Below are 53,112 nucleotides of genomic sequence, written 5' to 3' on the forward strand. Positions count from 1 at the left end.
ATAAAAGTACCAATGTCAAAGGTGCTCTCATCAATCTTTGTAAAGATGAAACAGCAAAAGGAAATAAATTATCTGCTGCTGAAGTCAGTAAATATTGTACATGTGCCGTTGAAGCAGATGGTAAAATGACCAATGCTCAAAAATGGGAAGTACAAAGTGCGATTAATGCCAAGAAAAGTCCGGGTAGTTTAGCCTTTGTACAACAACAAAACAAAGACTTACAGGCTTGTTTTGGTCCTCAATTGACTGGTAAATTGAAAGGCTTGACTGAAGAAGCCATGAAATCTGCGCAAAGTAAGAAATAAGTAAAATTTATAATAAGCGAGCCACTTTATGTGGCTTGTTTTTTCTGGAGAGAAAATAAATGAGCAGCGAGAATATTTCATTACCGAATCAATCTTTCCCTGCAACACATGGAGAGATCAATCTAACGGAACTTACTTCCCCTTGGTTAATTATTTATTTTTACCCCAAAGATTCCACACCAGGCTGTACTACACAGGCCGTTGGTTTTTCTTGTTTGAAAGATCAATTTGATGACTTAGATGCAAGTATTATTGGTATATCTCGTGATTCAGTCAAAGCGCACCAAAACTTTACCGAAAAACAATCTTTGAGTATTGAATTAATCAGTGATAAAGATGAAATGTTGTGCCAACATTTTGATGTGATTAAAGAAAAAAACATGTATGGCAAAAAAGTCATGGGCATTGAACGCTCAACTTTTATTTTCCACAATCAACAACTGGTTAAAAGTTATCGCAAAGTCAAAGCCGCAGGTCATGCAGAACAGGTTTTAGAAGATTTAAAAATGTTACAACAGTCGTGATGCTTTTAGACAAAGATGTAGCTTGGAGTATTTTAATGAAAGCTACATCTTGATTTAACTCAGAAAGATCAAACAAGATTAAGGCTTTATTTTCCATTGACCGTTAATCTGAATATTAACTTTTTCAGCCATCCCATCCGATGCCTTTTTCATTCCAAAATCGCTAAGATCGACGCTGCTGCTAGAAGCAATATTCATCAAATTAGCAGTCTTGGGAACAGGTTGGAGAGTCGTATCGAAGACAGCAGGACGTGTTACACCTCGAATGGTTAATTGTCCCAAAATTTGATATTGATGATTTCCTAATGATTTGAATTGATCACTTTTAAAGCTCACCGTTTTATATTGAGCCGCATAAAATAAATCCTTACCCAACAGCATATTCTTTATAGACGGTTGATTAAGACTGAGGCTATCTACATTTAAAATAAACCGTGACGACGCTTGCTGTGGTGAATTTACATCAAAATACATGATTGCATGAACACTATTAAATTTTGCTTTGATAGTCGACATATTGGCTGAGTCAATATGCAATCCAACATAACTTGTTGGTGTTAATACCCAATTGGTTGCATAGCTCTGAGTTATAGTCAGGCAGATTAAGCCAGTTAAGCAAAGAAACTTTCTTCGCAATTGATGTATAGCCAAAGTCATTGCAAGCCCCCAAATAAGAATACAGATTACTTCCTGTAATTCACTATTTCAGATTCGACTTGTCATTTAATACGTACTTATTTTGCAGTTCCTGATATATCGGATTTTTTTGGAAGGCTTGTAAAAAATCAATTGTACCTTGTGGAAAAGCCTGTGCTTGAATTTCACCACGATAATATGCTTCTCGGACTGGCGTTGCAGACAGGGAAGATTTCAAACTTTCTAACTCGACCATGGTCCATTCAGGAAAAAGCTTTAAGTAATAAGAAGATTCATCTTTAAAATGCCCAATCAAGCCAATTTTTGCATGAGGTGGTGTGATCTGATTCACTAAGGTTTTAACTTGATGTACCCATTTTTCATCATCATAAACATCCACAATATGTACAAAATGAATCCGTTTTTGCTCATCTTCTGAAAAATTAGATAAGATCATTGCTTCACGTTCTAAGGCCAGAAAAGGATTTTTAATATTACGTTCTGGCTGTGCAGACCCTAAAGCCAAGATGACGTTCTGACTTTGTTGTAAGGCAATTTCAACGGTTTGCATGTGCGCAAGATGAAAAGGCTGAAAACGCCCAATGAAAACGAGATAATCAAATGTATACATAAACCAACTTCATTTTTTATGAACTCACCAGTAGTCATTTACAATTCATTTTACGACATAATGGCAAACATAAACCCAAGATTGAAAGCAAGGATAGTACGATGACACTTCGCTGTATTCAACAACCGCATCAACATTTAAATGCAAAATTAGAAAATGGCATTCTGACGCTTGCCATTAACCGCCCTGAAGCCAAAAATGCGTTGTATGGTGAACTGTATTTATGGATTGCCCAAGCTCTGGATGAAGCTGATCAGTCCAGTCAGGTTCGTGTGGTGATTTTACGTGGTGCTGATGCCGACTTTTCAGCGGGTAATGATATGAAAGATTTCATGTCATTTATTCAAAAACCTCATGAAGGTAAAGCTGGTGATCAACCGCCATTTGTATTACTTAAATCTGCTGCCAAACTTTCAAAACCACTTATTGTTGCCATTAAAGGTGTTGCGATTGGTATTGGAGTCACGATTTTATTACATGCTGATATTGTTTATGCAGACCAAACTGCCCTGTTTCAGATTCCATTTGTCAGCCTAGGCTTATCTCCTGAAGGTGCTGCCAGTCGTTTATTGGTCAAACAGGCAGGTTACCATCGTGCCGCAGAGCTTTTGTTTACAGCCAAGAAATTTAATGCAGAAGTTGCTGAAAAAGCAGGTCTGGTTAATCAAATCAGTGATGATGTATATACACTGGCTGAACAGACAGCCCAACAATTGGCTGCTTTACCGCTTGCATCCATTAAGCAATCTAAGGCATTAATGAAGCAAGACCTTGCCGAGATTGTACAATGTGTTGATGATGAAGCCGAAATTTTCATGCAACGTGTACGTTCGCCTGAAATGAAAGAAGCAGTTCAAGCTTTTATGGAAAAACGTAAGCCTGATTTTTCTCAGTTTGATTAAAACCCTATTTACCAATCGTAAACTGGCTAAAAAACATCCTGAGCATAAAATACTGCATCTGAATACAAGTGGATGACACGCATTTTATCTCAGGAACTGCACTTTTTTACCAGCATAAAAGCATCGAGTGATATCCTCACTTATGATCTTTAATTATTAAATATTTGAACAGTTATGACCAATTCAGAAAAACCTTCTCAAAACTCTTCACAAGGTTCCGAAAAAAAACGCTATTTTGAGCCTGCCCCACAAGATATAGATGTCGACAATTTTCGTAAAGTGGTTGAAAGCCGTCGCTCTGTACGTAAATTTACCGATAAAGTCATTCCAGCAGAAGTGCTTGATGCTTGTTTAGACTTGGCATTACTTGCGCCCAATTCGTCTAATTTACAGCCTTGGACGTTTTATGTAGTACAAAATCCCACCAAGAAAAAACAATTGGTGAAAGCCTGTTTAGGTCAACTTGCAGCAAAAACTGCGGCAGAACTGATTGTTTGTGTAGCACGAACCGATCGTGTCGATGAAATGGCGAAAAAGAATATCAGCGAGTTTCCATTTCCTGAAGCACCCGAAATGGTCAAAAAATATTATCGCTTTATTCCTTATAATTACAAAACAGGTTATTTCAATGCGCTCGGCAACTTTAAAAAGGTTGCTTTTAAAGTGGCGCGAACGTTAGATAAACAACTGCCTGTGACCGCATTTAACCCTGCCGATGCACAGCTTTGGGCGAGTAAAACCACCGCTTTGGCCTGTGAAAATCTGGTCCTTTCATTGCGTGCTTATGGTTTTGATAGTTGCATGATGGAAGGCTTTGATGAGCCAATGGTACGTAAAATCTTAAAACTGAATGACCAGCAATTTCCGATTATGGTGATAGGTGCTGGTGAACGTGCTGAAGATGGTGTATTTTTCCCGCAATATCGTTTTGACCGCAATTTATTTATTCAAAAAGTTTAATTTTATTGAATATCTAATATTTGCATAAATTCAAAGGCAGGCTCTTCGTAAGGATGGCTTGCCTTTAATGCTTTTGCGACAGCGCTAGCTTTTTCTTCTGGAACGATGGTTTCGACACGCCATTCTTCAAGTTGTTCTAACTCATCCAGTTGCCCTAAAAAAGGTTTAGCTCCTTGAATTGGCTTAAACTGCCCTATTCCTTTCACTTGCCATGCACAGTGTTGATAGTTGCCAATACCCCCTGCTCCAGCTTCAAAAATAGCAAGTTTAGTCGATTCCAAATGAGATTCTGGTACGTAATAAATCAGTTTTAGCATAATCAATATGTTGTTAGATGCTTAAAAACATATTACCGAATAATCTTGAGTAGTGAAGCCATTATGACTGTAAAACTAGATAATTGCCTAACATCCATAATAATTCTGCTGTCACGACTGCACCGAACCACATCCACCCCTTACGTTTTCGTGATATATCTTGCCCATTATTTTTCATACTGTTTCTCCAATGTAAGATTGGTAATGAATGATTAAAATAAAAGCAAAATTTGTACCAATCCAAACTGGCTCAAGATTTATAAAACCAAACAATTTTTCATCAACAATATTTGAGAATGGGAAAAACTTTTTTAATCATCATCAACCCAATAAAAAACCACCTTTGATTAACTTAATCAAAGGTGGTGATGTTTAATCGTTAATTGTAATTAACCAATAAACTTACGTGCGTTACGGAACATACGCAACCATGCACCATCTTCAGTCCAGTCTTCCGGTTTCCATGAATGCTGTAAAGCACGGAAATTACGCTCTGGATGCGGCATCATAATCGTAGCTCGACCATCTTTCGAAGTCACGCCCGTAATCGCTTCTGGTGAACCGTTTGGATTCAGTGGGTAATGTTGCGTCGGCTGACCTGAACTATCAACATAACGCAAAGTCACCTGATCATTGCTATTTAAGCTTGCCAAGTATTCATTGCTAGCAACCACACGACCTTCACCATGTGCGACGGCGATTGGTAAAATCGAACCCTGCATATCTTGCAGCAATACCGATACCGATTTTTCTACACGTACATTGACCGCACGAGCTTCAAACACTTCTGATACGTTACGATGGAAACGTGGCCAGTTGTCTGCACCCGGAATCAATGGCGCAAGTTGTGAAAGCATTTGGCAACCATTACAAATACCCAAGCTAAAAGTACTGTCACGATTAAAGAAGCTTTCAAATTGATCGCGTAATTTTGGATTAAATAGCACTGACTTTGCCCAGCCACCACCTGCACCCAACACATCACCATAAGAGAAACCACCACAAGCCACAAGACCTTCAAAATCTTGAAGATCAACACGACCTGCTAGTAAGTCACTCATATGCACATCAACAGTGTTGAAACCGACTTTGTCAAAGGCCGCTGCCATTTCAACATGACCATTAACCCCTTGTTCACGCAAAATCACCATATTTGGGCGGCGTGTTGCAATAAATGGCGCTTCTACAGGTTCGTTCAAATCATAAGTCGCTTGTGCAATTAAACCTTGATGATTTTGATCTGCGATTAAAGCAAATTCCTGATCTGCTGTTTCAACGTTGTCACGTAAACGCTGGATCTGATGAGACACTTCTGCCCATGCCTGTTGTAATTCAGCACGTGCCAAAGTTAAACCATTCACAGTCAATTGGTCTGTAGTATTGACACGTCCAACCAAGCTAATCGCATCTTTTAAGTTTGAGCTTTCAATTTCAGCTTGTAAAGTATCCCAATCAGCAGCTTTAAGTTGTAAAACTGCACCAATTTCTTCTGCAAACAAACTTTCAATGCTTTGTGGCTCTAAAGCAACACCCAAACGTGCTGCAAACATCATTTCAGCAACAGTGGCTAATAAACCACCATCACCGATGTCATGATAGGCCTGAACCAAGCCGCGATTGTTCCAGTCTTGAACTAGATTGAAGAAATCTTTTAGATCTTCAAAGCTATCCACATCTGGCGTGATTGTACCCATCGCTTTATACACTTGGGTTAAAATCGATGCACCAATACGGAATTTGCCTTTAGACAAATCAATACGGACTAAAACTGAATCTTGAAGCTGTTTAAGCTCAGGTGTCAGCGTTTTACGCACATCACTCACAGGCGCAAATGCAGTAATGACTCCTGACATTGGCGATGTAACGGCCTTATCAACACCTTCATCATTCCAAGTGGTACGCATTGAAAGTGAATCTTTACCGACTGGAATCGCAATACCCAATGCTGGACACATTTCCATCCCAATGGCTTTTACACCCTCAAATAAGGCTTGATCTTCACCTTGTTGACCTGCTGCTGCCATCCAGTTTGCAGACAGTTTGATGTCGCCCAATTGCTCAATATTGGCTGAGGCAATATTGGTAATGGCTTCGGCAACCGCTAAACGCGCAGAAGCCGCAGGGTTGAGCAATGCTACAGGTGGACGTTCACCCATTGCCATCGCTTCACCTGTATAACCTTGTAAGCTAGTCGTGGTGACTGCCGCATCTGCCACAGGAACCTGCCAACGCCCGACCATTTGATCACGTGCCACCATCCCTGTAATTGAACGGTCGCCAATGGTGATCAAAAATGATTTTGATGCGACAGTTGGATTTTTCAACACACGGAAAATCGCATCTTTGAGATCGATGCTTGAGGTATCAAATTCATTGCCTTGACGTTCAATCGTTTCATACGAACGCTGCATACGTGGCGTACCACCGAGCATGACTTGCATTGGAATATCCACTGCATTGTCATGGAACAATGGATCTTCAACCGTCAAATGACGCGCTTCGGTTGCTTCACCCAAAACGGCGAATGGACAACGCTCACGCGCACAGATTTCTTCAAACAATTCTAAAGATTCTGGACGAATCGCAAGTACATAACGCTCTTGTGCTTCATTTGACCAGATTTCCATTGGGCTCATGCCACGTTCAAGTGAAGGAATCTTACGTAGATTTAGAATCGCACCTAACTCATGGTCATTCACTAGTTCAGGCATGGCATTGGATAAACCACCCGCACCGACATCATGGACTGAAACGATTGGGTTAAAATCTTCCATGCGCCAGCAACTATCAATGACTTCCTGACAACGGCGTTCCATTTCAGGGTTTTCACGCTGTACTGAAGCAAAATCAAGGTTTTCGCCCATGGTTCCGCTATCTACAGAAGACGCAGCACCACCACCCAAACCGATCAACATGGCTGGACCACCGAGTACAATCAGTAAATCACCCGGTTGAATCGCATCTTTTTCTACATGGTCAGGGCGAATGTTGCCATAACCGCCTGCAATCATAATTGGCTTATGAAAACCTTTGACTTCACCATTGACGTTTTGTTCAAAGGTACGGAAATAACCATTTAAGTTTGGACGACCAAATTCGTTATTAAATGCTGCACCACCTAATGGCCCTTCAATCATGATTTGTAATGGCGATGCCATACGTGAAGGTTTACCGTAGTTGTCTTCCCACGGCTGCTCAAAACCTGGAATATTCAGGTTAGATACAGTAAAGCCCGTTAAACCTGCTTTGGGTTTACCACCACGACCTGTTGCACCTTCATCACGGATTTCACCACCCGAACCTGTTGCAGCACCTGCAAATGGAGAAATTGCAGTCGGATGATTATGGGTTTCCACCTTCATCAAGATATGCGCGGCTTGGCTCTTATACTTATAAACAAAATGCCCAGTTTCGTTGTCTTTTTTTGGATAAAAACGCTGCGTGTCATAACCCACGATCACCGATGCATTGTCTTTATAGGCTGACAACACTTCATCTGGCGACTCTTTATAGGTATTTTTAATCATCTGGAACAACGATAATGGCTGTTTTTCACCATCAATGGTCCATTCTGAACCAAAGATTTTATGACGACAATGTTCAGAGTTCGCCTGTGCAAACATCATCAATTCGATATCGTTTGGATTACGCCCCAAATCGGTAAAGGCTTGAGTTAAATAGTCAATTTCTTGGTCAGACAAGGCAAAACCAAATTCATTATTGGCTTTGACTAGAGCTTGTTTTCCCTCACCTAAAATATCAATCGAGTTTAATGGCTTAGGTGCTGTTTCTAAAAATAGACGATGTGCATCTTCAATCTGGCTAAACACGGTTTCAGTCATGCGGTCATGCAACACTTGCTTAACTTCATTGCTGAGTTGGGACACACCTTTTAATGTATATAAAATACCGCGTTCCAAACGATGCACTGGCGTATTACAGTTTTTAAAGATATCTGTTGCTTTAGATGACCATGGAGAAATGGTTCCAATACGTGGTGTCACCAAGACTTGTATTTCATCATTGGTCACTTGGCGTAATTCAAACGATGTACCATCATTTAAAAGTTGCAATGCAGATTGATGCTGTTGCTCGTCGAGCGCTTGATCAAACAGGTAAATCCATTGACTGTCAAAGGTTTGGACAGAACTGATTGAAGATAAACGTGTTAATAGTTGAGCTTTCTTGAATGAAGAATGTGCTGGTGCACCGGCCACGATAAACATGTTGATTTTGGCTCCACGGGCAAGTCTTTTGAACTTTACCGCAATGTGACTTTAGAGAGAGCGCATATTCTACTGTGAAAAGGCAAAATCAGCTAGATGGAGAGCATGGATTTCTCTTATCTTATTCGCGAAAACGATCTTTATCGTAAATGCTCAAAATATATCCATCTCGTTTTAGACTAAATGTTCTGAACTCATCTTCTTAAAGATGAGTTTATTTATTTTAAAAACTTACGAAAATATTTCGGCGAGTCTTCATAATCTTGTGCAAGATAAAACTGATGTGCCTGCTTCCGATGATCACTCGAATGTAACTCTAAACGATCACAACCCCGCTCTTTTGCAATATCTTCTGCATATGCCAATAGAGTTTGACCCACTTTTTGACCTCTCAACTTTTCATCCACGCATAAATAAGCTATACGTGCAAAATCGCCTTGTAGCGCCAACTGAGGAATCATGCTCAATGACAGAAATCCAGCAATCTGCTGCTGATACTCAGCGACCAGAATATATTGATCATGATTTTGATCAAATTCTGAAATTTTCTTTTCGATTGAAGCGACATCCTGATCATATCCTAACTGTGCCAATAAAGACTTGATGACGGGTGCATCCTTGAGGTGTGCTTTTCGTACAATAACCATCGGAATTTCTCAATATTTCATATATAGGTAAAGTTGCTCAATCCCATAAAAAAAAGCTGACTTATGCCAGCTTTAAATTTCATTATTCAGCGACAGGATCAAGCTGCTTCAATAATTTCAAAATCATGGGTAATTTCAACACCACCATCGGAAAGCATTTTACTGGCTGAACAATATTTCTCTGCTGAAAGCTCAACAGCCTTGGCAACCTGTTTTTCTTTCACAGCAGTTCCAGTCACTACAAAATGTAAATGAATTTTGGTAAAAACAGCAGGTATCGCATCGGCACGTTCTGCTTTTAACTCACATACAACACCCGTCACATCCTGACGTGCTTTCTTTAAAATGGTCACAATATCAAACGAAGCACACCCACCAAGTCCCATTAAAATCAACTCCATAGGACGTGGTCCACGGTTTTCACCGCCATATGCGGCAGAGCCATCCATTACCACTTGATGACCACTTTCAGATTTCGCTTCAAAAGCAACATTCTCTAGCCAATGAACACTTGTTTGCATTGCAACTACCCAAAAAAAATTATAAATTTACAGAGTTCTTGTACACTAGCATAAAATGAGTTGATAAGGAATTTCATCTCTTGTGTGTGAATACGCTCATTTAGGTCTTGTGCGATCTTTTTTTATTTATCCTAATTGGAAAACTTAAGCATGACGTCAAATTTTTCACAACTTAGCACTGATGCTTTGTCTCCAGGTCAATTACCCGAGTCAGTCAAAGCACTGTTAAAACGTGCACATATTAATCGCTATCCAAAACGCACGACGATTGTTGACGCAGGAACTGAATCAAAGTCGCTTTACCTGATTTTGAAGGGTTCTGTTTCAATTATTTTACGTGAAGATGATGAACGTGAAATTGTGGTTGCTTATTTAAATCCTGGGGACTTTTTTGGGGAAATGGGTCTCTTTGAAGCAAATCCACAACGTACGGCAGAAGTACGTACTCGTGATGTCTGTGAAATTGCTGAAATTTCATATGACAATTTCCATGAACTCAGTAAGCAATATCCCGATTTAAGCTATGCCGTATTTGCTCAATTGGTACGTCGCCTGAAAAATACGACACGTAAAGTCACCGATTTAGCTTTTATTGATGTATCTGGTCGTATTGCGCGCTGCCTGATCGACTTATCTGCTCAACCAGAAGCCATGATTTTACCTAATGGACGTCAGATCCGTATTACTCGTCAAGAGATTGGGCGTATCGTAGGTTGTTCGCGTGAAATGGTTGGCCGAGTTCTAAAAACGCTTGAAGAACAAGGCATGATTGAAACAGATGGAAAAGCAATTCTGATTTTTGATGCATCATTGGAAGAGAATTCTTTAAATGATACCGATTTCGATGACGAAGAATAAGATATCTGTTTATCTGATAAGAAAAGCAAACTTAATCGTTTGCTTTTTTTTATGAAAAATATTTAAAGTACAAAAACATACACACAGCTTAAAGCAAATCATTTAAGTTCAAAAATGACACTTTTCAATCAAATTTAAGGATCAGGTTATGCAATATCATGCATTGGGCGATTCAGGTCTTCAGGTTCCTGAAATTTGTTTAGGCACCATGACCTTTGGTGAACAAAACTCTCAACCAGAAGCTTTTGAGCAATTGAACTATGCGCTTGAAAATGGTTTGTATTTCTGGGATACCGCAGAAATGTATTCGGTTCCACCCAAACCTGAAACCTATGGCGCAACAGAAACTATTATCGGGAATTGGTTTGCACAACATGCTGGGCGTGACCAAGTTTTTTTAGCCTCTAAAATTGCAGGGCCGGGTTTTGGCGGCAGTCATATCCGTGAAGGCAAAACTCAATTTGGCCAACATATTGAACAAGCTCTCGATGGCTCTTTGAAGCGCTTACAGACCGATTATATTGATCTATACCAACTCCACTGGCCAGAACGTCATACCAACTTCTTTGGTAGTTTAGGTTTCGCCAATGCAGAGGCTGCTACAGATTATGAAATTGAAGCCATGCAACACACCTTATTGGCTTTACAAAAGGAAATTGATCGTGGACGCATCCGTCATATTGGTCTATCCAATGAAACACCATGGGGAACCATGAAGTTTCTTCAACTTGCTGAAAAACTGGGCGTCGATAAATTCGTCAGTGTGCAAAACCCTTATAGTCTCTTAAATCGAACCTATGAAATTGGCATGTCTGAAATTGCAAAGTTTGAAGGTGTTGGACTGCTTGCCTATTCACCGTTGGCTTTTGGCTATTTAACAGGTAAATTTCGTCACGGGGCACGTCCAGCCAATGCTCGGGTAACGTTGTTTTCACGGTTTACCCGCTACAGTAATCCGCAAAGCGAATGGGCAACCGAACAATATGCGCAATTGGCTGAAAAGCATGGTTTGACTCTAACCCAAATGGCACTGGCTTTCATCAAACAACAATTCTTTGTCAGTAGTACTATTATTGGGGCGACCAATCTGGACCAGTTAAAAGAAAATATTCAGGCTTTCGACATTACGCTGGATGAGGCAGTGTTAAAAGGGATAGAAGATATTCATACCCAACAACCCAACCCTGCACCTTAAAAAATAAAAATAGGATGCCATTAGGCGTCCTATTTTCTGTCTCTAACCTTGAATAAAATTAACGGCGATTATTATAGACCGCCATGGCGGCTGGCAGATTTTTGCGCATATCATTAATGCGTTGTGCATTTGAAGGGTGTGTTGATAAGAATGATGGTCCTGCACCTGCTCCATCTAATTTATTCATTTTTTCCCAAAGGCTAATCGCAGCCTGTGGATTATAACCCGCTTTTGCCATGATCATTAAACCGCCAAAGTCGGCGCGACTTTCCAGATTACGAGAGTACGGCAAACCCACACCCACTTGACTGCCTAAATCCAATGCAGCAGAGCCTAATTGCCCGATGCTATCACCTGCATAAGCTTTACCAATATTGAGTGCCAAACCTGTCAGTGCTTCTGCACCGATCTTACTTTTTGCATGCTCTTCAAGTGCATGCGTCATTTCATGTCCCATTACCGCCGCAATTTCAGCATCACTCAGGTTGAGCTTATTGACAATCCCGGTATAAAACACAACCTTACCGCCGGGAGCAACATAGGCATTGACCGTATCCGATTTAATTACAGCCAATTGCCACTGAAACGGTTGACCAGTCTGGTTCATCTGATTTGCATACGGTATTAAACGTTGCATCACTGTATTAATTCTACGATAAGTCGTAGACGATGTATCAAGTTGTCTTTTTTGCCGTGCTTCTGCTGTCATCTTGCTAAAGCCTTGAGCGGCTGTGGCGTTCAGTGTTGCAGAATCGGCCCCTGCCATATCAGCAAATGTTGTACAACCGCCAAGTGTCATCATTGTTGCGGTTAAAAAACTTATCACTATTTTTTTATTCATCAAAACTACTCCTCTCAGGGCAAAACGACTTAACTCACTGTTTTGACGTGCATTATAGATAAATGTTGGAACTGCGTTATATAAATATCATTACATTTGTGTAATTCTACCTAAAAATAAATAAAATCCATGAAATTAAACAAATGATATTCACAATAAAATAGAAACGTAACAAGGGCTTAACTTTGTCTTCAAGATTTGAATCATTCCGTTTGAATAGCAAATATGCATTTTGCAGCAAGATCAAGGGCACAATTACACAGGCAATGATAACGGTCAAACCCATAAAAGCCGCCATAAATAAATGCGGATCCTGAGTCTGTAAAGCAATAATCCACATCGCAATCGTGGGTGCACCACCAATTGCAAATAAGAGAGAATAAAAAATCGTTTGTGCAATTTGAGGTTGAAGCTTCATGCCGAACAGGATTTCCCTTTTGTATAAAATCAATTTGATCATAAAAGAAAAGCACCTAAATAGGTGCTTTCTTTAGTCGTAAAAACGATGGATTATGCTGAAAATGGATGACGTAACACAATAGTTTCAGCACGATCTGGTCCGGTTGAAATAATATCAATTGGACATTCAATCAATTGCTCAATACGCTTCACATAAGCCAAAGCATTTGCTGGAAGTTGATCAACACTGGTCAATCCTACTGTTGAATCAGACCAACCTGGCATGGTTTCATAAATTGGTTTTAAACTTTCAAATGAAATCGCATCAGAAGAACCCACACAACCTGAATCGGTATTTTCGTAACCGACACAGATTTTGACTTCTTCCAAACCGTCCAATACGTCAAGTTTGGTCAAGCAAATACCAGACAATGAGTTAACATCAACGGAACGGCGTAGAATTTCAGCATCAAACCAGCCACAACGACGCTGACGGCCAGTCGAAGCACCAAACTCATGCCCTACTGTACCCAAATGACGACCAATCGCGTCACCTGTATCCGTTGCCGCATCATAATGCAATTCGGTTGGGAAAGGACCTGCACCTACACGAGTGGTATAAGCTTTGGTAATGCCTAATACATAATCTAAATGTAATGGACCCATACCTGAACCCGAACTTACACCACCCGCAGTAGTGTTTGAGCTGGTCACAAATGGATAAGTACCATGATCGATGTCAAGTAAAGACCCTTGCGCACCTTCAAACATGATGGCTTTACCATCTTTACGATAGTCATGCAAAACTTGAGTGACATCAACAATTAATGGAGCCAAAACTTCACGCCATTGATTACACAGTGCCAAAACATCTTCAAATTTAACCGCGTCTACACCGTAAAATTGAGTCAATTGAAAGTTATGTAGCTCAAGCATTTCCTGAAGTTTTTCTTCAAGTGCAGCACCACCACGAACCAAGTCCGCCACACGTACCGCACGGCGAGCTACTTTGTCTTCATACGCTGGGCCAATACCACGACCAGTTGTGCCAATTTTGGCATTGCCACGTTTTTTCTCACGCGCCTGATCCAGTGCAATATGGTTTGGCAAAATCAAAGGACAGTTTGGAGAAATACGTAAACGTTCTTTGACTGGAACGCCTTCTTTTTCCAAAATATCCATTTCTTCAATGAGAGCAGCTGGAGACAGCACCACACCATTCCCAATTAAGCACAATACGTTATCACGTAAAATACCTGATGGAATGAGGTGTAAAACAGTCTTCTTTCCACCTACGACAAGAGTATGACCTGCATTGTGTCCGCCTTGATAACGAACTACAGCTGCCGCCTGATCTGTGAGCAGGTCGACGATTTTACCTTTACCTTCGTCGCCCCATTGGGTACCAAGTACCACAACATTTTTGCCCATAATAGCCTCATTACATCATGCTGTTAAAATTGAACGTTTATTTGCTGCGCATGTCTGACAAATAAACCCTTAAATCTTTTCGACCTGCCATGTACCGTTTGCATTGACCAGTTGGTGTGTTGCATAAGGAACCGAACTTAAATTGTCATGACCTAACAACTGAATCACAGCGACGCCCTGTTGACGTGCCTGCTCAATTGCTTTAAGCAGATTTTCATCATGCCCATTTGGCGCAACAACCGTCTCAATCTGTTTAAACTGCCCTGCACAAAGCGCATATAAATCACAGCTAAAACCCGTTGCAGGACGTGCACGACCAAAATGTTCACCGATTCCATCATAGCGTCCACCCTGTGCCAGTGGTGCAGCGCGATGAGGTGCATAAACGGCGTACATTAAACCTGTGTGGTAGTGATAACTGCGAAGTTCAACCACATCAATACCAATATGTAGCTCTGGCCATTGCGCCTGAATTTGGACGAATGTAGTTTTTAGCGCGTTTAACGCATTTTGGAATGCAACATCATTCAACACGTCATCGCTTAAATGCTGTTGAAGCGCATCTAAATCACTGGCATAACGACCCAGTGCATAGAAATCGGATCCGAAAGATAAATCTTGAGTAAATTCTTCAAGCTCTGGAAGAGCTTTGCGTTGATACAAATCAGATAAATCTTGTTCTGTCTGTTTGCTCAAACCAGCACGTTCAACCAGACTACGGAACAGTCCAACATGACCCAAATCAAGATGAACGCCTTCTAAAGCGTTGGCTTGCTGGATGAGACCTAACATGACATTGATCATTTCCACATCTGCTTCGATGCTGTCATGACCATAAAGCTCTGCACCAAGCTGAAGCGGCGCACGAGAAGAATTAAAGTTTTGTGGCTTGGTATGCAGCACAGTTCCCGCATAACAATAACGCGCCACGCCTTCAATCGAACGGACATGAGCATCAATACGAGCCACTTGTGGAGTCATGTCAGCACGAACACCAAGTAGACGACCAGAAAGTTGATCAATCACTTTAAAGGTGACTAAATCCAAATCATGATTTGATTCAGATAATAAAGACAACGATTCAATGTATTCAATAAATGGGGTATACACCAATTGATAACCACGGCTTGCGAGGAAATCCAGTGCATGTCGACGAAGCGTCTCTACTACTTGCGCTTGTTCTGGTAATACATCTGCTACCCCATCAGGTAACAACCATGTCTCTGAAATCGGCATGTTTCAAACCTAAAATTTGCTCAAGGCGGAATCAATCCGCATAAAAAAATCGGGAGCACACCCGATTCCTCTAAGTCTAACACGATAGTTGTTGCCATGCACCTGAGATTTTTAGGAAAATTAGATTTATGACTTTTCTGTTCATTTGCCTATTATTTTAAATCGTCTTCTTCAAACTGATTGATGCGTTTAAAATCTTCTGCATGCCCGACATATTGAGTAAGTAAGGCAATCAATTCTGCATTTTGCAGTTCCAGCAATTTCGATTTTTGTACCGTTTGATTGAGTAGTTCTCGATCAACCTGAACATTTTTTGCCAAATCCTGCATAATCTCCAGCGTCTTTTTTAAATTACTTTCTAACAGGATCACTTTATCTTCAAGTGCCTGATACTGGCTTTGGTCATGTAATGTATTTTGTTCTTTGCGAAATTGAAGTACCACTAAAATAATGACCGCAATCATTAAAATGATAATAAACAACCAGACCAACATATTTATCTCCTCATCCTTGTATTGTTCAGTTATGTTGATGAAGACAGCCTAAAAGTAGGCATTATGATCAATAAAACCGTATCTAGCTTTTAAGTTTACGCATGCAGCCAAAGCACCAAAATTCTGCATCAACCTCAATGAGCAACTTAACTTAATTAAATGATTGACACAAATCCAGCAAACGATTGGCATAGCCCCATTCATTGTCATACCATGCAAAAACCTTGGCTTGGCGACCCACCACCATGGTTTGAGTCAAATCGACAATTAGTGAATAGGGTGAATGATTAAAATCACTGGAAACCAGTGCTTCATCTGTCACAGACATAATATCTGCATAATCATGTTTCGCAGCTCTGATTAATACTTCATTCAAATGGTGTACATGGATTGGATTTTGCGAGACAAAACTAAGATCAATTGCTGCTACATTAATCGTTGGGACTCGAATCGAATAACCATCAATTCGGTTTTCCATTTTAGGCATCACTCTTTTCAATGCATTTAATGCACTAGATGTGGTCGGAATAATATTTTGACCCGAAGCACGGGCACGGCGTAAATCACGATGTGCGTGATCGAGTACCGACTGATCTGCCGTCACGGCATGAATTTCCGTCATCAGTGCAGTTTCAATACCAAATGCATCATCAATGATTTTCACCAAGGGCACTAGAGCTTGCGTGGTACACGAGACACTAGAAATAATGCGGTCTGTAGTTTTGACTTCAGATTGATTCACACCATACACAATCGCGGCATCGACTTGATCAAATGGCGCAGCACCAATAATGACGCGCTTCGCCCCTGCATCCACATGTCGAATTGCATCGGCATGTGAGCGGAATAAGCCTGTACATTCTAAAACCACATCAATATCCAATGCTTTCCATGACAGATTTTCAGGGGCTTCCTCACGAAAAACCTGAACTGCGAGTTCACGACCAAACGCTCGGATATGTAAGATAATCTTTTCATTTTCAACATTGATTGTCACATCGCCATGAAAACGACCATGTGTGGTGTCATATTTAAACAAATGCACTAGTGTTTCGACGTCCGCAATGTCATTGATCGCCACAATATCAAAGTTGAACTGTTTAGGATTTTCAAACCATGCACGTAATACATTTCGGCCAATTCGACCAAATCCATTAATGGCGATACGTTGCATGATTTATCCTTTTCTATAAGCGATCTGGCCCTATGTTAAAACATTGATTATCCCGATGATACAATTCCATCGCGTGTTTCGACGAGTTTGTTATTTTTTAACCAATCAACAGCCATCAACTTTCTTATAAAATTTTATTAATTTCAGTTGTATTGTCTTTGCAAATAGAGACTTTATGGAAATTTACTCGATTTTTAATCAAGAATTCTGACAATTACTGACAAAACTATTGCATAGAATTGTCATCATTTCTCGGTAAAATCATTGGTTGTACAGGGTTTTTCCGTTATAATTTGGCGCTTTTGAAATCTACGCCACGCATTCATCCTTTATCGTTTTTATTTAAACGGTCTGCTGTCTGCATATAGCCTATTTGAATTTATGGAGTGACTTGGTTGTGAGTACTCGTTTTATGACATCTGCTGAAATTCGTGAAGCTTTTTTGCGTTATTTTGAATCGCAAGGCCACACACGTGTCGCGTCGAGTTCACTTGTACCCGCCAACGACCCCACTCTTCTGTTTACCAATGCCGGCATGAACCAGTTTAAAGATTGTTTCTTAGGACTGGAAAAACGTGATTATGTCCGTGCGGTTTCATCACAAAAATGCGTACGTGCTGGTGGTAAACATAACGATCTGGATAATGTCGGTTATACCGCGCGTCATCATACTTTTTTTGAAATGCTCGGTAATTTCTCTTTTGGTGATTATTTCAAACAAAATGCGCTCAAATTTGCGTGGGACTTTTTAACTAGCGAACAATGGTTAGGCCTACCGAAAGATAAACTTTATGTCACGGTTTATCATACCGATGATGAAGCCTATGACATCTGGAACAAAGAAATTGGTTTAGCGCCTGAACGCATTATTCGTATTGGTGATAATAAAGGCGAAAAATACGCATCGGATAACTTCTGGGCAATGGGTGATACTGGGCCATGTGGACCTTGTTCTGAAATTTTCTTTGACCACGGTGATCATATCTGGGGTGGTTTGCCGGGTACACCTGAAGAAGATGGCGATCGTTTTATTGAAATCTGGAACAACGTCTTTATGCAGTTCAATCGTACTGCGGATGGTGTATTGCATCCTCTTCCAGCCCCTTCTGTTGATACAGGCATGGGCTTGGAACGGATTAGCGCAGTCTTACAACATGTCAATTCCAACTATGACATTGATCTATTCCAACATCTGATCAAATCTGCATGTGAAATTATTGGCGTTAAAGATGAAGGGCAACCGTCACTTCGTGTTGTGGCGGATCATGCGCGTTCTTGCTGCTTCCTGATCGCCGATGGTGTAAACCCATCCAATGAAGGTCGTGGTTATGTGTTACGTCGTATTATTCGTCGTGCAGTACGTCATGGTAATAAGCTCGGCGCAACAGGTACATTCTTCTATAAAATGCTTCAGCCTTTAATCGATGTTATGGGTGAGGCTTACCCTGAACTTAAAAATGCTCAGGCACGTATTGAAGCGACTTTAATTAAAGAAGAAGAACAATTTGCCAAAACATTAGAACAAGGTTTAAAACTGCTGGAAGGTGAACTTGCGCAACTTTCTGGCAAAGTGATCCCGGGTGAAACCGTATTTAAACTGTATGACACTTACGGCTTCCCAACCGATTTAACCGCTGATATTGCCCGCGAACGTGACTTAGAAATTGATGAAATCGGTTTTGAACGCGAAATGGAAGCACAACGTCGCCGCGCACGTGACGCAGGTAAATTTGCTGTCGATTATAACAGTATCGTTAAAGTTGATGGCGAAACCCAATTTGACGGCTATGATGCTACTGCGGGTCAGGGTCAAATCATTGCTATCTATAAAGATGGCGAACAAGTCGAAGAAGTGGTTGAAGGTGATGAAGCCTTAATCGTGCTTAATCAAACCCCTTTCTATGCAGAAAGCGGTGGTCAGATTGGCGATACGGGTATTTTCAAAAACGATACAGGTATTTTTGAAGTTCAAGATACCAAAAAATCGGGTGGTGCATTTGTTCATCAGGGTATCGTGACCATGGGTAGCTTAAAAGCAACTCAACATGTAGACGCGATTGTGAAAGCAGATATTCGTGCGGCAACTGCACGTAATCACTCAGCGACTCACCTCCTACATGCTGCACTACGTCAAATTTTAGGCACGCATGTTCAACAAAAAGGTTCATTGGTTGCCAGCGATATTTTACGTTTCGACTTTGCCAATGACCAACCTGTAACTTTTGAACAATTGCAACAAGTAGAACAATTGGTGAATCGTGAAGTGATTGCCAATACTCCTGTTGGCGTTGAAGTGCTCGATATAGAATCGGCCAAAGCCAAAGGCGCAATGATGCTATTTGGTGAAAAGTATGGTGATGAAGTTCGCGTACTTTCCATGGGTTCCGTGATCGACGAGCGCAACTTCTCAATTGAACTGTGTGGCGGTATTCACGTCCAACGTACAGGTGATATTGGTCTATTTAAAATCACGTCCGAAGGTGGTGTGGCTGCAGGTATACGTCGTATTGAAGCGGTCACAGGTACTAAAGCACTTGAAGTGGTACAAAAATCCGACACTGACATCCAACAGATCAATAGCTTATTAAAAGCACAAAAAGATCAAACAGTAGAACGTGTTCAGGCTGCGGTAGAACATACCTCAGCTTTGCAAAAGCAAATTGAACAGCTCAACCAAAAGTTAGCAAACTTTCAGGCGGCTGAACTTTTAAGCCAAGTTCAAACCGTTGCAGGTCGTTCTACCCTGATCACCACTGTTCAAAACATGGATGCGAAATCACTTCGCAACCTGCATGACAGTGTGAAATCAAAATTAGAGAATGCTGTGATTGTATTGGCCGGTGTTGAAGACGACAAAGTCAGTCTGATTGCATCAGTTGCCAAACAATATACGGCACATCTAAAAGCAGGCGATATCATCAAACATCTTGCAACCGAACTTGGTGGTAAAGGTGGTGGTAAACCTGACTTAGCACAAGGTGGCGCGCCACTAAACGAGAAGTTTGAACAGGTTATGACAGCTCTCCCTGTCTGGCTTGAACAGCACTAAGACTTCACTTTTGTGTAACTGACTCTGAATTAAGCCTCTCAGGGTCATGGCTTATATGGAACAACTATGGCATTAATCGTACAGAAATATGGCGGGACCTCAATGGGGACTCCTGAGCGCATTTTAAATGTTGCTCGTCGTGTGAAGCGTTGGCATGATCACGGCCACAAGGTTGTAGTGGTGGTTTCTGCAATGAGCGGTGAAACCAACCGTTTGCTTGCACTTGCCAAAGCCATTACTGAAACACCTGATCCACGTGAGTTAGACCAAATGGTGTCTACAGGTGAACAGGTGACGATTTCCATGTTAGCAATGGCACTCAATTCGATTGGTGTAGAAGCTAAATCCTACACAGGTCGTCAGGTTGGAATCAGAACCGACAGTGCCTACAACAAAGCGCGTATTGAAGCGATTGATACCGACGTGATGACAGCCGATCTTGATGTTGGTCGTGTACTGGTTGTTGCAGGTTTTCAGGGTGTTGATGACGAAGGTAATACCACAACGCTTGGTCGTGGCGGTTCAGACACCACAGGCGTTGCATTGGCAGCCGCATTAAAAGCGGATGAATGCCAGATTTACACCGATGTAGATGGTGTTTATACCACTGACCCACGTGTTGCGCCAAAAGCCAAAAAAGTGGATCGCATTTCTTTTGAAGAAATGCTGGAAATGGCCTCTTTAGGCTCTAAAGTCCTTCAAATTCGTTCCGTTGAATTTGCAGGTAAATATCAGGTTCCACTGCGTGTATTGTCTAGTTTTGACAATGATGATGATGGTGCATTTGATGAAGACTTTAAACAAAACGTAGGTACATTAATTACGACTGAGGCGGAAGACAACATGGAACAACCTATTATCTCAGGTATCGCATTTAACCGTGACGAAGCCAAACTCACCATCTTAGGTGTATCGAATGAGCCGGGTGTTGCTGCTAAAATTTTAGCTCCGATCAGTGCTGCAAACATCGAAGTTGACATGATTATCCAGAATGTCGAAGAAGATGGAACAACTGATTTCACCTTCACCGTCAATCGTGGTGATCTTGCCAAAGCTGAAAAGATTCTAAAAGAAACAGCAGCGAATATTGGTGCACGTGAAGTCGCAACTCGTGATGATATCGTTAAAGTATCCATCGTGGGTGTTGGTATGCGTTCACATGCAGGCGTTGCCAGCAAAATGTTTATTGCGCTTGCTGATGAAAGTATCAATATCCTGATGATTTCAACTTCTGAAATTAAAATTTCAGTGCTTATTGAAGAGAACTATTTAGAATTGGCTGTACGTACTTTACATACTGCATTCGGTCTAGATCGTGAACACGGCGAAAGTAGTGCTCGTGCATAAACTTTGACCAAACAAACTGTGAATTAGATCACTTTTCAACAAATTGTGCCAAAAAACTAGAGCCACTGTAGTTTTTTCTATAGTGGCTCTGTTATATTAACAGGCGTATATCTAGTAGAATTTTGAGCAGTATCTTTAAATATATCACTCTTTTTATTGATTCTGTTAAATATTTAGCTAGTTGTGAGGTTGTACTTTCGGTTTTTTAAACCACTCTCGCAGGTTTAGCGTTTTAGCAAGGAGATAAACATGCTGATTCTGACCCGTCGTGTCGGAGAAACATTAATGATTGGGGATCAAGTCAGTGTAACTGTGCTTGGCGTTAAAGGTAATCAGGTTCGTATTGGTGTAAATGCGCCAAAAGAAGTATCTGTGCACCGTGAAGAAATCTACCAGCGTATTCAACACGAACGTGCCATGCATGAACACCTTCAACATCTTGATCAAGATTATCAACCTTCGTTTGAAGACGATAATTTTTCTCAAAACAATTTTAATCGTTAAGAAGATGTGTTTCTTTTCATTAAAGCGGCTCACTAGCCGCTTTAAATATTTTTAAAACAGTATTTATAAAAGACCCAGTGCTTTTTTAACAGGTGCATAACTACGACGATGCTCGTCAATCACACCATGATTCGCAATCGCTTCAAAATGTGCTTTAGTTGGATAACCTTTATGTTTGGCAAAACCAAATACAGGATATTTGTCGTCCAGCTCTTTCATTTGTCGATCACGTGTCACTTTTGCCAAGATACTCGCCGCACTAATTTCTGCATGGCTGGCATCCCCTCCTACAATTGCTTCACAGCTCACACAAATGCCTTTTGGAATCTGATTACCATCAACCAATACTTTGCTCGGTGCTAAGTGCAAACCATCGACAGCACGATTCATGGCTAAAAAAGTTGCCTGTAAAATATTTAATTGATCAATTTCACTGTGTGTCGCTTCAGCAATCGACCACGCTAAAGCTTTTTCCTGAATTTCGATAAATAGTTGTTCACGTTTCTTTTCAGTCAGTTTTTTAGAATCATTTAAACCTTCAATTGGCTTATTCGGATCTAAAATCACAGCAGCAGCAACCACTGAACCGACTAATGGTCCTCGCCCTGCCTCATCCACACCTGCAATCATAATGGTTTATTTCACTAAATTTTGTTGAAAGGTTTCATTCACACAAGCAGTCACTGTTTTAGAAACTACTTGCCCTACCATGGCTGCACGTGCATTTGGATCAAAGGTGGCTGTTGCCACATCTGCTGCGGTCACACTATACGGTGCTTTTTCACTCACACAGCCACAAATTTCAGTTTGAATGTCCTGTTTTTGCTCTGCTGTCATCAGTCTAGACGCTGTTTGCCAAGCAGGAATTGTATTGATTTCATTTAAACATTTTGCATTCACCGCAATTTTTAATGCGGTCATACCTAACTGCTCAGTGGTATTTGCAGATGTGCCATTCATTGAGCCATCTGTTGCACAACCAGAAAAAGCCAATATGACCGGTAAACAAAGAACAAAAGCTTTATTCATCATAATTTCCTTTATTAAATTTGCTGCTATTTTGCCTAAACATGAGCAGTGTTGGAATCAAAAATTTCACAAAATTATCCGATTAGCCTGAAATTACAGCCACCATCCTGACTCTAAAAGCGATGGTATCGTTCCAATAAAACAACGCTTCGTTACGGCAGACCAGTTTTATAGTGTCTCGTTGTGATTTATGCTCGCGGCATAATCAGCAATTGAAAGAACGTTTTATGCCGAATTCTAGCCAGTATTACACTCGAACAGCACAATATTTGCACTGGATCATGGCTATTATTTTTATAACAGCATGGTTGATTGGTTTTTATAGTGGTAATTTTTTAAGCTACGATACTGATGGTAGTTTTAAAGGCGATGTCATTACGTTGCACAAAAACATTGCAACAACGATTATTTTCCTAGTGATGATTCGTCTCTTTTGGCGATACACGCACCCCGCACCGCAACTCCCTGATAGCATGTCGCCATTCATGAAGACTTTAGCGCATGCAGGTCATTTAGCGTTGTATTTTATTTTGTTGGCTTTGCCGATTACAGGTTGTTTATTTAGTTGGAGCGCAGGACATCCAGCACCCGTACTTTACTTGTTTAATATTCCGCAGTTGATTGGTGAAAATCCTGACGTGATGGCAATCGTTAAACCGATACACATTTATTTGTCATGGTTTGCAGGTTTGTTGGTAGTAGGGCATATTTTGGCAGCACTTAAACATCATTTCGTTGATAAAGATCATGTATTGATCAGTATGACTAAACAGCCCAAATCATAATGCTGAATCAAGCAATAAAAAACGCATCATTTTTGATGCGTTTTTTATTGAATAAGTCACGAGAATTAAGACAATTGATGAATTGTTTTAATCCATTTTTGTTTTTCACTTGCATCTATAAATGATGCTTCAAATGAGTTGATTGCCAATTGTTTCAGTTCCTCATGAGACAAATCCAGCGCTTCATGAACTGCAATGAAGTTATCGTTCATATAACCCCCAAAATAAGATGGATCGTCAGAGTTAATGGTGACATGCACGCCCTGTTTCAGCAAACGATGAATATTATGTTCAGCCATATCATCGACCACACAAAGTTTTAAATTACTTAATGGGCAGACGGTTAAAGGCATTTTCTCATCAATCAAACGTTGTAATAAGGCTGGATCTTCTTCCGAACGCACACCATGATCAATACGATTCACCTGAAGCAGATCCAAAGCCTCCCAGATATATTCTGGCGGCCCTTCTTCACCTGCATGTGCGACAATTAAGAACCCTGCTTCGCGTGCTTTAGCAAACACACGTTCAAACTTAGAAGGTGGATGGCCAACTTCACTTGAATCTAATCCAACCGCAATAATATCGTCTTTAAATGGCAATGCTTGCTCAAGAGTTTTTAGTGCATCTTCTTCGCTTAAATGACGCAGGAAACACATAATGAGTTGAGAACTAATACCAAATTTTATTTTTGCATCTACACAAGCGCGTTTTAAACCATTCAGTACCGTTGCAAATTCAACTCCACGCTCGGTATGCGTTTGTGGATCAAAAAACATTTCTGTATGAACCACATGATCCGCTGCACATTTTTCAAAATACGCCCAAGCCAGATCATAAAAATCTTGTTCATGCAGTAGCACATTTGCTCCTGCATAATAAATATCCAAGAAAGACTGTAAATTATGAAAATTATAGGCTTGCTTAATTTCTTCAACAGATTGATACGGAATTTGAATATGATTGCGCTGTGCAATCTCAAACATCAATTCGGGCTCAAATGTTCCCTCAATATGCACATGTAATTCTGCTTTTGGTAAAGCGCGAATTAACTCAATCTGATTCATATCAACTCCAAAATAACAAAGGGTGCAGGCATCTGCTCTGCACCCTTTTTTTTCAACACAACAATTAACCACCAAATGCTGCAAATTTAAATACCCACAGTGCAGCAATAATCCAGACCATATAAGGGACTGTTTTTGCTTTACCTGTCAATAATTTTACCAACGCATAACTAATAAAACCCATCGCAATACCATCAGCAATTGAATAGGTAAATGGCATAAATACAATCGTTAAAAAGGCAGGAACCGCTTCGGTAATATCATCCCAATCAATATTGGTAATTCCATGAATCATTAACACCCCAACAAATAAAAGTGCTGGAGCCGTAGCAAAACCCGGTACAGACTGAGCAAGCGGTGCAAGGAACAAACACACCAGAAACAGACATGCAACGACAACCGCAGTTAAACCAGTACGTCCACCCGCAGCCACGCCAGAAGCTGATTCAATATACGGTGTGGTCGATGATGTGCCTAATGCTGCCCCTGCTACAATTGCAGTGGAATCCGCAAATAATGCTTTCTTTAAACGTGGTAACTTACCATCTATCAACAAACCAGCACGATGCGACACACCCACCAAAGTACCTGTACTATCGAATAAATCGACCAAGAAAAATACGAAAATTACCCCAATTAAACTTGCAGTAAATAAGCCTTCAAAATTCATTTGCATAAAGGTCGGTGCTAATGAAGGAATTTCACCCACCACGCCTTTAAATTGGTTAATTCCCATCACAGTTGAAATAGCAGTAATTGCAAGAATACTGATAATAATGGCGCCACGAACTTTAAAGTGATGCAATACCACAATAATCAATAACCCCAAGAAAGCCAAAAGTACACTCGGGGATTTTAAATCGCCCAAACCAACCAGCGTCGCTGGATTATCAACAATAATTCCTGCATTTTTCAAAGCAACCAGCGCAAGGAATAAACCAATACCGCCACCAATTGCAAATTTGAGTGACATCGGAATGGCATTCACAATGGCTTCACGAATTTTAAGAAAACTAATTGCCAGAAAAACCAGTCCAGAGACAAAAACTGCGGCCAATGCTGTTTGCCAAGGAACCCCCATTCCCAAACACACAGAATAGGTAAAATATGCATTCAGTCCCATACCCGGTGCCAATGCAATTGGATAATTGGCGATTAGCCCCATAACCAGACAGCCAATTGCCGCAGCCAAACAGGTCGCAACAAAAACCGCACCATGATCCATACCGGTTTCAGCAAGAATCAACGGATTGACAATAATGATGTAACACATGGTCAAAAATGTAGTTACACCCGCAAGCACTTCAGTTCTAAAGCTTGTTTTATTTTCACTTAATTTAAATAAGCGTTCTAATACGCCCACTGAAGAGGTCGGAGTTGACATAACAAAGTCCCTACTAAAAGTTTAAGCATACGATGTGCTCATGTTGCATGTATTAAAGTGAAAATTTATTTGAATACACTTTAAAAGCATGCTTGATCTGATGATAGGCAAAGCAATCAATATGCCACCCTCAATGCTCACATGATCATATTTTTCATAGAATATAAGGTATATATGTATTGTGACATAGGACTTATCCCGATCATCAAAACACAAAAAAGCTGCATAAAATATGCAGCTTTACATACACTTTTAGGAAAATGAACTTCATCAGCATTTTCCAGTACAGTAGTATAGCACAACAAATACATGTTTTCTTCGCTCGAACCGAACCAGCTTGATAGCTAAAACCGAGTTAAATCATTCAATTAGGTTATCATCAATGGGCTAATGCACGACATTCGGATGATTGGCCTGATAAAGCGAAGAACGTTGATTATAGTTCGGATTATTTTCTAATAGCTTCAAACTTTGTTCCGCATCACTTACAATTTTTGTCACTTGTTCCTTTTTTTTCATTTTTGAATCGAGATAAATACTATAGCCAAGTAAGATGACGAGGCCTATAAAAATCAATACGATGATATTTTTCATACGCTATTCTTATATTGATTTAGTTATAATTAAATTGATCAAAAAACAATAAGAGGATTAAATTTACCATTCTCATTACACCAACGTAATTTAATGGTGATCACTTCATCAACCTTTTTGTCATTCTGATGACCCTTTAACATGATAGTTTAAAAAAATGGATTGATAAAAGACCGCACTTACTCCAGCACTTTAACCATATAGGAAAACTTAAAAATATCCTCATGAATATTAAAAGTATTTTAAAATTTACCTACCAATTTCTCACTAACATTATCATGATACACTGAATAATTCAGCCGTTTAAGTATTAAAATCATCATTTTCAGATTATTTAATTGAATTATTTTCAATAATAAAATTCATTTTACTCAACTTTGAAATTAAACCAGAGGTTTTATTTATTATTCATGACTTATATTATCTTACTAAGCTATTGGAATAATGTGACAAAACAATGAATGTATGTGTGAGCAACTTAGTTTAGTCGATAAACCATTTGCATGATCAATATATTTTTAAACTTCCTCAGATTGGCATAAGCTGACAGTTTTTGTCAAAACTTAAATTGTTTTATTTTCAAACTCAGCTTTTTAAATCAATTTCAAGATGTGTTGTTTGCGATATGAAAATGATATGCTTACCCAATTTTTCCAAGCTCATTCGATTTTATGCCACTTACACCACCTTAATTCCTCTTTTCTCCCTCGTCATTATTCCCTGAATGGTTGTCTAGTCATCTGCTTTTTCGCCTGTAAATACCGCAATACTAGTCAGCAGATCTCCGATAATAATTTGAATAGGCTGTTTATGTTTCAAAAAATTCGCCAAGAGTGGTTATTTAACATTCGTGCAGATGTCCTTGCAGGTTTAGTCGTAGGCCTCGCCTTAATTCCTGAGGCGATCGCATTTTCTATTATTGCAGGAGTTGATCCGCAAATTGGATTATATGCCTCTTTCTCTATGGCAGTTGTCATTGCATTTATGGGAGGTCGACCTGCCATGATTTCTGCTGCCACAGGTGCCATGGCTTTATTGATGGTCACTTTGGTTAAGGAACATGGTCTTCAATATCTTTTTGCAGCGACCATATTAACTGGAATCATTCAGATTATTGCGGGTCAGTTAAAACTTGCAAAACTCATGCGCTTTGTCTCTAAATCGGTGGTCATCGGTTTTGTAAATGCGTTGGCTATTCTTATTTTCATGGCTCAACTTCCTGAACTGATTCATGTTTCTCATCAAGTTTATATCTTTGTCATACTGGGCTTACTGATTATTTATTTGTTTCCTTATCTCCCTAAAATTGGAAAACAAATTCCTTCACCGATGGTATGTATTGTTGTCATTACATTGCTCGCCTTATTTTTAGACTCAAATGTGCGCACTGTAGGTGATATGGGACATTTACCCAATACTTTGCCACACTTTTTTATTCCAAATATTCCTTTTAATCTCGAAACTCTATGGATTATTCTGCCCTACTCTTGTGCGCTTGCAGCAGTAGGTTTACTTGAATCGATGATGACAGCCACTATTATTGATGACCTCACAGAAACCTCAAGTAATAAACATCGTGAATGTAAAGGTCAAGGTCTTGCGAATATTGTGACTGGATTTATGGGCGGAATGGCAGGTTGTGCCATGATCGGGCAATCCATGATTAATGTAAAATCAGGTGCACGTGGACGTCTTTCAACGTTGGTGGCAGGTGTATTTTTACTTATTCTCGTGGTCTTTATTAGTGACTGGTTGCGTGTCATTCCCATGGCGGCTTTAGTGGCAGTTATGATTATGGTGTCCATAAGTACTTTTGATTGGGGATCAATTAAAAATTTCAGACGTAATCCGAAAAGCAGCAATATAGTCATGATTTCAACGGTGATTGTGGTCATTGCAACACACAATCTCGCATGGGGTGTATTGGTTGGTGTTTTACTTTCCGCATTATTTTTAGCCAATAAACTTGAAAACAACGTACATGTAGAAACCATGCTACGTGGGGATGTTCGCATCTATGATGTCAGAGGACAATTGTTTTTTAGTTCATCTGAACGCTTTGCTGATGCCTTTGATTTTCAGGAAACGATTAAACAGGTGGTGATTGATCTTACCCATGCGCATATTTGGGATGTTACAACCGTGGCAACACTGGACAGTATTGTCGATAAGTTTCAAAAAAATGGAATACACGTCACAGTCGTAGGTTTAAATGAAGCCAGTTCCATTATGATTGATAAATATGGAACACATTCCAAAGTCTAAACTCAGACAAAAAAAGAGATGACGCGTCATCTCTTTTTTATAGCAATTTAAATCGAGTTAAGCATGTGCCTGATTATTTTCCTCAAGCATTTTACGATCGACTTCTTCAGGATTATTCAATGCATCATTCAACTTTTGCATATCCAGCGCACCAACCCATTTCGCTACAACTATCGTTGCAACACTGTTACCCGTTAAGTTGGTTAAAGCACGAGCTTCAGACATAAAACGGTCAATACCTAAAATCAGTGCTAAGCCTGCCACAGGTATATGTCCAACTGCTGAAAGCGTAGCTGCCATCACAATAAAGCCCGAACCAGTCACACCGGCTGCGCCTTTAGAAGAGATCAGCAAAACCAACAATAAGGTAATCTGATGCTGAATATCCAGTTGCGTATTGGTCGCCTGCGCAATAAAAATAGCCGCCATGGTCAAGTAAATTGAAGTACCATCCAGATTAAATGAATAACCTGTCGGAATAACTAGACCCACGACTGATTTCTCACAACCCGCAATTTCAAGCTTTTTCAACATACGTGGTAGAACTGATTCTGAAGATGAAGTTCCCAATACAATCAGTAACTCCTCCCGAATCAGACGCAACATTTTGAAAATACTAAAACCTGCAATACGACTGATGGTTCCCAGTACAATAAAGATGAACAGCAAACAGGTCACATAGAAACAAATAATTAACTGCCCTAATTGCACCAGAGAACCAACACCATATTTACCAATGGTAAATGCCATTGCACCAAACGCACCAATTGGCGCAAGCTTCATGATCATATTTACAATGTTAAAGAACACATGCGAAATTTGATCAATCAATTTCAATACTGGTCGACCTGCATCACCTAATTTATGCAATGCAAAACCAAATAAAATGGCAAAGAGTAAAACCTGTAAGATTTCACCGTTTGCGAATGCTCCAACTACAGTTTCAGGAATGATATGCATCAAAAAATCGATGGTAGACTGAGACTGTCCAGATGAAACGTATTTTGCAATCCCTGCTGTATCTAGTGACGCTGGATCAACATTCATCCCTACACCTGGTTTGGCAATGTTAATCACCAAAAGACCCACGATAAGTGCGATTGTTGAAACAATTTCAAAGTAAAGTAGTGCAATACCACCTGTTTTTCCAACAGACTTCATGCTTTCCATACCCGCAATACCACTGACGACGGTACAGAAAATCACAGGGGCAATGATCATTTTGATCAAACGAATAAATGCATCGCCTAATGGTTTGAGTTGCTCACCTAATCCTGGGATATTCTCTTTTACACCATCTACAATTTGCGTTGTGCTTGGATAAAAATGTCCAACCAAAACACCTGCGATGATGGCAACGATCACTTGAAAATAAAGTGATTTATAAATCGGTTTTTTAGCCATAACTTTACGTCAACTAATATTTCTAAGCCCTTAGAAATATATCTATAAAAATGTCTATAAAGAGTTTACAGACAGCCCTTTAGTCCATTCGTCACACAAAGAAGAATGGAAAGAGTTTTTTGTAAAAAAACTCTCCTCGAAGTGAAAAACAAAAAGCTTTTCAAAAAAATTGCACGACACAAACTTCCACTTAAAAGCGAAGAGCTTATTAAAGTGCTGAAATAATTAGAATGGAGCGTTAACAAAAATTAAACAATCATAAAATGTGCAAAGTTTACTGCATATCCAGTTCCATCTGGTCATTTAAGCTTCCATTTGAACAATTACTAATCAATAATAGTCTAGACATTAGTCTAATATGCTTTAGATTGATCTTTTCATTTTATTTTTATGTCATAGTTCTAACATTCATTTATTTAAGAAATGTTGATCACACATGAATACTAAGAAAAATCTGTATAAAAATAGTGAACATCCTTTTGCTCAATATGTACGCATATTAGGTAAAGGTAAAACAGGTTCACGTTCGCTCACGCATGATGAAGCCTATACAGCCTTTTCAATGATTTTAAAAGGTGAAGTTCTTGACGTACAATTGGGTGCATTTTTAATGCTCTTGCGGGTTAAAGAAGAATCTGTTGAAGAGCTTACAGGTTTTGTTCGTGCCACTAAGGATCAACTTAATTTTCAACCCTTAAACGTCGATCTGGACTGGTCATCCTATGCGGGTAAACGTAAACATTATCCATGGTTTTTATTGGCTGCATTAACTTTGGCAAAACAGGGTTATATTATTGTCATGCATGGCGCAGCAGGACATACCATCAATCGGGTGTATACTGAACAAGTTTTAGAATATTTAGATTATCCAATTTGTCAGTCCGAACAAGATGTTCATCAACAATTACAGCAACAACATTTTGCCTATTTACCACTTGAAGCAATTTCACCCGTCTTAAATGACATGATCGCGTTACGCAATGTCATGGGCTTACGTTCACCAGTACATACTTTGGCACGGCTGATTAATCCATTTAACGCCAAAGCGACTTTACAGGCCATCTTTCATCCTGCTTATCGCACATCACATCAACAAGCGGCTTATCAACTTGGATATCAAAATAGTGCGGTTATTAAAGGCGAAGGTGGAGAGTTCGAACGCAATCCTGATGCAAAAACGCTCATTTGCGGCATTCAAAATGGTGAATTGTATGAGCATGAGTTACTGAAGCTAACGCCGGAACGCAGTCCTACTGAAGAAGAACTGGATTTAGCTGAATTTAAAAAAGTATGGCTAGGACAGCAGACGCACGAATATGGTGAAATGGCCATCATTGAAACCATGGGAATTGCACTTTATACCATGGGTGTGGTCAATCAGTATGATGATGCCATGAAAAAAGCAAAAGCACTTTGGAATACTCGATTCGACAAAGTGCTTGAGTGAGAGTTGCTCACAACCCATGAGGTTTAAATAAAGCGAATTGGTTTAAATTCAGCATCATGTTGCGGTTCATGTGAATCACACTCCTCGCCTTCTTGTTTTTTACCTTTGTCGATATAACCTGTACGTTCTTTTGCTGGAACATGTTGATGCTCCCATGCAATGACTGCCTGCATACAGATTTGACGTTGCTCTTGTGTGAGAGCAACCCCATTAGGCCATTTACCAATTTCGACTGCGGTTTTTAAACGCTCTACAATATCTGGGTCTAAAACAGCCAGCATTTGTTCAATGTTCATACATCATCCTGCTGTTGGAAAGAGTCAAAGTCCTGATTCCAGCCAAGCTTTGTACGGCAAGCCATATAAAAGTCATAACCGGGTGGATGTAATAAGTTTAACTTAAATGGATGTTTTCGGATATGTACCGTATCACCGACATTCAAAGAAATACTATTTTGCCCATCTGCACTGACCATAGGTAAAACACGATTTTCCCGAATATTCAATTTAATTTCACTGTGTCCACTGACCACTATGGGGCGTGAAGATAATGTATGTGGATGCATCGGAACAAGAGCAATGGCATCCATACCCGGATGTAAAATTGGACCACCACCAGATAATGCATAAGCAGTTGAACCTGTCGGTGTCGATACAATCAAGCCATCACTGTGCTGACGGTAAACGTATTGGCCATCAATATTGAGTTCAAAATCGATCATATGGACAGATCGACCCGAATGTAAAACCACATCATTGAGTGCAATCGCATCATAAATGGTTTGACCTTTAGAGCGAACTTCCATTTCCAGTAAAAAACGGCGATCTAATTGAAAATGGCCTTGTAATACCTTATCCAGCTTAAAGATCACTTCGGAAGGCGTAATATCAGTCAAAAAACCCAAACGTCCGCGGTTGACCCCAATTACTGGCGTATTATGCCGAACCAGTGCACGAGCCGCATGTAGCAAAGAGCCATCTCCACCCACCACGATCACCAAGTCAACCACTTCACCCAGTAAACTACGACTTACACTTTGGGTATTGCTCTGGGAAACCAGCTTGGCCGTTTCCTGATCAAATACTGGATGCAGACCTAAATGCAATAGATGGTCATGAATAAGACTTAAAGTTTCAATAACTGATGATTTATCAGGACGACCAATAAGGCCAATATTACGAAAAGATTTAGCTGAAATATGTGCAGACTGCATTGGATGCCTATAAGTTAAAACCAGTATAGGATTGGTCTGTGAACCATCGCTTATCTTTGATCAAGTTTGATCAATGCATTTTTACGGATTTTAAATAACCGTTATCGCAACATTGAGGACTTTTAACAGTTGCCTATTGCAAATCAGTTAAACCCCAGAATCACAGTGCATATTAAAATCATAACCAGTGGCATGGTTTTAATCAGCTTAATATAACACACAAATTCTAAAATCGTGTCGAATCAATTTGAACGAGTAGGCTTGAAAAAATTGAAGATTATCAAAACAGTGAATTCAATATGGTTAAATGCCTAAATTCAGTTTTTTCATCTTGTTCACAGATTTAGCATTGCAAAATATATAAAAGCTATCGCATGATTAGCACACTTTGTTGGCTTTTATGACAGATTTATGAAGTTTGAACGTGGCATAGGCTTTTTTGCGCTTATTTTTTCAGTGATTGTGATTGGCGGTTTTCTTGCGCTCAGTATTTATTTGGTTCGATTAGATAATATCATTCGCGATAAATTTGAAGGTCAGCGTTGGGACATTCCTGCAAAAGTGTTTGCGCGGCCATTAGAACTTTATACCAATGCACCGGTAACGCAGTCAGACTTTAGTAATGAACTGGGCTTGTTGGGTTATAAAAGTGCGCAAAACTATACCAAGTCGGGAAGCTATGTCACTCAAGGCAACACCGTTTATGTGCATACCCGTGGTTTTGATTTTGGTGACAGCACTGAGCCTGAGCAAGTTTTACAAGTCAGCTTTGCCAATGATCAAATTGCTGATATTCGTGCCACTAAGCCTTCGTCTACTGGCATTGCCCGACTTGAACCGTTATTAATTGGCGGAATTTATCCCCAACACAATGAAGATCGTGTGCTGATTAAACTGGATAAAGTGCCAAAAACACTCATCGAAGCTTTAGTTGCGACCGAAGACCGTAATTTTTATAAGCATCATGGGATTTCAGTGCGCGGTACGGCTCGCGCTTTGGTCAGTAATGTTACGGGTGGTAAACGTCAAGGGGGGTCAACCCTGACTCAACAATTGGTCAAAAACTTTTATCTCAGTCCTGAACGCACCTTAAAGCGTAAGGTCAATGAAGCCTTAATGGCGATGTTACTGGAGTTGCATTACAGTAAAGATGAAATTCTGGAAGCGTATTTAAATGAAGTCAATCTTGGACAAAATGGCAGTTATTCCATTAATGGTTACGGTTTAGCGTCACAGTTCTACTTTGGTTTACCACTACGTGAATTAAATATTGCTCAACAGGCTTACTTGGTGGGTTTAGTACAAGGCCCTTCTCTTTATAATCCATGGCGTAATCCTGAAGGGGCTTTAAAACGTCGTAATATCGTGTTGAATAATATGCTGGTGATGGGTTATTTAACGCAGGATGAGTATGAACGAGAAACTGCTCGTCCATTAGGAATTGTCTCCAAGCCAAGTTTAGGGCCAGCTAAATTCCCTGATTTTCTGGATATTGTCCGTCGTCAACTCCGTTCTGAATATCAGGAAAATGATTTAACCAATCAGGGCTTGCGTATTTTTACGACACTTGATCCGATTGCTCAGACACGCATCCAGAATTCATTTAAAGCCACAGTTGAACAGTTGGCTAAACGTAATCCAGCACGTTTGAAGGATTTACAGGGTGCTGTGCTAGTTTCACATCCAGAAAATGGGGAGCTGATCGCAGCGGTAGGCTCGACTCAAGATTTCACAGGATTTAACCGTGCTGTTGATGCCAAACGTCAAGTTGGTTCCTTACTTAAGCCTGTCATTTATTTAAGTGCAATTGAATCAGGTCGCTATACATGGGCCAGTCAAATTCAGGATTCCGCAGTTAATATTCCTATTGGCGGTGACAAAAGCTGGACTCCGAAAAACTATAGTGGCGGTGAACATGGTGTTGTGACATTGCAACAAGCTTTGGCAAACTCATATAACCTTTCTGCGGTACGTTTAGGACAAGAATTTGGATTATCGTCTTTTAGTAATCATTTGAAGAAATTTGGCGTAACTTCAGATATTCCAAATTATCCTTCGGCATTTTTAGGTGCAGTCAATATGTCGCCGATGGAAATGCTCAGTATCTATGGCAACTTTGCAACAGGCGGCTTTAAATACCCGACTCGCGCTATTCGTTCAGTCGTGGATGCCAATGGTCATGTATTAGAGCGTTTCGGTTTGAATGTTCAACAAACCATTGATCCCTCAGCCGCTTACATTTTGAATTACGGCTTGCAACAGGTCATGCGTTCTGGGACAGGGAAAGCAGCCTATAGTAGCTTGTCCTCAGATTTATATCTGGCCGGTAAATCCGGAACCACCAACGATACACGTGATTCATGGTTCGCAGGTTATTCAGGTAATCATCTGGCAGTGGTATGGCTCGGTCTGGATGACAACAAAGTTACGGGGTTAACTGGTTCTTCAGGTGCCTTACCTGTATGGACCAATGTCATGAAACAAGTACGTCAGCAGCCCGTGAATTTACGTCAACCTGATGAAGTTCAATGGCAATGGATTGATTCTGCTACAGGTAATTTATCCGCTCAGGGTTGCGAAGGCGCCATGTATATCCCAATGTTGCGGCATAATGTTCCCCGTCAGGCAACATTGTGTGGATTGCCTCATTATCAGGTTGAACCGACTTACAATTCCGATACGGAAAATGCTGATACAAATCCACCATCAAACGATAGCATCGACAACTACATTCGCGACAGTGAAGATCAAATGCAAAATGATCTATCTAATCATCGTGTAATTTCAAGCGGTAGCTATTCAAATTAATGATATGAATGAATTGGTAAGAAGAGATTTTAGACCTATGTGGAAGCAAAGTTTTTTAGCATTAACCATGGTTGCTTTTGTGGGATGTTCGACATTGCCGATGCAGGAAGAGCAGAAGAAAGCACCACAAAAGCCAAGCGAGCCTGCTAAAAAGACTGTTGAAACACCAGACGGTGTCAAAATCACGCCGTATGAACAGGATGAAATTAAACGTAAATCCATGCGTGTGGTAGTGCCTGAGCAAAAAGCCAAACAACAGTTTAATGACGGAAGAACTCTGCCTGCCTTTAAAAATCTGATTCAACAGACTCAATCGGCCTATACTCAGAAAAAATGGGATGATGCAGAGCGCTTTGCCTTACAAGCACAACGTTTAGCACCTCAGGCGGCTGAAACTTTTATGTATCTGGCTTTAATTGCCAATCAGAAAGGACAATACAGTTCAGCTGAATCTTTAGCCCGTCGTGGTTTAAGTTATGCTCAATCTGATCCCATGAAAAAACAGCTTTGGCAAGCCATTTTAGTAGCAGCTCAAAAGCAAAATCGTGCTCAAACAGTGCAACAAGCTCAACAGGCCTTAAAGTCTCTTTAAGACCTGTTAACGATAACTCGATTTTATCTTTTATATTCGCATTCATTTAAAAATGACGAATCCCTGCAATGCCATAAGCACCCGACTGCTGCGCTTTAATCAAATCATCAGGATGCAAACCGCCCAGTGCAAAAATCAGTAGATTGCTGGATGTGCTCCATTCTGACAATGTCTGCCAGCCTAAGGCTTTCGTGTCTGGATGGGTTTGGGTCGTCTGAATTGGACTAATAAACGCGGCATCACAGCCGACATGCTCGGCATGCTGTAACGCAACACGATCATGACATGCTACGATATAACGCTTTCCAGTGTTTAAATCCCCTTTTTTCAATTGCATTAATTGATGCTGCTTTAGATGCAGGGTTTTAATCATGATTTTTAAAGTGTTGGGTAGTTGTTGAAAATGCTCAACATTTAAAATGAGCTTGGCTAAAACACTTGGCGAATATTGAAGTAAATCTTGCGCTTGAAACTGTTCTGTATCAACCCGCCAGTACAATAAAGAGTCGTGTGCTAAATTCAAGGCATGCACATGAGAACCAACTTTAATAAAATGCGGCCAGACTAAACGTTGAATAATCGCCTCATTGGCTTTAGGAAAATTAAGTTGAGTGAGTTGATCACGACTGTACCATGTCCATGGTGGCTGAATTAAACCTAATAAATTTTCAGGAACATAGGTATAAAACAAATGAAGATTTACAATAACATCATCATATTCATGCTGAATAAGATCAAATGGATACCATTGTTTTAATCCAATCCCGACTTCTTCATAAATCTCACGACGACATGCATCTTCTGGACTTTCGCCCTGCTCCACTTTACCACCAGGAAATTCATATTTATTACCCTGATGCTGTTTTGCTTCACGCCAGCCGACGAGCACTTTTCCATGATAAAAAAGTAATCCAATCGCAATATCTATAATGGGTTTCGGCATAAATTTTCAGTCTTTTTCAATTTTACCCAAGTGTAAGCAAATTTTATTTTTTATAAAATGCTGTTTTTTTGATTGACAGGTCTATTCGATAATGATTATCATTTAATTCGTTAGCTAAAACACCACGGAGCACAACAAATGAACGCACCTTTTAACCTATTTACCCGTAGCAACGAAACAACACAATCTTTACCCATGTTGCATTCAAACAATCTATTTGCCTTAGGCCGTGAAATTCGCATCATGCATGCAGGTGAAGAATACCGCTTACGTTTAACTCGTAATAACCGCTTAATTTTGACTAAATAATTAAAATAATCGTTTAAAATAACAACACTCGTGGACAATGTAACTCAATCAACAGTATGGTGAAAATCATACTGTTTTTCTTTGTTTAGCCTTGATGTTATCAACTGGATATGGGTCTTTGAACGGACAGATTGAACTCATATAGAGAAAGATTCAGCTAGCTCAAATCTAATTTCAGCGTTCAAGCCGCCTTGCTTAGAACGACTAAAATTTAACTCTGCTTGATGCAAATCTATAATTTTTTTAGTAATTGAGAGTCCTAGACCAGAGCCTTGCTGTCCTGTTCCCAAACCCCGAAAGAACCGTTGTCCAAGCCTTTGCAAGACTTCATCATCAACACCATCTCCACTATCCATGATGCTCAGTTGAATGTAATGTTGATGGTTGTATTTGAGATTGTCCAGTTGAATCTGAACTTGCCCAAATTCAGGGGAATAACGAATAGCATTGTCCAGTAAATTGCGGATACAACTAAAGATTAACTCTCGATTTGCAAAGATGTGCGTATTGGTTGCATTGAATGATTGAAGCACCGCAATATGTTTACTGTGTGCAAATAAAGACAAGCTATCAATAACCTCAATCACAACCTCATCAAGTGCCAAACGAGACTTGGTTAGCTCTTGTTCATGTGTCGGATCTAGCCGAGCCAATAACAGCAAATTTTCCAGTACAAGCGTACTTCGTTTTACATCAGTTTGTATCTGACTTAAATCCTGACTCAATTCAGGTAAATCTCGATATTTCCGCTGAATCAGTTGTAAGCGCATTTGTATGGCAGACAACGGTGAGCGCAACTCATGCGAAGCATCCGCGGTAAATGATTGCTCTGCTTGCAGTGCCCGATTCAATCGCTGCAACAGTTGATTTAAAGAATCAATCACAGGTTCAATTTCTAATAACATCTTTTGTTTCGAAATTGGCTGTAAATCTTGAGGAGATTTGCTGGTTATCGAGTGGGATAATTGCCGTAGTACGGCTAAATCACGTCGGATTCCCCATCGAACCAGTCCACATTGCAAGCACCATAAAACGATCAGCACGATCAAATACCAAATCAGGCTTTGCCAAATTTCATCAAAACGTGCAGATAAAGGTTGGACAACAATCGTTTTTAAATGTGCTTCAGTTTTACTTTGTTCATACACGCGCCATAGCTTTCCCTGCCTCCAGAGCAATGAAAATTCAGGCTGCACGTATTGCTCAAACAAAACCGTGTCAAATGCTTTTGAGTGAGTGAGCAATTGATTGTTCCAGTACAATGCATATTGCAAGTCAAACTCATCACTGAGTTCATCCAATTGCTGCCCAGAAGGCAAATGTTGATCAGACAATAACAACATATCGGAGACTTCATCCATGATTTCATCTTGTACGGTCATGTTGTGATAGCAACTTAAAAATACCAGCAATACAAATGCAATGGCTGCTGCGATAACGCCACTCCACAATGTCGTTCTGAGTAATTTTGACTGTAAAGATGTGGATGTAGGGTGAGACATGTGCTATTCGCCCATTTTATAACCAAGACCACGTAGCGTTTTAATCGTCGGCGCGCCTATTTTTTTACGTAGTTGGTAAATGTAAACTTCAATGGCATTACTTTCGATTTCATCTCCCCACGCATAGAGTGATTCTTCCAGTTGCTCACGTGTCACAATTCGTTCAGGATATTGCATCAGTTTATATAAAATTTGAAATTCTCTTGCAGTCAAATCAATGTTTTTCCCATTGAGTTGAACCGACTTGGCTTGACTGTCCAGTTGCAGTTGTTTCCACTCAAACATATAAGTATTTTGCTTTTGTTGTATCCTGAGTTGAGCCCGAATCCGTGCAGATAATTCTTCCAGACTAAAAGGTTTAATCAGATAGTCATTCGCGCCCAAATCCAGTCCTTTCACACGGTCATCAATGCTATCTTTTGCGGTAATGAAAATAACAGGCGTATTCTGTTGATGCTGACGCAAACTTGTTAAAACATCATCTCCCGTCGATTTAGGCAAACCACGATCCAGTAAAATACAATCATATCGATGTTGTTCTATGGCGGCGATTGCGTAGTCGCCTCGTTCCACCCAATCGACACTATAACCGTCCATTTCTAGCCATGATTTGATACTTTCGGCTTGGGAGCGATCATCTTCTGCAATTAATATACGCATGGGCTAACTCAAGTGTTTAATGATCAGTCAATTTTCTATTTTCACTATAATGTAAAAAAACCGCAGATCCAAAATCAGACATGCGGTTTCTGCAACAAAATGGGTTAACTTAGGGCGTTAAAATTGAACACGATCTACATCAATTTCAACACGTTTGGTCGGTAAACGGTCAACATCCACTTCACCGATCAATGTCACTGTAGTGGTCGGTGAAATTGGACGTCCTTGCCAAAGCTCATCATCAATATCAACAGTCATGGTCCCTGTAGCATCACGGAATTGGTACTTTTCATCACCTAAAGATTTTACCACCTGACCTTTAAGCATCACTGGACTATCATCTTTCATGCTCAAGGCTTGTTTAACACTACTGACACTCGTCGGTGCTAAAGCAGCCTGATTCACTGGCGTTTGAGCCGTAGCATAAGCCGTCGTTGTTAAAGCAGCTACCACTAAAACATTGCGTACCATTTTCATATAAATTACCTCATCTGTGCCTGTGTATGGGCTTTGTTTATTCGATAGAGATAAATTAAACAAATAAGATGAGGTGAATCTTAAGACTGTAAATTCAGGCCAACCTTAGCTTAGAGGCACGACTCTTAACACTTCTTCAAGCGTTGTCACACCTTCAATCACTTTACGTGCACCCGCAATGCGTAACGGTTCGACACCCTCTTTTTTGGTTTGAGCGCGTAGTTCATTTAAACTCGCATGAGCACTAATCAAATGTTTAACATCCGTGCTCACAGGCATAAACTCATAAATTCCAACCCGACCTTTGTAACCTGTATTACGACAAGCTTCGCATCCTACTGCACGATAAACTTTTTCAGGCATTTCCATAATGTAATCAAAAGTCAGATGTTCCCATTCCTGTTCATTAATCTGAGTTTCCTGCTTACAATGTGGACAAAGCCGTCGTACTAATCGTTGTGCTAGTACACCTAAAATAGTCGCAGCCGTTAGAAATGGCTGAACCCCCAAATCATGCAAACGCGTCAAACTCGATGGCGCATCGTTGGTATGTAAAGTGGAAAGAACCAAATGACCAGTTAATGCGGCTTGTATCGCCATATTGGCAGTATCCTGATCACGGACTTCTCCCACCATAATAATATCTGGATCCTGACGCATTAAAGCGCGAACTCCATCAGCGAAGCCAAGCTCAATGGCAGGATTGACCTGCATTTGGTTAAAACTCGGCTCAAGCATTTCAATTGGGTCTTCAATGGTACAGACATTGACTTGTTCAGTCGCCAGTTGCTTGAGTGAGGAATAAAGTGTCGTGGTTTTACCTGAGCCTGTTGGACCTGTGACCAAAATAATGCCATGACTATGCTGAGTCAGGCTATTCCAGTCATGGAGTAAACGCCCTTCGAACCCCAACTGCTGAAAACTGCGCACCAAAACTTCAGGATCAAAAATACGCATCACCATTTTTTCACCAAAGGCAGTTGGCAATGTCGAAAGCCGCATTTCCGTTTCCTGACCTTTTGGTGTACGTGTTTTTAATCGTCCGTCCTGTGGTTTGCGTTTTTCTGCAACATTGAGCCGACCCAAAATTTTAATACGCGCGATTACCGCAGTTAAAGTATTGGCAGGCATGTTATAAATGGTATGCAACACGCCATCAATACGAAAACGCACCTTACCCGTGTCTTTGCGGGGTTCAAGATGAATGTCACTCGCACCTTGTTCAAAAGCAAATTGTAATATCCAGTCAACCAGTTTCACGATGTGTTGATCATTGGCATCGGGTGTTTGCGTATCACCGAGTTGTAAAAGTGCTTCTACCCCTTTATTTTCCCGATCATAACTACCCGAATTTTGCGATGAATTGACTGCGCGACTGACCTGATAATATTCCACCAGATAGCGGTGTAATTGCTCAGGATTTAAAATCACCCGTTCAATTTTCTTGGGACTTAAACTCCGTTCGAGATTCACCAACCAATCAGTCATAAACGGCTGATCTGTTCCTATGAGGATCGAATCTGCTGTCACCTCAACCGCCAAGATTTTATTACGCAAAGCGAATTCTTGTGACATGACTGACGTTAATTTACCCACATCCGCTTTTAAGGGATCAATCACATAAAATGTTAGCCCTGATTTTTCAGCCAGCCACTGACTTAAACGCGTTGCATTTAAAACCTTATCGGTTGATTGTTGATCTTTTAGATTAAATTGAGCAATCCATTGAATGGGATGCCATTTTAGTTGCTGTTTTTGTCGATGTGTGGTCTGAATCAATAATTTATCGCGCTCTGTGATGCGCCCGTCTTTTAATAATTGTTCTAAACACCAAATCGTATCGATTTCAAAATTAAACTTCATTGTTATACCCCAAACACTCTGCACAATATAACAGAGTTCATTTGTAATGTATTTTTTAGTCAACTCAATGCGCCTATAAAACAGGGATAGGCAGCGCAGAAAAATTGTTTTAAAGTGACATAAAAATCACCAAGAATGTCAGCGTTATAGGCGGAGAAATGAGTTCTATCGCATTTAAAAATTTTCATGAAGCAGGACAAGCCGTATTGCGGTTTTTGCAACAAAAGTTTGGTTTCGATCTATGGATGATCACGCGCGTCGAAGGCAATGACTGGATTGTCTTGCAATCAGAAGATCAAGGTTATGATGTCAAACCCGGTCGGGTGTTTAACTGGGCAGATTCATTTTGCTCACACATGGTCTTGGGCCATGCACCACGTATTGCCCCGCGTTCTGAAGATATTCCTTTATATGCTTCTGCACCTATTGCTCAACAAGTCAATATTAAAGCCTATATTGGACAGCCTTTGCTCAAGGAAGATGGCAGCCTTTTTGGAACCTTATGTGCAATTGACCCAGAGCCAAAATCTGAACAAATTATTGAAGATGGTGGACTCGTTGAATTATTTGGTCATTTACTGAGCCATATTTTACAACGTGAAATCCGTGAAAATGAACAAATTCGTTTGCATGAACGTTTACAAAATGAGGCTGTTATGGATGCCATGACTGGCGTTTATAATCGTCGTGGCTGGAACCAATTTATTTGTACAGAGGAAGAACGCTGTAAAATTTACGGTCATCCTGCTGCCATTTTAATGATTGATCTTAACGGTTTAAAAGCAATTAATGACCAGCAAGGACATGCCGAGGGTGATCGGTTTATTGAACAGGCAGCCCTGATTTTAAAACGCGCCTTGCGTCAGGAAGACTTGCTGGCACGGTTGGGTGGCGACGAATTTGGGATTCTGATATTAAGTCACGACCATGACAGTCTTGAGCAGCTTAAACAACGTTTAATTGAACATCTGGCTGATGCACAAATCAGTGCAGCAATTGGCTATGCCATACGTCATCCAAGTTACGGACTCGAACATGCGTGCAAACATGCGGATGAGCAAATGTACATTCACAAACGCCAATGCAAAATTTAATTAATATGAATGAATTAGATCATCAAGATTAAACTCAATTAAGCTTCTACTTGCACAATTTCTAACACGTCAACAGCTTGTTCCGTCACAGTAAAGCTGACATCAAACTGAGCGAATTTCATCTTATAAATTCGTTCTGCGTCTTCCTGATAGGCAGGACGAGGGTCGAGTGATAAAACCTGTTCCAATTCATTGATGAATTGTTCACTCATTTTCTTCTGCTGTTGTAATACTTGTTGCTGATGCTTTGCCAAAGCCGTCCAAATGACAGATTTTCTAAGTGGTTCAAGTTGCGCATAACCACTCTCTGCATTTTCAACTGCATCAGAATATTGAATATAGGGCTTAATATCCAATATAGGGGTTCCGTTCAGTAAATCACTTCCCATGACATAAATACGCAGTGATTTTCCAACTTTCTCAATCGATTTAAATTGCACCACAGATAAACCAATGGGTGCTGGTCGATACATACTACGTGTCGCAAATACCCCTATTTTTTTATTTCCCCCCAAACGTGGTGGTCGGACTTGTGGGCGAAATTTTTCAGTATTTTGTTGATTTTTATTTTCATGGAACTGCCAGATCAACCACAGATGACTAAACTCCTCAATCCCTTCAAATGCCAAAGGGTCATTATACGGTTCATACATTTCAATATAAGACTCAATCTGCACCAGATTGGGCTGGCGCGGAATGCCAAACTTTTCACGATATGGTGAATGCATGCTGCCGATGATAGGCAAATTTACAGAAGTCATCATCACTTTTTCTTATAAACACAATTAAATATATTCAGTTTATCGAGAATGATTTTAGATTAGAATAGCAATCTGTTTTCTTTTGATCGTGATTGAGACCTTTAATGGCTGCTTTTAACGTTGAACGCATCACCCATGTTCACCACTGGAATGACACTCTTTTTAGTTTTAAAACCACACGCGATACAGCACTACGTTTTAAAAATGGTCAGTTCGTCATGATCGGGCTTGAGGTCAATGGCAAACCATTAATGCGTGCCTACTCAATTGCCAGTGCCAACTACGAAGAAGAACTTGAGTTTTTCTCAATCAAGGTTCAGGACGGCCCATTAACCTCTATTTTACAAAAGGTACAAGTTGGTGATGAAATTCTGATTTCTAAAAAACCGACAGGTACTTTGGTACATGATGATATTAATCCGGGTAAAAATCTCTATTTCCTTTCATCAGGTACAGGTCTTGCTCCTTTCCTATCTTTAATTCGTGACCCTGAAACTTACGAAAAATTTGAAAAAGTTATTTTAGTTCATGGTACACGCTGGATTAGTGAATTGGCATATCAAGATTTGATCTTGACCGAATTGCCAAATAACGAATGGTTCGAAGAATTAGACATCAAAAATAAATTGATCTATTACCCAACTGTAACACGTGAACCTTTTGAAAATGAAGGTCGCGTAACGACTGCTATTGAAACTGGCGCATTATTCGAAAAAATTGGTTTACCGCCATTTAACCCTGAAACTGACCGTGCGATGTTATGTGGTAGCCCACATTTCTTAACCGATGTCGCCGCACTTTTAGACAAAGCTGGTTTGAAAGAATCGCCACGTATGGGCGTTCTAGGTGATTATGTGATTGAGCGTGCTTTCGTCGAGAAATAATCTGCCGGCATCACAATAAAAACCGAGAAAATTTTCTCGGTTTTTTTAGGTCTTATGATTGAGGTTAATTACTTTGAAAGTTTCTTATTCTGAAAAATGTCCATTAAATTAGGTGCTCTCGTTTGGGGTTGATCATCCAGAAAGCTACGTGCATATTCACCCAGATGTGCTTCCATTAATTGAATCGCTTTGTGTTCATCTCCGTGCTCAATCGCATCCAAAATTGCATGATGTTCTTCAACTGAACAATGATTCGGTTTGGTTTCGTACATGCCGATTAATAACGAAGTTCTGGCAATTAAAGTCTGTAAATAGCCAGTCACAATGGGATTATGATTGGCTTCACATAGACAAATATGAAAATCACCAGAAAGCTTAATCCACTCTTTAAGATTACCTGCACTACGCACATTTTCTTCTTTTTTAATTAAAGCTCTCAATTCGGATAAATCGAGCTGCTGATGTTTACGCGCTAATTTTTTAACGGTTCCAATTTCAAGCATACTGCGCGCTTCAAAAATCGCTTCCGTTTCCTGAAAATCATGTTCGGGAACCACTGCACCACGGTTGGGCTGAATTTCAATGACCCGATCATGGGCAAGTTTGACAAATACACGGCGTAATACGCCACGCGTTACTCCAAAAGCTTCACATAATGGTGCTTCAACCAAACGAGTCCCCGGCCCGATTTGCCGATTCATAATGGCATCTACAATGGCATTATATATATGCTGATCCGTCTCTTCATTACTGGACATATTATTGCTTTTTTCTGGTGCAGATAATGACATGAGTTCCTCATAAAGGGCAAAAATACAGATATGCTCGACCATACAATAGAAAAAAATATATTCTATTTGATATACAGTTTAACAAGTTGTTCACAATTTTTATATATTCGATACAACTTTAATTATTTCAAATTTTATTTTATAAAAATATAAAATTAAATAATTTCAAAATCTTAAATTAAAAATCATATTTTCTATCTCATTTCGTACATTCGACTTTTTAAATTTTCAATCCATTTTCAAAAGTTGGTTCAAATTTTGCTTAATTAAAATTGTGCACAATTTTATTTTATTTAGTAAACAATTTTATTGAATTGTGAAAACAATTCTCGACATCTTGGGGTAATAACAATGTTTGATCTAAAAAAACTGGTGATGTTAATCAGCATGACAGGTTTAACTTTACATACGCATGCAGCAATTCGTCTCGCATCGGATGATGTCAATCTACAACTCAGTGGTGTGATTGATACAGGTATCGCCTCTGTCAGCAACGTAAAGGAAGGTAAAAAAACCAAGACAACGGGTGTTGATAGTATTTTGGGTGTATCCAATCTTGGTTTCAGCGGGGATTATCAAATTGATGAGGACTATCAGGCATTCTTTAAATTACAAGCTGGATTTAATCCTTCAAAAGGCGAACAAAGTAAAGACGGTGAATTGTTTGATCGCAATGCTTATATCGGTATGCAAACGCCTTATGGCGCCTTCAGTATTGGTAAACAGTGGACGTTTAACGACGATTGGCTGGTCGGTTCTGTATTTAAAGGCGGTTATAACTCGGGTGCCATCTTCAAATTTTCTGAATTTGATGCAGTCAGTGAAATCTACTCAAATCTCGTAAAATACACGTCACCTGAACTCAATGGCTGGCAATTTGGTGCAATTTATGGACTAAAAGATGACTCCAGTAAAAATACACACGGTCAGATCTTTTCAGGTGCGTTCAAATATCATACCAACCAATGGATGATCGGTGGAGCTTATGAAGACCACGAAGCTCAAGACAATGATCACCATTACCAGCTTTCAACACTAGCATCACGCTATCAATTTTCAAAACTATCCACGCGTTTAGGCATGGCTTATGCAGATATTGATGGTCCGGGTCAATACGCAGCAATTGCAAGTCATTCCGCTAAACAAAAAGCTTGGGCAACTGAAGTCGGTGTGGATTATTTGTTTACCCCCAAACTGACTGTATCAGGCGACATTATTTATAAAGAAAATACGACCTTTGATCATCATGCAACAGTGTATCGAGCTTTAGCGATCTATCAAATTCGAAAACCCCTAAGCCTGCTTGCCAATATTGCCTATCTCAAAAATTCAGATGGCTCAAGTGAAAGTCTGGTCAATACAGACTCTGATCTGGCAGGTGGTGGCTATGTCAATCAGGATCAACTTTCCACCGCTGTGGGTATCCGACTGACCTTTTAATTCTAGTACCCATGCCATTTGTATGACGACCCTATGACCAAATAAAAAGTGAGTGACTAACATGCAACACGAATCTGAAGCATTGATCAAACCCAGCTATGATCCCAAATTAACCAACTCTGACCTCGCACCACTGAAAAAGCAAACGTGGTCTTCGTATAACATCTTTGCCTTTTGGATGTCTGATGTCCACAGTGTCGGTGGCTATGTCACGGCAGGAAGTTTATTTGCACTTGGGCTCAATAGCTGGCAAGTACTGGTTTCACTGTTAATTGGCATTGTGATTGTACAATTTTTTGCCAATATGATTGCCAAACCCAGCCAAAAAACCAGCACCCCTTTTCCCGTGATTTGTCGTGCAACTTTTGGGGTTTTTGGCGCAAACATACCTGCTGTGATTCGCGGGCTGATCGCAGTTGCATGGTATGGCATTCAAACTTATCTGGCTTCTAGCGCATTCATCATTATCATTTTAAAGTTTTGGCCAGAAATGTCAGCTTATGCCGATGTCAACCAACATTCATTTTTAGGCTTGTCGTATCTGGGTTGGGTCGGTTTCATGCTGCTGTGGGTACTGCAAGCAGTGGTGTTCTGGTCAGGGATGAACAGTATTCGCAAGTTTATTGACTGGGCTGGTCCTGCGGTTTATGTGGTGATGTTTACTATGGCAGCTTGGTTAGTTTATGAAGCAGGCTGGAACAATATCGATATGAATCTAGGTGGAATCAAATACGATGGCTGGGAAGTTGTACCTGTCATGATTGGTGCAATTGCATTGGTAGTTTCTTACTTTTCTGGACCTGTTTTAAATTTTGGTGATTTCTCGCGTTATGGTAAAAGCTTTGAAGCGGTTAAATTAGGGAACTTTTTAGGTTTACCTGTCAACTTTTTAGCATTCTCAGTATTAACAGTGGTGTGCATCGCTGCAACATTACCGATCTATGGCAAACTCATTACAGATCCTGTCGAAATGGTCGGCCAGTTAAATAATACTTTTGTGGTGGTTCTTGGCTGCTTAACCCTGATGATTGCAACTGTTGGCATTAATATTGTCGCAAACTTTGTATCTCCTGCATTTGATTTTTCCAACGTTGCACCGAATAAAATCAGTTGGCGTACTGGCGGCATGATTGCTGCGGTTGGCTCAATCTTCATTACCCCCTGGAATCTATTTAATAATCCAGAAGTCATTCATTACACCATTGATGTTTTAGGTGCTTTGATTGGGCCATTATTTGGTATTTTAATCGCAGATTACTACATCGTTAAAAAGCAAAAAATTGTGGTTGATGATCTGTATAGCGTAAATCCTCATGGTGAATACTGGTATCACAATGGTTACAACCCTAAGGCAATAGCAGCCCTCATTCCTGCCGCAATTATTCCAATTTTATGTGTACTCATTCCACAGTTACATGCACTGGCAAATTTCTCTTGGTTTATTGGGATGTTTGCAGGATTGGTGATTTATAGCCTGCTGTGCTTGAAACAGAGTGTCAAAATTAGATCCCTGATTTAAAAAATCGGTTTGATTACAACCCTATAGCTTTAAGACTTCTACATACATCATTAAAAGGCCTGTAGAAGTCTGATTAAATTTTTCAGTTTCTGAAAAATATATTTGAATTTTATTTTCAATATCAAGGTTATACTTTATGCGAATCCAAGTCATCAATCCCAACACTTGCATTGAAATGACGCATTCGATTGGTGAAAGTGCCCGAAAAGTTGCTGCCTCAACCACCGAAATTATTGCGATTTCACCAGATCATGGAGTGCCTTCTATTGAAGGACATTATGATGAAGCTATTTCAGCTTTAGGAACATTGCAGTTGATTAAACAAGGTCGTGAAAATCAGGTCGATGGTCATATTATTGCCTGTTTTGGTGATCCTGCTTTACATGCTGCGCGCGAAGTTGCAGATGCGCCTGTCATTGGTATTGCAGAAGCCGCTTTTCATGTCGCCACATTGGTCGCAACCAAATTTTCAATTGTGACTACATTAAGTCGCACACGAATTATTGCGGAGCATTTACTACATGAATATGGTTTTGCACACAAATGTTCAAATATTCATTGTATTGATTTACCTGTACTTGAACTAGAAAGCAACACTGAAGAAACCTATCAAAAACTTCTTCAACATTGTTTATTGGCCAAACAGCAAGACAATATTGGTGCCATCGTACTTGGTTGTGGCGGCATGGCAAAACTCGCTGAACGAGTTGCTCAAGCAATTGAAATTCCAGTCATTGATGGAGTTACTGCTGCGGTCAAATTGCTTGAAGGGTTGCATGGTCTTGGTCTTAAAACCAGCAAATGGGGCGACTATAATTATCCCATTCGCAAATAATTTAACTCTTAAAGTTAATAATTATTTATTTTAGATCAATATCTTAAAAATTAATTTATTCATAGGGCATTATCAATATTATCTACACTGTCCAATATTGAATAAACACCCAAATTCTTCACGAGAATTTGGGTTCATCATGTGATCTATAATCAAATTAATTTATCTTACTGATACTTATCCAAGTTAGTTTCTGGACCATCACAAACCACCGCTTGGGCTTTATCAAAGCTCACCAAAAGCAAAATTGGAAACCGATAAACCACCCATAAATTGAGCTTCCTGATAATTACGTGTAGCAGCCTCATTCTCTGCCGCACCCACTGCCACCATCAATGGAAGTAAGTGTTCCTCACGTGGATGTGCTATACGCGCTGCTGGGGCAAGTTCCCATTGATTCAATAACTCATTACGTGTATCACCCTGATGTTCAACCACTGTTTCAAATAACCATTGGTCAAATGCGCGTGAAGGTTCAGCCGCATGTGCATTGAACATACGCAAATTGTGATAGCTGAGTCCACTGGCCACGATCAATACATTTTCATCACGCAGTTGTGCCAAAGCACGACCCATTTCGATATGTTGTTGTGGATTAAGCCCTTTTTTCAAAGATAACTGTACCACTGGAATATCCGCAGCAGGATTGATCACTTGCATAGGCGAAAACATGCCATGGTCATAACCACGCTGTGCATCTGTCGCCACTGCAATATTGGCTTGTTCAAGTAATGCGACAACACGTTCAGCCAGTTCAGGTGAACCCGATGATTCATAACGCACTTGATAAGTATGTGCAGGAAAACCACCATAATCATAAATCATGTCAGGTTTTACTGTCGATTGTACGGTAAAGATAGGTGCTTCCCAATGCGCTGAAATCATTAAAATTGCTTTGGGACGTACTGTTAGTGAACTGAGCAGACTGCCCAGTGATTGTGCCAGATTAGCATATACCGTATTTAAATAATCAGGCATCCACGGCCATGGTCCACCGCCATGCGAAATAAAAAATACAGGCTGTCGATGATTGAATGTCGTCATGGAAATCCCCTCAAAATTTGCTTACTTCATGATCATTATTTAATAGAATTACAGATGCAACAACAATCATCAAAATAGAACAACCAGATGCATTTTTAGAACGATAAATCCTGACCAAAATGCTGGGTTGAGCCAAAAGCCGACAAAATTTAAAATAATCACTTATATTTATTATGCCTTTTATTGCCATGAAAACTGAGTTGCTCTCTCCTGCTGGATCATTAAAAAATATGCGTTATGCCTTTGCCTATGGTGCAGATGCAGTATATGCAGGTCAACCACGTTATAGCTTACGCGTACGAAATAATGAGTTTGATCATGACAACTTAGCCATTGGAATTGCTGAAGCACATGCCTTAGGCAAAAAATTTTACGTCGTTGTTAATATTCAGCCACATAACAGTAAACTCAAAAATTTTATCAACGATCTGCAACCGATTATCAAAATGCAGCCTGATGCACTGATCATGTCAGATGCAGGTTTAATCATGCTGGTACGTGAACACTTTCCAGAGATGCCCATTCATTTATCGGTACAAGCCAATGCCATTAACTGGGCCACAGTCAAATTCTGGAAAGATTATGGCTTAACCCGTGTCATTCTTTCTCGCGAACTTTCGATTGAAGAAATTGCGGAAATACAAAAGCATGTACCAGATATCGAACTTGAAGTGTTTGTACATGGCGCATTATGTATGGCGTATTCAGGTCGTTGTCTCCTATCTGGCTATATGAATAAACGTGATGCCAATCAGGGAGCATGTACCAATGCCTGTCGCTGGGAATATAAGATTCATGAAGCTATTGAAAATGAAACCGGAGATATCATTCCCACCCAGAAACTTGTCCACACAGAAAAATGTTGCAAGCCGCAACGTCCTCAAACATCACTGTTACCACCTGTTTTAGTTCAACGCAATGACGAAGAAATGTTCGCTGCTGAAGAAGATGAACACGGCACCTATTTTATGAACTCTAAAGATTTACGTGCAGTACAGCATATAGAACGTTTAAGTCAGATGGGCATTCACTCCTTAAAAATTGAAGGGCGTACAAAATCCTATTTTTATTGCGCACGAACTGCTCAGATATATCGCAAAGCCATTGATGATGCCGTAGCAGGCAAACCTTTTGACGCGAGTTTAATGAAACTCCTTGAAGGTTTAGCAAACCGTGGCTACACCGAAGGCTTCTTACGTCGTCACGTACATAGTGATTATCAAAATTATGCCGATGGATCATCACATTTTGATTATCAACAGTTTTGCGGCGAAGTTTTGGGTCGCAATGGTGACTATATAAAAATTGATGTTAAAAACCGTTTTGATGTCGGTGATGCTTTAGAACTGATGACACCGCAGGGAAATATCAGCTTTATTTTGACTGAAATTCTGGACAGCAAAGGCCGTCAAATTGACAGTGCCAAAGGCTCAGGTCATTTGGTTGAAATTCCATTAGATTCCAGCATAAATATCAAATATGCCCTTTTAGTCAGAAACTTACCACATGCCACTCAGCAAATTTCATCTGCTGCGTTGGCATATGCTGCGGAGTAATCATGGCTTTATTGATTACATCTGAATGCATTAATTGCGATATGTGTCTGCCCGAATGTCCCAACACCGCAATTTTTGAAGGAAAAAAGTTCTATGAAATTGATGCCAATCGCTGTACAGAATGCGTCGGGTTTTATCCTGAACCGACTTGTGTTGCAGTGTGTCCGATTAATTGCATTATTCCAGACCCTGCTCATCCTGAAGAGCAAACACAGTTGCTGGAAAAGTTTCAACAACTCAATATAATTTCGAATTGATTGAAAAAATTAAAAAAAGGAACTTGACTGTTAGAGGATCAAGTTCCTAAAAAGTAAATCTAAATTTAAAAACTCTTAAATTTGAAAGCGCTTAAATCTCAACACTTTTCTATTTAAAAGCTTATAAACTTAAAAGCAAAGCAGTCGAAACTGCTTTGCTTTTGCGAGTAAATAAAAGAACGATCAACTATTCCGAATAATATAATCAAATGCGGAAAGCGATGCTTTCGCTCCTTCACCTGTAGCGATGATGATTTGCTTATAAGGCACAGTGGTACAGTCACCCGCTGCAAATACCCCTGCAACATTGGTTTCATTACGCTCATTGATGATAATCTCACCACGTGGGCTTAACTCCACCGAACCTTTTAAGAAATCGGTGTTCGGTAATA

At 40.0% G+C, this 53,112-nt stretch carries 52 protein-coding genes (1 of these 52 cut by a window edge); 22 read left to right on the plus strand and 30 right to left on the minus strand.

The genetic code is table 11. The features are described from left to right. Together E0D95_RS05595 and E0D95_RS05600 are read left to right on the plus strand one after the other, a co-directional pair. Window positions 1-305: the 3' portion of a hypothetical protein gene (locus E0D95_RS05595; RefSeq protein ID WP_130802966.1), read on the plus strand. It extends 106 nt beyond the left edge of the window; the window shows 305 of its 411 coding nt (coding positions 107-411); the start codon falls outside the window, past its left edge; its stop codon occupies window positions 303-305. Between the two features lie 59 nt (window positions 306-364). Beyond that, window positions 365-829, plus strand: coding sequence for a peroxiredoxin (locus tag E0D95_RS05600; protein ID WP_130802967.1), 465 nt, complete (start codon window positions 365-367; stop codon window positions 827-829). Window positions 830-907: 78 nt separating this feature from the next. Here E0D95_RS05600 and E0D95_RS05605 read toward each other — a convergent pair whose 3' ends face one another. Continuing rightward, the gene (locus E0D95_RS05605) at window positions 908-1,486 is read right to left on the minus strand and encodes a YceI family protein (protein ID WP_130802968.1); all 579 of its coding nucleotides are present in this window, start codon (window positions 1,484-1,486) and stop codon (window positions 908-910) included. 43 nt (window positions 1,487-1,529) lie between these two features. Continuing rightward, entirely contained in the window at window positions 1,530-2,096 is a 567-nt protein-coding gene (locus E0D95_RS05610; protein ID WP_130802969.1) for a nicotinate-nicotinamide nucleotide adenylyltransferase, read from the minus strand. A gap of 101 nt (window positions 2,097-2,197) precedes the next feature. On the opposite strand from E0D95_RS05610, the gene E0D95_RS05615 reads away from it, so the two are divergent. Further along, window positions 2,198-2,998 carry an enoyl-CoA hydratase-related protein gene (locus E0D95_RS05615; protein WP_130802970.1) on the plus strand — a complete coding sequence of 267 codons (801 nt, stop codon included), beginning with the start codon at window positions 2,198-2,200 and terminating at the stop codon, window positions 2,996-2,998. A 174-nt stretch (window positions 2,999-3,172) separates the two neighbouring features. Next, window positions 3,173-3,958 carry a nitroreductase family protein gene (locus tag E0D95_RS05620; RefSeq protein ID WP_130802971.1) on the plus strand — a complete coding sequence of 262 codons (786 nt, stop codon included), beginning with the start codon at window positions 3,173-3,175 and terminating at the stop codon, window positions 3,956-3,958. 2 nt (window positions 3,959-3,960) lie between these two features. On the opposite strand, the gene E0D95_RS05625 is transcribed toward E0D95_RS05620, so the two are convergent. From E0D95_RS05625 to E0D95_RS05640, 5 genes are all read right to left on the minus strand, one after another. Then, complete coding sequence (locus E0D95_RS05625) at window positions 3,961-4,275, minus strand: YqfO family protein (protein ID WP_130802972.1); 315 nt, start codon at window positions 4,273-4,275, stop codon at window positions 3,961-3,963. 61 nt (window positions 4,276-4,336) lie between these two features. After that, a complete protein-coding gene (locus tag E0D95_RS15990) occupies window positions 4,337-4,453 on the minus strand; it encodes a KGW motif small protein (RefSeq protein WP_431830739.1) in 117 nt (38 codons plus the stop codon). Window positions 4,454-4,664: 211 nt separating this feature from the next. After that, window positions 4,665-8,501 carry a phosphoribosylformylglycinamidine synthase gene (gene purL, locus E0D95_RS05630; RefSeq protein WP_130802973.1) on the minus strand — a complete coding sequence of 1,279 codons (3,837 nt, stop codon included), beginning with the start codon at window positions 8,499-8,501 and terminating at the stop codon, window positions 4,665-4,667. 218 nt (window positions 8,502-8,719) lie between these two features. After that, window positions 8,720-9,148 carry a GNAT family N-acetyltransferase gene (locus E0D95_RS05635; RefSeq protein ID WP_130802974.1) on the minus strand — a complete coding sequence of 143 codons (429 nt, stop codon included), beginning with the start codon at window positions 9,146-9,148 and terminating at the stop codon, window positions 8,720-8,722. Window positions 9,149-9,246: 98 nt separating this feature from the next. Next, window positions 9,247-9,669: an OsmC family protein gene (locus E0D95_RS05640; protein WP_130802975.1), complete on the minus strand. Its 423-nt coding sequence runs from the start codon at window positions 9,667-9,669 to the stop codon at window positions 9,247-9,249. Window positions 9,670-9,819: 150 nt separating this feature from the next. Between E0D95_RS05640 and crp the strand changes: the two genes are divergently transcribed. Continuing rightward, entirely contained in the window at window positions 9,820-10,527 is a 708-nt protein-coding gene (gene crp, locus E0D95_RS05645) for a cAMP-activated global transcriptional regulator CRP (protein ID WP_120368850.1), read from the plus strand. A gap of 148 nt (window positions 10,528-10,675) precedes the next feature. Then, entirely contained in the window at window positions 10,676-11,722 is a 1,047-nt protein-coding gene (locus E0D95_RS05650) for an NADP(H)-dependent aldo-keto reductase (RefSeq protein WP_130802976.1), read from the plus strand. A gap of 58 nt (window positions 11,723-11,780) precedes the next feature. Here E0D95_RS05650 and E0D95_RS05655 read toward each other — a convergent pair whose 3' ends face one another. The 6 genes from E0D95_RS05655 to E0D95_RS05680 form a co-directional block, all read right to left on the minus strand. Beyond that, on the minus strand, window positions 11,781-12,563 hold the full coding sequence (locus tag E0D95_RS05655; protein ID WP_130802977.1) for a M48 family metallopeptidase: 783 nt from the start codon (window positions 12,561-12,563) through the stop codon (window positions 11,781-11,783). 106 nt (window positions 12,564-12,669) lie between these two features. Next, window positions 12,670-12,981 carry a hypothetical protein gene (locus tag E0D95_RS05660; RefSeq protein WP_130802978.1) on the minus strand — a complete coding sequence of 104 codons (312 nt, stop codon included), beginning with the start codon at window positions 12,979-12,981 and terminating at the stop codon, window positions 12,670-12,672. Between the two features lie 92 nt (window positions 12,982-13,073). Next, window positions 13,074-14,393: an adenylosuccinate synthase gene (locus E0D95_RS05665; protein WP_130802979.1), complete on the minus strand. Its 1,320-nt coding sequence runs from the start codon at window positions 14,391-14,393 to the stop codon at window positions 13,074-13,076. Window positions 14,394-14,462: 69 nt separating this feature from the next. Continuing rightward, on the minus strand, window positions 14,463-15,629 hold the full coding sequence (locus tag E0D95_RS05670) for an ATP phosphoribosyltransferase regulatory subunit (protein ID WP_130802980.1): 1,167 nt from the start codon (window positions 15,627-15,629) through the stop codon (window positions 14,463-14,465). A 152-nt stretch (window positions 15,630-15,781) separates the two neighbouring features. Further along, a complete protein-coding gene (locus E0D95_RS05675; RefSeq protein WP_130802981.1) occupies window positions 15,782-16,123 on the minus strand; it encodes a hypothetical protein in 342 nt (113 codons plus the stop codon). A gap of 151 nt (window positions 16,124-16,274) precedes the next feature. Next, a complete protein-coding gene (locus tag E0D95_RS05680; protein ID WP_130802982.1) occupies window positions 16,275-17,297 on the minus strand; it encodes a type I glyceraldehyde-3-phosphate dehydrogenase in 1,023 nt (340 codons plus the stop codon). A 412-nt stretch (window positions 17,298-17,709) separates the two neighbouring features. On the opposite strand from E0D95_RS05680, the gene alaS reads away from it, so the two are divergent. From alaS to csrA, 3 genes are all read left to right on the plus strand, one after another. After that, entirely contained in the window at window positions 17,710-20,346 is a 2,637-nt protein-coding gene (gene alaS, locus E0D95_RS05685; RefSeq protein WP_130804841.1) for an alanine--tRNA ligase, read from the plus strand. A 66-nt stretch (window positions 20,347-20,412) separates the two neighbouring features. Next, window positions 20,413-21,693, plus strand: coding sequence for an aspartate kinase (locus tag E0D95_RS05690; protein WP_130802983.1), 1,281 nt, complete (start codon window positions 20,413-20,415; stop codon window positions 21,691-21,693). 249 nt (window positions 21,694-21,942) lie between these two features. Then, entirely contained in the window at window positions 21,943-22,197 is a 255-nt protein-coding gene (gene csrA / locus E0D95_RS05695) for a carbon storage regulator CsrA (protein WP_004989721.1), read from the plus strand. A 63-nt stretch (window positions 22,198-22,260) separates the two neighbouring features. On the opposite strand, the gene rnhB is transcribed toward csrA, so the two are convergent. After that, entirely contained in the window at window positions 22,261-22,830 is a 570-nt protein-coding gene (rnhB, locus tag E0D95_RS05700) for a ribonuclease HII (protein WP_130802984.1), read from the minus strand. Window positions 22,831-22,833: 3 nt separating this feature from the next. Beyond that, window positions 22,834-23,226 carry a hypothetical protein gene (locus tag E0D95_RS05705; protein ID WP_130802985.1) on the minus strand — a complete coding sequence of 131 codons (393 nt, stop codon included), beginning with the start codon at window positions 23,224-23,226 and terminating at the stop codon, window positions 22,834-22,836. Window positions 23,227-23,453: 227 nt separating this feature from the next. Between E0D95_RS05705 and E0D95_RS05710 the strand changes: the two genes are divergently transcribed. After that, window positions 23,454-24,011 carry a cytochrome b gene (locus tag E0D95_RS05710; RefSeq protein ID WP_130802986.1) on the plus strand — a complete coding sequence of 186 codons (558 nt, stop codon included), beginning with the start codon at window positions 23,454-23,456 and terminating at the stop codon, window positions 24,009-24,011. 65 nt (window positions 24,012-24,076) lie between these two features. Here the strand turns inward: E0D95_RS05710 and E0D95_RS05715 are convergent, their stop codons facing one another. The 3 genes from E0D95_RS05715 to E0D95_RS15910 all read right to left on the minus strand — a co-directional run bounded on the left by E0D95_RS05715 (window position 24,077) and on the right by E0D95_RS15910 (window position 26,981). Next, on the minus strand, window positions 24,077-25,078 hold the full coding sequence (locus E0D95_RS05715; protein ID WP_130802987.1) for an adenosine deaminase: 1,002 nt from the start codon (window positions 25,076-25,078) through the stop codon (window positions 24,077-24,079). Window positions 25,079-25,142: 64 nt separating this feature from the next. Next, window positions 25,143-26,462 carry an NCS2 family permease gene (locus E0D95_RS05720; protein ID WP_130802988.1) on the minus strand — a complete coding sequence of 440 codons (1,320 nt, stop codon included), beginning with the start codon at window positions 26,460-26,462 and terminating at the stop codon, window positions 25,143-25,145. 387 nt (window positions 26,463-26,849) lie between these two features. Continuing rightward, entirely contained in the window at window positions 26,850-26,981 is a 132-nt protein-coding gene (locus E0D95_RS15910) for a hypothetical protein (protein WP_284690727.1), read from the minus strand. An 885-nt stretch (window positions 26,982-27,866) separates the two neighbouring features. On the opposite strand from E0D95_RS15910, the gene E0D95_RS05730 reads away from it, so the two are divergent. Further along, window positions 27,867-29,321, plus strand: coding sequence for a SulP family inorganic anion transporter (locus tag E0D95_RS05730; protein ID WP_130802990.1), 1,455 nt, complete (start codon window positions 27,867-27,869; stop codon window positions 29,319-29,321). A 57-nt stretch (window positions 29,322-29,378) separates the two neighbouring features. Here the strand turns inward: E0D95_RS05730 and E0D95_RS05735 are convergent, their stop codons facing one another. Next, window positions 29,379-30,725, minus strand: a complete 1,347-nt coding sequence (locus E0D95_RS05735; protein WP_130802991.1) for a dicarboxylate/amino acid:cation symporter — start codon at window positions 30,723-30,725, stop codon at window positions 29,379-29,381. Window positions 30,726-31,161: 436 nt separating this feature from the next. Here E0D95_RS05735 and E0D95_RS05740 point away from each other — a divergent pair, with 436 nt between their 5' ends. Beyond that, the gene (locus E0D95_RS05740) at window positions 31,162-32,172 is read left to right on the plus strand and encodes a glycosyl transferase family protein (RefSeq protein WP_130802992.1); all 1,011 of its coding nucleotides are present in this window, start codon (window positions 31,162-31,164) and stop codon (window positions 32,170-32,172) included. Between the two features lie 23 nt (window positions 32,173-32,195). Here the strand turns inward: E0D95_RS05740 and E0D95_RS05745 are convergent, their stop codons facing one another. Together E0D95_RS05745 and E0D95_RS05750 are read right to left on the minus strand one after the other, a co-directional pair. Continuing rightward, the gene (locus E0D95_RS05745) at window positions 32,196-32,468 is read right to left on the minus strand and encodes a YeaC family protein (RefSeq protein ID WP_130802993.1); all 273 of its coding nucleotides are present in this window, start codon (window positions 32,466-32,468) and stop codon (window positions 32,196-32,198) included. Beyond that, window positions 32,465-33,385, minus strand: a complete 921-nt coding sequence (locus E0D95_RS05750) for an NAD(+) kinase (RefSeq protein ID WP_130802994.1) — start codon at window positions 33,383-33,385, stop codon at window positions 32,465-32,467. The genes E0D95_RS05745 and E0D95_RS05750 overlap by 4 nt, the downstream gene beginning before the upstream one ends. Before the next feature lie 411 nt (window positions 33,386-33,796). Between E0D95_RS05750 and mrcB the strand changes: the two genes are divergently transcribed. Continuing rightward, a complete protein-coding gene (mrcB, locus tag E0D95_RS05755) occupies window positions 33,797-36,193 on the plus strand; it encodes a penicillin-binding protein 1B (RefSeq protein ID WP_130802995.1) in 2,397 nt (798 codons plus the stop codon). A gap of 37 nt (window positions 36,194-36,230) precedes the next feature. Continuing rightward, complete coding sequence (locus E0D95_RS05760; protein WP_213073698.1) at window positions 36,231-36,785, plus strand: tetratricopeptide repeat protein; 555 nt, start codon at window positions 36,231-36,233, stop codon at window positions 36,783-36,785. Between the two features lie 46 nt (window positions 36,786-36,831). Here E0D95_RS05760 and E0D95_RS05765 read toward each other — a convergent pair whose 3' ends face one another. Then, the gene (locus E0D95_RS05765; protein ID WP_130802997.1) at window positions 36,832-37,728 is read right to left on the minus strand and encodes an NUDIX domain-containing protein; all 897 of its coding nucleotides are present in this window, start codon (window positions 37,726-37,728) and stop codon (window positions 36,832-36,834) included. A gap of 138 nt (window positions 37,729-37,866) precedes the next feature. Here E0D95_RS05765 and hemP point away from each other — a divergent pair, with 138 nt between their 5' ends. Further along, a complete protein-coding gene (gene hemP, locus E0D95_RS05770) occupies window positions 37,867-38,037 on the plus strand; it encodes a hemin uptake protein HemP (RefSeq protein ID WP_130802998.1) in 171 nt (56 codons plus the stop codon). A 137-nt stretch (window positions 38,038-38,174) separates the two neighbouring features. On the opposite strand, the gene E0D95_RS05775 is transcribed toward hemP, so the two are convergent. The 4 genes from E0D95_RS05775 to E0D95_RS05790 all read right to left on the minus strand — a co-directional run bounded on the left by E0D95_RS05775 (window position 38,175) and on the right by E0D95_RS05790 (window position 42,539). Then, the gene (locus tag E0D95_RS05775; RefSeq protein WP_130802999.1) at window positions 38,175-39,539 is read right to left on the minus strand and encodes an ATP-binding protein; all 1,365 of its coding nucleotides are present in this window, start codon (window positions 39,537-39,539) and stop codon (window positions 38,175-38,177) included. Between the two features lie 3 nt (window positions 39,540-39,542). Then, on the minus strand, window positions 39,543-40,199 hold the full coding sequence (locus tag E0D95_RS05780) for a response regulator transcription factor (RefSeq protein WP_130803000.1): 657 nt from the start codon (window positions 40,197-40,199) through the stop codon (window positions 39,543-39,545). A 117-nt stretch (window positions 40,200-40,316) separates the two neighbouring features. Then, a complete protein-coding gene (locus E0D95_RS05785) occupies window positions 40,317-40,676 on the minus strand; it encodes a NirD/YgiW/YdeI family stress tolerance protein (protein ID WP_130803001.1) in 360 nt (119 codons plus the stop codon). A gap of 105 nt (window positions 40,677-40,781) precedes the next feature. Continuing rightward, window positions 40,782-42,539, minus strand: a complete 1,758-nt coding sequence (locus E0D95_RS05790) for a type IV pilus assembly ATPase TfpB (RefSeq protein WP_130803002.1) — start codon at window positions 42,537-42,539, stop codon at window positions 40,782-40,784. Between the two features lie 158 nt (window positions 42,540-42,697). Here E0D95_RS05790 and E0D95_RS05795 point away from each other — a divergent pair, with 158 nt between their 5' ends. Then, window positions 42,698-43,633 carry a GGDEF domain-containing protein gene (locus E0D95_RS05795; protein WP_130803003.1) on the plus strand — a complete coding sequence of 312 codons (936 nt, stop codon included), beginning with the start codon at window positions 42,698-42,700 and terminating at the stop codon, window positions 43,631-43,633. Window positions 43,634-43,671: 38 nt separating this feature from the next. Here E0D95_RS05795 and tsaA read toward each other — a convergent pair whose 3' ends face one another. Beyond that, entirely contained in the window at window positions 43,672-44,394 is a 723-nt protein-coding gene (gene tsaA, locus E0D95_RS05800; RefSeq protein ID WP_130804842.1) for a tRNA (N6-threonylcarbamoyladenosine(37)-N6)-methyltransferase TrmO, read from the minus strand. 104 nt (window positions 44,395-44,498) lie between these two features. Here tsaA and E0D95_RS05805 point away from each other — a divergent pair, with 104 nt between their 5' ends. After that, complete coding sequence (locus tag E0D95_RS05805) at window positions 44,499-45,278, plus strand: ferredoxin--NADP reductase (RefSeq protein WP_130803004.1); 780 nt, start codon at window positions 44,499-44,501, stop codon at window positions 45,276-45,278. Window positions 45,279-45,346: 68 nt separating this feature from the next. Here the strand turns inward: E0D95_RS05805 and E0D95_RS05810 are convergent, their stop codons facing one another. Then, window positions 45,347-46,069, minus strand: coding sequence for a GntR family transcriptional regulator (locus E0D95_RS05810; RefSeq protein ID WP_130803005.1), 723 nt, complete (start codon window positions 46,067-46,069; stop codon window positions 45,347-45,349). A gap of 351 nt (window positions 46,070-46,420) precedes the next feature. Between E0D95_RS05810 and E0D95_RS05815 the strand changes: the two genes are divergently transcribed. The 3 genes from E0D95_RS05815 (at window position 46,421) to E0D95_RS05825 (ending at window position 49,863) form a co-directional block, all read left to right on the plus strand. Beyond that, on the plus strand, window positions 46,421-47,509 hold the full coding sequence (locus tag E0D95_RS05815) for a porin (protein WP_228258832.1): 1,089 nt from the start codon (window positions 46,421-46,423) through the stop codon (window positions 47,507-47,509). 61 nt (window positions 47,510-47,570) lie between these two features. After that, window positions 47,571-49,028 carry an NCS1 family nucleobase:cation symporter-1 gene (locus tag E0D95_RS05820; protein ID WP_130803006.1) on the plus strand — a complete coding sequence of 486 codons (1,458 nt, stop codon included), beginning with the start codon at window positions 47,571-47,573 and terminating at the stop codon, window positions 49,026-49,028. A 136-nt stretch (window positions 49,029-49,164) separates the two neighbouring features. Next, complete coding sequence (locus tag E0D95_RS05825) at window positions 49,165-49,863, plus strand: aspartate/glutamate racemase family protein (protein WP_130803007.1); 699 nt, start codon at window positions 49,165-49,167, stop codon at window positions 49,861-49,863. Between the two features lie 225 nt (window positions 49,864-50,088). Here the strand turns inward: E0D95_RS05825 and E0D95_RS05835 are convergent, their stop codons facing one another. Beyond that, complete coding sequence (locus E0D95_RS05835) at window positions 50,089-50,907, minus strand: DODA-type extradiol aromatic ring-opening family dioxygenase (protein ID WP_130803008.1); 819 nt, start codon at window positions 50,905-50,907, stop codon at window positions 50,089-50,091. A gap of 188 nt (window positions 50,908-51,095) precedes the next feature. On the opposite strand from E0D95_RS05835, the gene yegQ reads away from it, so the two are divergent. Next, window positions 51,096-52,463 (plus strand): prephenate-dependent tRNA uridine(34) hydroxylase TrhP, encoded by a 1,368-nt coding sequence (yegQ, locus tag E0D95_RS05840; protein WP_130803009.1) that lies wholly within the window; start codon window positions 51,096-51,098, stop codon window positions 52,461-52,463. A 2-nt stretch (window positions 52,464-52,465) separates the two neighbouring features. Further along, window positions 52,466-52,720 (plus strand): YfhL family 4Fe-4S dicluster ferredoxin, encoded by a 255-nt coding sequence (locus tag E0D95_RS05845; RefSeq protein WP_130803010.1) that lies wholly within the window; start codon window positions 52,466-52,468, stop codon window positions 52,718-52,720. Between the two features lie 183 nt (window positions 52,721-52,903). Here E0D95_RS05845 and E0D95_RS05850 read toward each other — a convergent pair. After that, the coding region (locus E0D95_RS05850) for an FAD-dependent oxidoreductase (protein ID WP_165443233.1) at window positions 52,904-53,112 on the minus strand (209 nt) is incomplete at its 5' end.

Origin of the sequence: Acinetobacter ihumii, from assembly GCF_900625095.1 — a bacterium.
Lineage (GTDB): Bacteria > Pseudomonadota > Gammaproteobacteria > Pseudomonadales > Moraxellaceae > Acinetobacter > Acinetobacter ihumii.

Bases quoted from the DNA above. Each gene is read 5' to 3' on its own strand.
- E0D95_RS05600 (WP_130802967.1), top strand. From the start codon at position 365: ATGAGCAGCGAGAATATTTCATTACCGAATCAATCTTTCCCTGCAACA.
- E0D95_RS05605 (WP_130802968.1), bottom strand. From the start codon at position 1,486: ATGACTTTGGCTATACATCAATTGCGAAGAAAGTTTCTTTGCTTAACT.
- E0D95_RS05610 (WP_130802969.1), bottom strand. From the start codon at position 2,096: ATGTATACATTTGATTATCTCGTTTTCATTGGGCGTTTTCAGCCTTTT.
- E0D95_RS05615 (WP_130802970.1), top strand. From the start codon at position 2,198: ATGACACTTCGCTGTATTCAACAACCGCATCAACATTTAAATGCAAAA.
- E0D95_RS05620 (WP_130802971.1), top strand. From the start codon at position 3,173: ATGACCAATTCAGAAAAACCTTCTCAAAACTCTTCACAAGGTTCCGAA.
- E0D95_RS05625 (WP_130802972.1), bottom strand. From the start codon at position 4,275: ATGCTAAAACTGATTTATTACGTACCAGAATCTCATTTGGAATCGACT.
- E0D95_RS15990 (WP_431830739.1), bottom strand. From the start codon at position 4,453: ATGAAAAATAATGGGCAAGATATATCACGAAAACGTAAGGGGTGGATG.
- purL (WP_130802973.1), bottom strand. From the start codon at position 8,501: ATGTTTATCGTGGCCGGTGCACCAGCACATTCTTCATTCAAGAAAGCT.
- E0D95_RS05635 (WP_130802974.1), bottom strand. From the start codon at position 9,148: ATGGTTATTGTACGAAAAGCACACCTCAAGGATGCACCCGTCATCAAG.
- E0D95_RS05640 (WP_130802975.1), bottom strand. From the start codon at position 9,669: ATGCAAACAAGTGTTCATTGGCTAGAGAATGTTGCTTTTGAAGCGAAA.
- crp (WP_120368850.1), top strand. From the start codon at position 9,820: ATGACGTCAAATTTTTCACAACTTAGCACTGATGCTTTGTCTCCAGGT.
- E0D95_RS05650 (WP_130802976.1), top strand. From the start codon at position 10,676: ATGCAATATCATGCATTGGGCGATTCAGGTCTTCAGGTTCCTGAAATT.
- E0D95_RS05655 (WP_130802977.1), bottom strand. From the start codon at position 12,563: ATGAATAAAAAAATAGTGATAAGTTTTTTAACCGCAACAATGATGACA.
- E0D95_RS05660 (WP_130802978.1), bottom strand. From the start codon at position 12,981: ATGAAGCTTCAACCTCAAATTGCACAAACGATTTTTTATTCTCTCTTA.
- E0D95_RS05665 (WP_130802979.1), bottom strand. From the start codon at position 14,393: ATGGGCAAAAATGTTGTGGTACTTGGTACCCAATGGGGCGACGAAGGT.
- E0D95_RS05670 (WP_130802980.1), bottom strand. From the start codon at position 15,629: ATGCCGATTTCAGAGACATGGTTGTTACCTGATGGGGTAGCAGATGTA.
- E0D95_RS05675 (WP_130802981.1), bottom strand. From the start codon at position 16,123: ATGTTGGTCTGGTTGTTTATTATCATTTTAATGATTGCGGTCATTATT.
- E0D95_RS05680 (WP_130802982.1), bottom strand. From the start codon at position 17,297: ATGCAACGTATCGCCATTAATGGATTTGGTCGAATTGGCCGAAATGTA.
- alaS (WP_130804841.1), top strand. From the start codon at position 17,710: ATGACATCTGCTGAAATTCGTGAAGCTTTTTTGCGTTATTTTGAATCG.
- E0D95_RS05690 (WP_130802983.1), top strand. From the start codon at position 20,413: ATGGCATTAATCGTACAGAAATATGGCGGGACCTCAATGGGGACTCCT.
- csrA (WP_004989721.1), top strand. From the start codon at position 21,943: ATGCTGATTCTGACCCGTCGTGTCGGAGAAACATTAATGATTGGGGAT.
- E0D95_RS05705 (WP_130802985.1), bottom strand. From the start codon at position 23,226: ATGAATAAAGCTTTTGTTCTTTGTTTACCGGTCATATTGGCTTTTTCT.
- E0D95_RS05710 (WP_130802986.1), top strand. From the start codon at position 23,454: ATGCCGAATTCTAGCCAGTATTACACTCGAACAGCACAATATTTGCAC.
- E0D95_RS05715 (WP_130802987.1), bottom strand. From the start codon at position 25,078: ATGAATCAGATTGAGTTAATTCGCGCTTTACCAAAAGCAGAATTACAT.
- E0D95_RS05720 (WP_130802988.1), bottom strand. From the start codon at position 26,462: ATGTCAACTCCGACCTCTTCAGTGGGCGTATTAGAACGCTTATTTAAA.
- E0D95_RS15910 (WP_284690727.1), bottom strand. From the start codon at position 26,981: ATGAAAAAAAAGGAACAAGTGACAAAAATTGTAAGTGATGCGGAACAA.
- E0D95_RS05730 (WP_130802990.1), top strand. From the start codon at position 27,867: ATGTTTCAAAAAATTCGCCAAGAGTGGTTATTTAACATTCGTGCAGAT.
- E0D95_RS05735 (WP_130802991.1), bottom strand. From the start codon at position 30,725: ATGGCTAAAAAACCGATTTATAAATCACTTTATTTTCAAGTGATCGTT.
- E0D95_RS05740 (WP_130802992.1), top strand. From the start codon at position 31,162: ATGAATACTAAGAAAAATCTGTATAAAAATAGTGAACATCCTTTTGCT.
- E0D95_RS05745 (WP_130802993.1), bottom strand. From the start codon at position 32,468: ATGAACATTGAACAAATGCTGGCTGTTTTAGACCCAGATATTGTAGAG.
- E0D95_RS05750 (WP_130802994.1), bottom strand. From the start codon at position 33,385: ATGCAGTCTGCACATATTTCAGCTAAATCTTTTCGTAATATTGGCCTT.
- mrcB (WP_130802995.1), top strand. From the start codon at position 33,797: ATGAAGTTTGAACGTGGCATAGGCTTTTTTGCGCTTATTTTTTCAGTG.
- E0D95_RS05760 (WP_213073698.1), top strand. From the start codon at position 36,231: ATGTGGAAGCAAAGTTTTTTAGCATTAACCATGGTTGCTTTTGTGGGA.
- E0D95_RS05765 (WP_130802997.1), bottom strand. From the start codon at position 37,728: ATGCCGAAACCCATTATAGATATTGCGATTGGATTACTTTTTTATCAT.
- hemP (WP_130802998.1), top strand. From the start codon at position 37,867: ATGAACGCACCTTTTAACCTATTTACCCGTAGCAACGAAACAACACAA.
- E0D95_RS05775 (WP_130802999.1), bottom strand. From the start codon at position 39,539: ATGTCTCACCCTACATCCACATCTTTACAGTCAAAATTACTCAGAACG.
- E0D95_RS05780 (WP_130803000.1), bottom strand. From the start codon at position 40,199: ATGCGTATATTAATTGCAGAAGATGATCGCTCCCAAGCCGAAAGTATC.
- E0D95_RS05785 (WP_130803001.1), bottom strand. From the start codon at position 40,676: ATGAAAATGGTACGCAATGTTTTAGTGGTAGCTGCTTTAACAACGACG.
- E0D95_RS05790 (WP_130803002.1), bottom strand. From the start codon at position 42,539: ATGAAGTTTAATTTTGAAATCGATACGATTTGGTGTTTAGAACAATTA.
- E0D95_RS05795 (WP_130803003.1), top strand. From the start codon at position 42,698: ATGAGTTCTATCGCATTTAAAAATTTTCATGAAGCAGGACAAGCCGTA.
- tsaA (WP_130804842.1), bottom strand. From the start codon at position 44,394: ATGACTTCTGTAAATTTGCCTATCATCGGCAGCATGCATTCACCATAT.
- E0D95_RS05805 (WP_130803004.1), top strand. From the start codon at position 44,499: ATGGCTGCTTTTAACGTTGAACGCATCACCCATGTTCACCACTGGAAT.
- E0D95_RS05810 (WP_130803005.1), bottom strand. From the start codon at position 46,069: ATGTCATTATCTGCACCAGAAAAAAGCAATAATATGTCCAGTAATGAA.
- E0D95_RS05815 (WP_228258832.1), top strand. From the start codon at position 46,421: ATGTTTGATCTAAAAAAACTGGTGATGTTAATCAGCATGACAGGTTTA.
- E0D95_RS05820 (WP_130803006.1), top strand. From the start codon at position 47,571: ATGCAACACGAATCTGAAGCATTGATCAAACCCAGCTATGATCCCAAA.
- E0D95_RS05825 (WP_130803007.1), top strand. From the start codon at position 49,165: ATGCGAATCCAAGTCATCAATCCCAACACTTGCATTGAAATGACGCAT.
- E0D95_RS05835 (WP_130803008.1), bottom strand. From the start codon at position 50,907: ATGACGACATTCAATCATCGACAGCCTGTATTTTTTATTTCGCATGGC.
- yegQ (WP_130803009.1), top strand. From the start codon at position 51,096: ATGAAAACTGAGTTGCTCTCTCCTGCTGGATCATTAAAAAATATGCGT.
- E0D95_RS05845 (WP_130803010.1), top strand. From the start codon at position 52,466: ATGGCTTTATTGATTACATCTGAATGCATTAATTGCGATATGTGTCTG.